Below are 54,022 nucleotides of genomic sequence, written 5' to 3' on the forward strand. Positions count from 1 at the left end.
GTACAGGCGCTCCAGCACCGCGTGCTGCAGGAGGAGGGCAAGGACGGCGCCAACGCCTCGGTGCTTCTGCGCGGCGACCTGGCCTGGAACGGCGAGACCGTGGCCATCGAGGGCCGCGGCAACGGTCCCATCGATGCCTTCACGCACGCGCTGAGCGCCGCGACGGGCCATGCGGTGCGCGTCATCGACTACCACCAGCATGCGATCGGCGCCGGTGCCGACGCCAAGGCCGTGGCCTACCTGGAGCTGCGCGTGGACGAGTCGCGCACGCTGTTCGGCGTGGGCATCGACGAGGACACCATCGCCGCGTCGCTGAAGGCGATCGTCTCGGGCGTGGAGCGCGCCAGGGGCAACGGCGCGCACAGCGCACAATCGGAGACCGCGACCGTCTGAGCCTCGATCCGACCGAAGCGCCAGGTGGCCAGAAACGAAGGAGAACCACGATGACCGACCAACTCATAATTTTCGACACCACTTTGCGCGACGGCGAGCAGTCGCCCGGCGCCTCGATGACGCGCGACGAGAAGTTGCGCATCGCCAAGCAGCTCGAGCGGCTGCGGGTCGACGTCATCGAGGCCGGCTTCCCGGCCAGCTCGAACGGCGACTTCGAGGCGGTCAAGGCGATCGCCAACGCGATCAAGGAATCGACGGTGTGCGGCCTGTCGCGCGCCAACGACCGCGACATCGCGCGCGCCGCCGAGGCGCTGAAGGGCGCGGCGCGCGGCCGCATCCACACCTTCATCGCGACCTCGCCGCTGCACATGGAGAAGAAGCTGCGCATGTCGCCCGACGAGGTGTACGAGCAGGCCAGGCTCGCGGTGCGCTTCGCGCGCAACCAGGTGGGCGACGTGGAATTCAGTCCCGAGGACGGCTACCGCAGCGATCCCGACTTCCTGTGCCGCGTGATCGAGACCGTGATCGCGGAGGGCGCGACCACGATCAACGTGCCCGACACCGTGGGCTATGCGATCCCCGAGCTCTACGGCAATTTCATCAAGACCCTGCGCGAGCGCATTCCCAACAGCGACAAGGCGATCTGGTCGGTGCACTGCCACAACGACCTCGGCATGGCGGTGGCGAACTCGCTGGCCGGCGTGAAGATCGGCGGCGCGCGCCAGATCGAGTGCACCATCAACGGCCTCGGCGAGCGCGCGGGCAACTGCTCGCTCGAAGAGGTAGTGATGGCCGTGAAGACCCGCAAGGACTACTTCGGCCTCACGCTCAACATCGACACCCAGCACATCGTGGCCGCGAGCCGCATGGTCAGCCAGACCACCGGCTTCGTGGTGCAGCCCAACAAGGCGGTGGTGGGCGCCAATGCCTTCGCGCATGCCTCGGGCATCCACCAGGACGGCGTGCTCAAGGCGCGCGACACCTACGAGATCATGCGGGCCGAGGACGTGGGCTGGGCCGCCAACAAGATCGTGCTGGGCAAGCTCAGCGGCCGCAACGCCTTTAAGCAGCGGCTGCAGGAGCTGGGCGTGACCATGGAGAGCGAGGGCGAGATCAACGCCGCCTTCCTGCGCTTCAAGGAGCTGGCCGACCGCAAGTCCGAAATTTTCGACGAGGACATCCTCGCGCTTGTCAGCGCGGAGGAGGGTGCGAACGTTGGCGAACAGTTTGCTTTCGTTTCTCTCGCGCAGCACAGCGAAACCGGTGAACGCCCCCAGGCGAAGATCGTCTTCACCGTCCATGGCAAGGAAGTCACGGGCGAGTCGGACGGCAATGGCCCGGTCGATGCTTCCCTGAAGGCCATCGAGTCGCACGTCAAGAGCGGCGCCGAGATGGTGCTTTACTCGGTCAATGCCATCAGTGGCTCGACGGAAAGCCAGGGAGAAGTTACAGTCCGGTTACAAAACGCAGGGCGGGTGGTCAACGGCGTCGGGGCGGATCCCGACATCGTGGTGGCGTCAGCAAAGGCTTATTTGAGTGCGCTCAACAAGTTACAGAGCCAAGCTGAGAGAGTGGCGGCACAAGGTTAGGTTTTCGGGCGATCCTTGGTATTCGAATGAAGAAAAGGATGCAAGTAGCTGATATTGCGTGCCTTTTTTGATTTCGATACACTGCGGTCCTTATTCCTGCCGCTGGAGATTTTGTACATGCCCGAAGCCCGTCTCCACCGCGTTTCAAGCCTTCGCACCCTCGCCGTCGCGTTCTGCGCGACGGCTTTTTTGTTGTCCGGCGCCCAGGCCGCCAAGAAAGAGAAGGCGGCCCCTGCCAAGACGGCGGCCGTCTCGAAGAAAGCCCGCGGCGCTGCGCCGGTCGAGGTGAAGCGCAATGCCGCGTCGTCCAAGGTCGCCAAGCGTGGTGGCCGTGCCGAGCGCGACGACAAGGCCGACAAGGTGGTCCGTGGTGGTCGCAACGTGGTGGCCACCCTGCAAAAGAAGAACGGCAAGACCGTGGTGGCCGTGCAGCGCCGCTCGGTGGTCCGTGTCGAGGCGCCGCCGCGCCAGTCCTTCGGCCAGATGGCCGGCCTGCACACCACCGACGACGCGCTCGAACTCAAGTCGAGCGTCGCGCTGGTGGTCGACCAGGACACGCACGAGGTGCTGTTCAGCAAGAACGACCACGCCGTGCTGCCGATTGCCTCGCTCACCAAGCTCATGACGGGCCTGCTGATCAGCGAGGCCAAGCTGCCGAACGAAGAGCTCATCACCATCACCCAGGACGACGTCGACACCGAGAAGCGCAGCAGTTCGCGCCTGACGGTCGGCACCACGCTCACGCGCGGCGAACTGTTGCACCTGGCGCTGATGTCGAGCGAGAACCGCGCCGCCCACGCGCTGGGCCGCACCTATCCCGGTGGCCTGAGCACCTTCGTGAGCATCATGAATGCCAAGGCGCGCATGCTCGGGATGAAGGACACGCGCTACGTCGAGCCCACCGGGCTGTCGAGCCGCAACCAGTCGAGCGCGCAGGACCTGGCGCTGCTCGTGAACGCCGCCTACGCCGACGCCACCGTGCGTTCGCTGTCCACCTCGCCGGAATACCAGGTCGAGGTCGGCCGCCGCACCTTGCAGTTCAACACCACCAACCGCCTCGTGAAGAGCCCCGACTGGGACATCGGCGTGCAGAAGACCGGCTACATCTCCGAAGCCGGCCAGTGCCTGGTGATGCAGGCCCGGGTCGCGGGCCGCAAGCTGATCATGGTGTTCCTCGATTCGGCCGGCAAGTTCAGCCGCATCGCCGACGCCGAGCGCGTGCGCCGCTGGGTCGAAGCCACGCATGCCGTGCCGGGTTCGCCGGCCGCCTCGCGCGCCGTGGCGTACCAGATCGCGGGCTGAACGGGCCTGCCCAAAGACGAAAGCCGGCGGTTGCCGGCTTTTTTCATGGTGCGGGGGAAAGAGCTTCGCCCCCCGAGGGTCGCCGCAAGGGCCTGGAACGCGCCCAGGCGCGCTCAAGCCCCCACGGAGGGGGATGGGCCGCCCGGCGACCCCGAAGCGGCCGCCACGGCCCCGGCAGCGGGTGCCACGCCCTGCTTGAAGCCCAGCGCCTCCGAGATTTCGTTCGCCGTTGCCTGCAGCTTGGGCAGCCAGCCTTCGTCGAGCCGGTCGGCCGGTGCCGAGATCGACAGCCCCGCGACCAGCTTGCCCTGGTCGTCGTAGATGCCGGCGGCCATGCAGCGCACGCCCAGTTCCAGCTCCTCGTTGTCGCGCGCGATGCCGTACTGGCGCGCCTTCGACAGCTCGCGCTCGAGCGCCGGCAGCTGCGTGATGCTGTTGCGCGTGTGGCCGGCCAGCCCGGTGCGGGTGGCGTAGCTGCGCACCCGCTGCGGATCGTCCGCGGCCAGGAACAGCTTGCCGGTGGAAGTGAGGTGCAGCGCGGCGCGGCCGCCGATGGCGCGCACCACCTGCATGCCCGAGCGCTCGCTGTAGGAGCGCTCGATGTACACGATCTCGTCGCCCTGGCGCATGCTGAGGTTGACCGGCTGCTGCGTGAGCTTGTGCAGCTCGCGCATCGGGCCCAGCGCGGCGTCGCGCACGTTGAGCCGGCCCTTGACCAGGTTGCCGAGCTCCAGCAGGCGCATGCCGAGCCGGTAGCTGCCGGCCTCGGGACGGTCGACGAAGCGGCCGACCGCGAGGTCGTTGAGGATGCGGTGGGTGGTGGAGGGATGAAGCCCCGTCTTTTCGCTGATTTCCTTCAGGGAAATGGCTTCTTCGCGCGAGGCCAGCACGTCGATCAGCGCGAACATGCGTTCGATGACCTGGATGACGGGGGTGGCCGGAATGTCTGAATGGTTTTTTCTCATGGCGCTGTGCGGTGAAGACCGGGCGCCATTTTATCTTGTGAAATCGCTGGCGCGCTGCCAGCGGCCGTCGATCAGCAATTCGTGGGGCGCGAAGCGCGCCTTGTAGTTCATCTTCGGGCTGTGTTCGATCCAGTAGCCCAAGTAGACGTGGGGCAGGCCGAGCTTGCGCGCCTGCTCGATCTGCCAGAGCACGCTGTAGGTGCCGTAGGCCATGCCGTCCTCGGGCTCGTAGAAGGTGTAGACGGCCGAGATGCCGTCGTTGAGCACGTCGAGGATCGACACCATCTTGAGCGCGCCCGCGCTGCCGTCGGGCAGGGTCTCGCGGAACTCGACCAGCCGCGAGTTCACGCGGCTCTGCAGCAGGAACTGGGTGTACTGGTCGATGCTGTCGTGGTCCATGCCGCCGCCCGCGTGGCGGCCATTCTGGTAGCGCAGGTAGAGCTGGTAGTGCTCGGGCACGAAGCACAGCTTGAGCACGCGGGCCTGCAGGTCGGCGTGCTGCTTGGCGGCACGGCGCTGGCTGCGCGAGGCCGTGAAGGCATTGGCCAGCACCCGCAGCGGCACGCAGGCGCGGCAGCCGTCGCAGTACGGGCGGTAGGTGAACATGCCGCTGCGCCGGAAGCCGCTGAGCACCAGGTCCGAGTACGCGTCGTTGTGGATCAGGTGGCTGGGAGTGGCCACCTGCGAGCGGGCCTGGCGGTCCGGCAGGTAGCTGCAGGGGTAGGGCGCGGTCGCGTAGAACTGCAGCGTGTGGAGCGGGAGATCCTTGAGGTGCGTCACGTCGGGTGAGAGGGTCGCGCAGACAGGAGTTCGGACCAGTATACGGGCTCGAAACGCCAGGCGGGCCCCGTCGCTTCCCGAGCCCGGGCCACGTGTTCGACGAAGCGCGCGCGCGGCATTTCGTGCGCGCCCAGGCTCGCTAGGTGGGCCGTGTTCTGCTGGCAGTCGATCATCCGCACGCCGAAGCGCCGGCACAGGCACACCAGCGCCGCCAGCGCGGTCTTCGAGGCGTCGGGGCGGCGCGTGAACATCGACTCGCCGAACACCGCGCCGCCGATCGCCACGCAGTAGAGGCCGCCCGCGAGTTCGCCGTCGATCCAGGTCTCGACGCTGTGGGCATGGCCGGCCCGGTGCAATTCGGTATAGGCGGCGACCATGTCCGGCACGATCCAGGTGCCCGACTGGCCCGGGCGGGCCGAGCCCGAGCAGGCCCGGATGACGGCCCCGAAGTCGTGGTCGATGCGGATCTCGCAGCCCGGCGCCTGCGCGAAGCGCGCCAGCGTCTTGCGCAGCGAGCGGTGGAGCCGGAAATCGGCCACCTGCAGCACCATGCGCGGATCGGGGCTCCACCACAGGATCGGCTGGTCCTCGCTGAACCAGGGGAAGACGCAGCGGCCATAGGCGCGCAAGAGAGTATCGACGTCGAGCGAGCCGCCAGCGGCCAGCAGCCCGGGCACGGGATCGGCGATCCCCCACGCCGTCGAGGGGTCGGGCAGGGCATCGCCGGGTTCGAGCCAGGGCAGTTGTCGCATGGCCGTAGGTATACACGGCTTGCGGGGCGCATCTTCGTATCAGAGGCGAAAACCCAACGCCGGCTCCGCCGCGGGCCCCTCGGGCATGCCCCTTTCTGGTGCCCTCCCAATGCACTCGTCCAAAGGCGCACACGTTTGCTCCAGCTCACATATAGTGCGGAGCTTCCTTCGAAGAAGCACCCCATGACGGTCTCCGCGCGCCAGCGTTGTGCGCGGGCCCGGTACAAGAGGACCACGTTGACCACAGACCCCAATCCCATGCGTTTCGGCAGCGGCCAGGCCGTGCGCCGGCTCGAAGACCAGAGTCTTCTTTCAGGCGCCGGCCGCTACACGGACGATGTGTCCCTGCCGAGCCAGTCCCACCTGGTCTTCCTGCGTTCTCCCTACCCGTATGCGCGCATCGCCTCGGTCGACGCCTCGGCGGCGCTCGCGCTGCCGGGGGTGCTCGCCGTGATCACCGGCGCCGACCTGGCCGCGGCCGGCGTCAAGCCGATGCCCGGCGCCGCCGGCTTCAAGCGTGCCGACGGCGGCGACAGCGCCAGCCCCGCGCGCCATGCCATCGCGCACGAACGCGTGCGCTTCGTCGGCGAGGCCGTCGCCGTGGTGGTGGCCGAGACCGTGCAGCAGGCGCGCGACGCGGCCGAAGCCGTGATGGTCGAGTACGAGGAGCTGCCGATGGTGGTCGACCTCGCGGCCGCCACCGCCGAAGGCGCGCCGCAGCTGTGCGAGGAGGCCGGCGGCAACATCGCGGCCGAGATGCGCCACGGCAGCAGCGAGGCCGCCACGGCCGCCTTCGCCAAGGCCGCCCACGTGGTGGCGCTCGACGTGGTCAACCAGCGCGTGGTGGCGCTGACCATCGAGCCGCGCTCGGTGCTCGCCGCGCCTGACGCCGACACCGGCCGCCTCACGATCCGCATGAGCACCCAGATGCCCTCGGGCGTGCGCGACTCGATCTGCGCCGCCATCGGCCTGGCCAAGGACAAGGTCCGCGTGGTGGTCGGCGACGTCGGCGGCGGCTTCGGCATGAAGACCGGCGCCTATCCCGAGGACATCGCGGTGGCCTTCGCGGCGCTGCAGGTGAAGCGCCCCGTGAAATGGGTGGCCGACCGCAGCGAGGAATTCCTCTCGAGCGCCCATGGCCGCGACATCGAGGCCAAGGCCGAGCTCGCGCTCGACGCCAAGGGCCGCATCCTCGCGCTGCGCATCAAGACGCTGGCCAACGTCGGCGCCTATGCCACCGGCACCGGCGTCGCGATCCAGCTGCTGATCGGCCCCTGGGTGCAGACCAGCGTCTACGACATCCAGACCATCGACTTCCACTTCAAGGCGGTGCTCACCAACACCGCGCCCACCGGCGCCTACCGCGGCGCTGGCCGGCCCGAGGCGATCTTCACCATCGAGCGGCTGATGGACGAGGCCGCGCGCCAGACCGGCATCGACCGCATCGAGCTGCGCCGGCGCAACTTCATCCGCCCCGAGCAGATGCCGTACAAGAACCCGATGGCGCAGACCTACGACACCGGCAAGTTCGAGTCGGTGATGGACCAGGCGCTGGGCCTGGCCGACTGGAACGGATTCGAGGGCCGCGCCGCCGAATCGGCGCGCAACGGGCGCCACCGCGGCCTGGGCATCGCCACTTTTCTCGAATGGACCGGCGGCAACGTGTTCGAGGAGCGCGTCACCGTCTCGGTACAGGCCGACGGCGTGATCGAGGTGTTCTCGGCCGTCAATGCCATGGGGCAGGGCATCGCCACCTCGCTGGCGCAGCTCGCGGTCGACGCCTTCGGCGTGCCGATCGAGAAGGTGCGCGTGGTGCTCGGCGACACCGACCGCGGCGACGGCTTCGGCAGCGCCGGCTCGCGCTCGCTGTTCACCGGCGGCTCGGCCGTGCGCATCGGCGCCGAGCGCACCATCGACAAGGCGCGCGAACTCGCGGCCCAGGAATTCGAGGTGGCGATCGACGACGTGACCTACAGCCGCGGCGCCTTCGCCGTGATCGGCACCGACCTCGAGCTCGACCTGTTCACGCTGGCCGGCAAGCAGCCCGAGCGCGAGATCTTCGTCGACTCCACCAGCACCGTGGCCGGCCCGACCTGGCCCAACGGCTGCCACATCTGCGAGATCGAGATCGATCCGCCCACCGGCGAGATCAGCGTGGTGGCCTACAGCTCGGTCAACGACGTGGGCCGCGTGGTCAACCCGATGATCGTGCGCGGCCAGCTCGAGGGCGGCGCCGTGCAGGGCATCGGCCAGGCACTCTACGAGCAGGTGGTGTACGACCACGAGACCGGCCAGCCCGTCACCGGCAGCCTGATGGACTACGCCGCGCCGCGCGCCGATATCGTGAGCACCATGTTCCACATGGAGATGGACGAATCGACGCCCTGCAAGAACAACCCGCTGGGCGTGAAGGGCGTGGGCGAGCTGGGCACCATCGGTGCCACGCCGGCCATCGTCAATGCCGTGGCCGACGCCTTCGCGCGCAATGGCCTGGCCGCGCGCGCGCCGCGCCTGCACATGCCGCTGAGCCCTTCGCGCGTGTGGCAGGCGATGCAGACGGTCGACTGAGGACCCGCCGCACGGCCGGTACTGCGGGAGAACCACCATGCTCGTGGTCACCGAACTGCAGACCGAGCCGATCCGGGTCTCGAGCTACCGCTGCGACGCGGGCCCCGATGCCCCGCCTTTCGCCGAGATGCACGAGGGCCATTCGGTCTCGTACGTGCGCAAGGGCAGCTTCGGCTACCGCGCGCGCGGCCATGCCTACGAGCTCGTGGCCGGCTCGGTGCTCGTCGGCGCGCCGGGCGACGAGTACGTCTGCACCCACGACCACCATGTCTGCGGCGACGAGTGCCTGGCCTTCCACCTCTCGCCGGGCTTCGTCGAGCTGATCGGTGGCGGGCGCGGTACCTGGCAGGCCGGCGGCCTGCCGCCGCTGTCCGGGCTGATGGTGCTCGGCGAACTCGCGCAGGCCGCGGTCGAGGGCCGCAGCGACCTCGGCCTCGACGAGGTCGGCATGCAGTTCGCCCATCGCTTCGTCGACCTCGTGGAAGGGCGCGATGCGCCGCGGCCCGGAGCGGCCCCCGCGCGCGACCGGCGCCGCGCCGTCGATGCCGCGATGTGGATCGCCGAGGGTTCGCACGAAGACATCGGCCTCGAGCAGGCCGCGGCCGAGGCCGGGCTCAGCGCCTTCCATTTCCTGCGCCTGTTCTCCCAGGTGCTGGGCGTGACGCCGCACCAGTACCTCGTGCGCTCGCGCCTGCGCCACGCGGCGCGCCTGCTCGCCGACGGCGACCGTCCCGTGACCGAGATCGCGCTCGACGTGGGCTTTGCCGACCTCAGCAATTTCGTGCGCACCTTCCGGCGCGCCGCCGGTGTCTCGCCGGGCGACTTCCGCCGTGCCGCGCGCGGCGACCGCAAGATTCTCCAAGACCGCCTCGCGGCCTTGCTCGACGATGAGCGCCTGATCCATTCATCGACCAGGAAGCCATCGCCATGCATCACGCCATCGAACTGACAGTCCCGGCCTGCGCAGGCCGCCATCCCTGAGCGCGAAGGAGCCCGCCATGGCCACCATCCACCGGGAATTCGAACTCGCCGCGAGCGCGGCACAGGTCTGGGACGCGCTGCGCGACTTCCGCGCCGTGCACCAGCGGCTCGCGCCGGGCTTCCTCACGGCCTGCCGCATCGACGAGGAGGGCGCGCGCATCCTCGACTTCTCCAACGGCAGCGTGGCGCGCGAGCTGCCGGTGTCGATCGACGAATCGCTGCGCCGCATCGCCTACACCGTCACGGGCAGCCGCATGCGGCATCACCATGCGTCGGCGCAGGTGTTCGACGCGGGCGAAGGGCGCTCGCGCTTCGTCTGGATCACCGACGTGCTGCCCGACGAACTCGCGCCCTACATCGCCGGCATGATGGACGAGGGCGCGGCCGCGATGAAGAAGAAGTTCGAGGCCGAGGCTCAGAAGTCCTCGAGCGGCAGCCCGACGTAGTTCTCGGCCAGCGAGGTCGAGGCCGCGTGCGAATGCACGAGGTAGTCGAGCTCGGCCTCCTGGATCTTCTGGCCGAAGGCGCCGGTCTCGGGGAAGCGGTGCATCAGCGAGGTGAACCACCACGAGAAGCGCTCGGCCTTCCAGACCCGGCGCAGGCACAGGTCGGAATAGCGGTCGAGCGCCGAGGCCGAGCGCTCGCGGTAGAAGATCTCGAAGGCGCGCGACAGGTAGCCCACGTCGGCGGTCGCGAGGTTCAGCCCCTTGGCGCCGGTCGGCGGCACGATGTGCGCCGCGTCGCCGGCCAGGAACAGCGAGCCGAAGCGCATCGGTTCGGCCACGAAGCTGCGCAGCGGCGCGATGCTCTTCTCGAGCGAGGGCCCGGTCACCAGCCGCTCGCGCGCTTCCGGGTCGAGGCGCGCGCGCAGCTCGTTCCAGAAGGCCTCGTCGCTCCAGTTCTCCACCCGTTCCTCGGTCGGCACCTGCACGTAGTAGCGGCTGCGCGTGGCGCTGCGCATGCTGCACAGCGCGAAGCCGCGTTCGGTGTTGGCGTAGATCAGCTCGTGCGACACCGGCGGCACGTCTGCCAGCACGCCGAGCCAGCCGAAGGGGTAGACCTTCTCGTAGGTCTGGATCGCATCGGCCGGCACGCTCGCGCGGCTCACGCCGTGGTAGCCGTCGCAGCCGGCGATGAAGTCGCACTCGATCTCGTGCGTCTGGCCGTCCTTCTCGTAGCGCACGCGCGGCGAGCGCGAGTCGAAATCGTGCAGGCTCACGTTGGCCGCGCTGTAGACCGTGGCCAGGCACTCGGCCGCGCGCGCTTCCATCAGGTCGCGCGTCACCTCGGTCTGGCCGTACACCGTGACCTGCTTGCCGCCCGTGAGGCCGTGCATGTCGATGCGGTGGCGCGCGCCCTTGAACAGCAGCTCGATGCCCCCGTGCGGCAGGCCCTCGGCCTTGGCGCGGGCGTCGACGCCGGCACGTTCCAGCAGGTCCATCGTGACCTGCTCGAGCACGCCCGCGCGGATGCGCCCGAGCACATAGTCGCCGCTCTGGCGTTCGACGATGACGTTGTCGATGCCGGCCTTGAACAGAAGCTGGCCGAGCAGAAGGCCGGCCGGGCCGGCGCCGATGATCGCTACCTGGGTGCGCATGTCGATGTCTCCGAGAAGTTCCGCGAAGCGTAGGGCGCGCGCGCCGCCCTGGCACGCCGGCCGATGCGGCTGTGTGCGATCATGCGAATGGCTGCGCGATGATCGCGCAACTTCCCGCTTCGCCTCACTCATGACCATCGCCAGAGCCGACTTCATCGAGGGCATCGCCAAGGGAATGGCGGTGCTCGAAAGCTTCGACACCGAGCGCCAGCGCCTCAACGCCACCCTGGCGGCCGAGCGCGCCGGCCTCACGCGCGCCGCGGCGCGCCGGCACCTGCTGACCCTGGCACACCTGGGCTACCTCGAGACCGACGGCAGCTACTTCTGGATGGCGCCCAAGGTGCTGCGCTTCTCGGGCAGCTACCTGGCCTCGTCGCGCCTGCCGCGCGCGCTGCAGCCCACCCTGAACCGGCTCGCGGCGCAGACCGGCGAATCCTTCTCGGCCGTGGTGCTCGACGGCGAGGAGGTGGTGATCGTGGCGCGCAGCGGCAGCTACGGCACGCCCACGCGCGTGCTGGCCTATGGCCTGCACCTGGGCGCGCGGCTGCCGGCCCATGCCACCTCCACCGGCCGCGTGCTGCTGGCCGCGCTGCCGCCGGCCGAGTTCACGCGCTGGCTCACGGGCCGCCACCTGGCGCGCCTCACGCCGCAGACCACCACCCAGGCGCGCGCGCTGCGCCAGCTGGTGACACGCGCGCGCAAGGAAGACCACTGCTTCGCGAGCGAGGAGCACGAGCTCGGCGTGCAGGCGCTGGCCGTACCGCTGCGCGACATGCAGGGCCACACGGTGGCCGCGCTCAACGTGGTGCTGTCGGGCGCGCGCTACCAGGAGGAGGCCCTGCGGCGCGACATGCTGCCGCTGCTGTTCGAGGCCGCGCGCGAGGTGCGCGCGCTGCTTTGAACTTCGCCCGGTCCCTCCGCCTCGAACCGCCAAACCAGAACATCAGGAACCCGCCATGCGACTGCTGCTCCTCGAAGACGACGTGATGATCGGCGAAGCCGTGCTCGACCTGCTGCGTGCCGAGCAGTACGCGGTCGACTGGGTCAAGGACGGCGACAGCGCCGAGTCGGCGCTGCGCACCCAGGATTACGACCTGGTGCTGCTCGACCTCGGCGTGCCGCGCCGCGACGGCCTGGAGGTGCTGCGCAACCTGCGCGCGCGCAAGCAGCGCATGCCGGTGCTGATCGCCACCGCGCGCGACTCGATCCAGCAGCGCATCGAGGGCCTGGACGCCGGCGCCGACGACTACGTGCTCAAGCCCTACGACCTCGACGAGCTGCTGGCGCGCATCCGCGCGCTGCTGCGCCGCGCGGCCGGGCGCGCCGAGCCGGTCTACGAGCACATGGGCGTGAGCATCAATCCCGCCACCCGCGAGGTCAGCGTGGCCGGCCAGCCGGTGGTGCTGTCGGCCCGCGAATGGGCCGTGCTCGAGCCGCTGCTGGCGCGGCCCGGCATGGTGCTCTCGCGCGCGCAGCTCGAGGAGAAGCTCTACAGCTGGAAGGACGAGATCAGCAGCAACGCGGTCGAGGTCTACGTGCACGGCCTGCGCAAGAAGCTCGGTGCGGAGCTGATCCGCAACGTGCGCGGCGTCGGCTACATGGTGCCGAAGGCGTGAGCGGCGTGAGGGGCGTGATGGGACTGGCCGCGCGCATGACCGGCTCGCTGCGCGCGCGCCTGCTGTGGTTCCTGCTCGCGGCCATCGTGCTGGCGGCCGGCGCGCAGGCGCTGGTGGCCTACCGCACCGTGCTCAAGGAGGCCGACGAGATCTTCGACTACCACATGCAGCAGATGGCGCTCTCGCTGCGCGCCGGCCTGCCGCCCAGCGCGGCGGTGGGCGGCCTCGGTGGTGCCGAGCAGAACTTCGATTTCGTGGTGCAGGTCTGGACCGCCGACGGCGTGCGCATCTTCGAATCGGCCGACCAGGCCGCGCTGCCGCAGCTCGCGGTGCTGGGCTTCGCCGACGTGCGCGCGCGCGGCACCACCTACCGCGTGTTCTCGATGCAGACCCGCGGGCTGGTGATCCAGGTGGCGCAGGACATGGCGGCGCGCCAGCACATGGCCGGCACCCTGGCGCTGCGCACCGTCGCGCCGGTGGCGCTGATGGCGCCGCTGCTGATGCTGGTCGTGTGGTGGGTGGTGAGCCGCTCGCTCGCGCCGGTGGCGCGCGTGCGCACCCAGGTGGCTTCGCGCCAGGCCGACGATCTCTCGCCCGTGAGCGAGGAGAAACTGCCCGACGAGGTGCGCCCGCTGGTGCAGGAACTCAACCTGCTGTTCGACCGCGTGCGGCAGGCCTTCGAGGCGCAGAAGCACTTCGTGGCCGACGCTGCGCACGAGCTGCGTTCGCCGCTGGCCGCGCTCAAGCTGCAGGTGCAGGGCCTGCAGCGCGCCACCGACGACGGCGCGCGCGAGCTCGCCATCGGCCGATTGGTGGCGGGCATCGACCGCGCGACGCGACTGGTCGAGCAGATGCTCGCGCTCGCGCGCCACGAGGCCAGCATGGCCGCCGGCGCGCCGCCCGAGCCGGTGGCGCTCGCGGAGGTGGCGCGACTGGCCGTGTCGGACGCCGTGGCCGCGGCCCAGGCGCGGCGCATCGACATCGGCATCGCGCGCGCCGACGAGGGCGCCGCGGTGAAGGGCCAGCCCGAGGCGCTGCGCATGCTGCTGCGCAACCTGCTCGAGAACGCCGTGAAGTACACGCCCGAGGACGGCCGCGTCGACATCGCGATCGCGCGCCAGGGCGAGGCGGTCGAGCTCAGCGTCGACGACAGCGGCCCGGGCCTGCCGCCCACCGAGCGCGAGCGCGTGCTCGACCGCTTCTATCGCTCGGGCGAGCCGCAGGCGCCGGGCAGCGGGCTCGGCCTCTCGATCGTCAAGTCGATCGCCGAGCTGCATGGTGCGAGCGTGGCACTCGATGCCTCGCCGAGCCTGGGCGGGCTGCGGGTGGTGGTGCGCTTTCCGCAGCACGCCTGACACCGCGGCCGCGCCCGGCTCGATCGTTCAGCGGCGTTTAAGCGGCGCTTAAGCGAGCGCAACGACATTCCTTCCATCGCATCAGCGTCACGACGCAATGAAAGGAACCGATCCATGAACACCCGACTGACTTCGCCCCGTGCCTTGGTCCTGGCCCTGGCCACCGCGGGCGTGATCGGCGCCGTCGGCGCCGGCGCCTACACCAGCGCGCGCGCCGTGGGCACGCCCACCAACGCCACCGCGACCGCGCCGGCCGCCATGGTCACGCTGCCCGACTTCTCGACCATCACCGCGCGCGACGGCGCGGCCGTGGTCAACATCAGCGTCACCGGCACCATGAAGGCCTCGGACGACGAGGAGGCCGCGCAGATCCAGGGCATCGATCCCGACGATCCGATGTTCCAGTTCTTCCGCCGCTTCCAGGGCCAGATCAACCCGCGCGGCCAGCAGCAGCGCGACGTGCCGGTGCGGGCCCAGGGCTCGGGCTTCATCGTCGACGCCAACGGCATCATCCTGACCAACGCCCACGTGGTGAAGGACGCGAAGGAAGTCACCGTCAAGCTCACCGACCGCCGCGAATACCGCGCCAAGGTGCTGGGCGCCGATGCCAAGACCGACATCGCGGTGCTCAAGATCGACGCCAAGAACCTGCCCGTGCTCGCGCTGGGCAACACCAAGGACCTGAAGGTCGGCGAATGGGTGCTGGCCATCGGCTCGCCGTTCGGCTTCGAGAACACCGTGACGGCCGGCGTGGTCAGCGCCAAGGGCCGCACGCTGCCCGACGACAGCTACGTGCCTTTCATCCAGACCGACGTGGCGGTGAACCCCGGCAACTCGGGCGGCCCGCTGCTCAACACGCGCGGTGAGGTGGTCGGCATCAACTCGCAGATCTACAGCCGCAGCGGCGGCTACCAGGGCGTGTCGTTCTCGATCCCGATCGACGTGGCGGTGCAGGTCAAGGACCAGATCGTCGCGACCGGCAAGGCGGTGCACGGCCGCCTCGGCGTGGCGGTGCAGGAAGTGAACCAGGCCTTCGCCGATTCCTTCAAGCTCGACAAGCCCGAGGGCGCGCTGGTCTCGAACATCGAGAAGGGCGGCCCCGGCGACAAGGCGGGCCTGAAGGCCGGCGACGTGATCCGCAAGGTCGGCGACCAGCCCATCGTGTCCTCGGGCGACCTGCCCGCGGTGATCGGCCAGCAGGCCCCCGGCACCAAGGTCACGCTCGAGGTGTGGCGCCAGGGCGAGCGCCAGGAGCTGACGGCGAAGCTCGGCGATGCCAGCGACAAGCCGGCCCAGGTCGCGAAGGCCGACAAGGCCACCGGCCAGGGCAAGCTGGGCCTGGCGCTGCGTCCGCTGCAGCCCGACGAGAAGCGCGAGGCCGCGGTCGAGACCGGCCTGCTGATCGAGGACGCGGCCGGCCCGTCGGCGATGGCCGGCGTGCAGGCCGGCGACGTGCTGCTGGCGATCAACGGCACGCCCGCCAAGACCGTGGAGCAGGTGCGCGAGGTGGTCGCGAAGGCCGACAAGTCGGTGGCGCTGCTGATCCAGCGCGGCGACGACAAGATCTTCGTGCCGGTGCGCATCGGCTGACCGCCCCGGGCCGGACCCCGACGCGCGACGACCGATGAAGCCGCCGCACCGACGGTCTTCGGCCCCGCAGGCCGAACGCCTCGACCCTGCCGACAGCGCCGCCAACGGGCTGTCGGCCCACATCCTGCCGACCTCCGCCACCATGATCGGCGTGTGCATGACCGTGATGTCCATCGGGCACCTCGGTCCGCGCGACGATCTGCGGCTGGTGATCGATCGGCTGCTCGCGGTCGACGCGCTGGTCTTCCTGGCCAGCGCGTTGCTGTCGTTCATCTCGATGCGCATGCGGCGCTCGGGCGCGCGGCTCGAGGCCTGGGGCGAGGTGGTGTTCATCGCGGGCCTGGCGCTGCTGGCGCTCGGCGCGGTGGCGCTGACTTTCGCCTTGCGCTGAGCCGGCGTCGGCTCTCAGTGCTGGGGGCAGTCGATCGCGCCCGGCCACTCGAGCGTGATGCGCGTGCCGCCGGCGGTGTTCTCTTCCTGCTCGACCGCTGCGATCTCCAGCCGCGCGCCGATGCTCAGCGCGCGCGCCCGCATGTTCGCGATGCCATGTCCCGTCGTCTTCGGCGCGGCGCCCGCGGGTCGCAGCCCGACGCCGTTGTCCGTCAGCACGATGTGCACGCGCGGCGGCTGCGCCTCGGCCTGCCAGCGCGCATGCAGCACGATGCGCGTGGCGCGCGCATGCTTGAGCACGTTGGTGAAGGCCTCGAGCAGGATGCGCTGCAGCTGCAGCGCGGCCTGGGCCGAGAACGGCGCCACCGGCGGGATCACGCCCACGTCCCACACCAGCGCGATGCCGGCCGCGTCCAGCCGCGGCTGCAGCCGGTAGCGCAGGGTGGCGAGCACGGTGGCGAGGTCGTCGTGCGTGGGCTGCAGCGAGTCGACCGCCATGCGCATCTCGTCGAGCGCGAGCTTCACGTGCTCCTCGACCACCGCGCGGTCGGGCGCGGGCTGGGTCACGACGTTGAGCAGGCCCACGAGCTGCGAGCCGACGCCGTCGTGGATCTCGCGCATGATGCGCTGCCGCTCGAGCAGCACGGCCTGTTCCTGCTGCTGCAGCCGCAGCGCGTCGAAGGCCACGCGCAACTGCCCCTCGCGCTCGGCCACGCGCTCGGCCAGGGTGGCGTTGAGCGCGCCGTAGTCGGCCACGGTGCGGCTGTAGCGGTCGACCACCAGGCCCGCGAGGATCAGCACGAAGAAGAACATCGCGCGCGGCGTCTGCGAGGTGTCGGAGCCGCCGAAGAAGCCCATGCGCACCAGCAGCAGGTCGTGCATGCCCGCGAGGATCGCGAGCACGCCCGCCAGCAGCAGCACCATGGCGATCGTGCGGCGCTCGACCCAGGCGCTGCGCGCCACCACCGGCAGGCAGGCCACGCCCGTGAGGTTCAGCAGCACCAGGCCGGCGGTCCACAGCGCCGGCCAGGCCAGCACGAAGGAGGCGATGGCGCTCGCGACCGCGATGCCCATGGCCGCGTAGAGCGCGCGCACCAGCCCCGCCGGGCCGCGCTGCAGCACCAGCAGCACGAAGCGCGTGATGAGCCCGATGTGCAGCGCATAGCAGACCGCGACCACCACGCCCCAGAGCGGCCAGGGCACGTTCATGTCGGGCCGCACCCGGTCGACGTTGTGCGGCAGGCCCGAGAGCGCCGCGAGCGCGAAGCAGCCATAGAGCGCATGGCGCTGGCGCAGCCAGAGCGCCCCCGACAGGCAGCCCATCAGCGCGAGGATGGCCGCGTTGGCGATCACCGAGGTGTGGCGCCAGCGCTGGTAGGCACGGTAGCGCGGCAGCAGCTCGCGCTCGGTGCCGTACTGCAGCGTGGCCAGCGCCGCGCCGCGCTGGCGTTGCACGGTGGTGCGGATCACCAGTTCCTGCGCCGCGCCGGTGCGCTGCAGCGAGGCGGCCACCGGCACGAAGGGCGTGCCCTTGGTGTCGTAGGACGGATTGCCCAGCGTGCCGAAGCCCGCGAGCGGCGTGCCGTTGAACTCGATCGCGACCTGGTTGCCCACGCCCGCGAACAGCAGCGCGGCCGGTTCGCTCGCGGGCGCCGCCGCGGCGGGCAGGGCGATGCGGTAGGTGGCCTTGCCGCCGCGGCCCGGAAAGGCGTGGTCCCAGCGGAACGGCAGCTGCACCCGGCGCTCCTCGGCGGGCAGGCCGTCGGGCTCGAGGCGGGCCTCGGCGCTGGTGACGGTGTAGGGGGTGGCGGTGCTGCTGGCGGCGGCCGGGCCGGCAATCAGCAGCAGCGCGGCGACAAGGGCGAACAGGAAGCGCAGATCGGAAGAGGAGGCCGTGGCGGCGGAAGGATGCTCAGGGCAGCCAGCCCAGGTTGCGCGCCTCGAACACGGCTTCGGACTTGTTGTGGACATCCAGCTTGCCGTAGATATTGCGGATATGGGTTTGAACGGTCGAAGCCGAGACTCCCATCTGCGCGCCGACTTCGGCATAGGTGAAACCACGGGAAACGAGGTCCAGCACCTCCGATTCGCGCGGCGACAACCGCACCGGCGGCGTGCGCGGGAGCGCCGAGGATGCCATGGCCGAGCCGATCGTGCCCTGGGCCAGTCCCACCAGCGCGCCGGCACCGGCATGCAGGGGCGCGTCGGTGCGCGCCTGCCAGCGGCGCAGCAGCTGCCGCGCGATCACCGGCGACATCGGCGAGCCGCCCGCGCGCAGGTGGCGGATGTGGGCCGCGAGCTCGCTCTCGGTGCCGTCCTTGAGCAGGTAGCCGCTGGCACCGGCCTCGAAGGCGCGCAGCATGTTGGCCTCGTCGCCGAAGATCGACAGCACCATCACCGCGCAGGCCGGTTGCATGCTGCGGCAGCGGTCGATGACCTGCAGGCCCGGCAGGTCGGGCAGGCCCAGGTCGACCAGCAGCACGTCGACCGCGTTGTCCTCGAGCCAGGCCAGCAGCTCGGTCGCGTTCGAGGCGCTGTGGGCCAGGGTCAGCGAGGGATCGGCATCGACCACGCGGGCCAGGCGTTCGCGCATGCCGGTGTCGTCCTCGACCAGCGCGACCTGCGTGGTCGAGAGAAGGGGGGCGGCTGCGGTGTCGATGGCCATGGCGCGGGGGCTGCGGTCCTCGGTTGGGTGGAGTCCGCAGCGTAGGGGCCGACGCGCACCGTGCCCATCCTATATACGTGGGATATGTGGGGGAGCGGACCGCGGCGCTCAGCGGCCCGACATGCGAGCCAGCCGCGACGCCACCCGCTGCAGGTGCGCGCCGAGCTCGGGCGGCGACTCGACCTCGAAGTCGTGCCCGAGGCAGCCGAGCCAGACCGCCAGCGCATCGAGCGAGTTGGCCGCGGTCTGGATGCGCGTGCGATCGGGCGCCACGGCCTCGGGCACGCCGCCGACCCACGACAGTTGCCCGTCGAGCGCGGCCACGGGCGCATGCACCAGCACGCGCGCATGGTGCAGGTAGGGCGAGATCTGCAGCGCGTGCTGCATGTAGGCCGCGATGTCGCCGTGCGGCAGCCGCCGCGGCGTGAAGTGCGCGCCGGTGGGCTCGGGGTCGACGATGCGGTCGAGCCGGAAGGTGCGCCAGTCCTCGCGGTCCGTGTCCCAGGCCAGCAGGTACCAGCGCTGGCCGGTCTGCACCACGCGGTGCGGCTCCACGCGGCGGCTGCTGACCACCTCGTGGTGGTCGCGGTAGCCGAAGCGCAGCAGCGCGCGGTCGGCGCAGGCCTCGGCGAACAGCGACACCGCCTTGAGCCGGATGTCCGAGCGCTTCTGCAGCACCGGCACCACCGTGGCGCGCAGCTTGTCGAGCCGGCGGCGCAGCCGCGGCGGCATCAGTTGCTCGAGCTTGGCCAGCGCGCGCATCGAGGCGTTCTCGATGTCGTTGCCGCCGTCGCTGGAGGCCGGGCCCACGCCCAGGCCGACCGCCACCGCGATCGCTTCCTCGTCCTCGAGCAGCAGCGGCGGCAGGCTGTTGCCCGCGCCCAGCCGGTAGCCGCCGGCCACGCCCGAGGTGGAGTCGACCGTGTAGCCGAGGCTGCGCAGCCGGTCGACGTCGCGGCGCAGGGTGCGCTCGGTGATCTCGAGGCGGCGCGCGAGCTCGGCGCCGGTCCAGGCGCGCTGGGCCTGGAACAGCGACAACAGGCGGATGAGGCGGGCGGTGGCGGAGAGCATGGACGCGATGATGCCTGCGATCGAGGACAGGATCTGTCCGCAATGGTCCTTAGTCTTCGGGCCTTCCAACACCTCAGACCCTCAGGAGAAAAGCCCATGCTCAAGACCTACAACGGCAGCTGCCACTGCGGCAAGGTTCGCTTCCAGGCCGACATCGACCTCGCGGCCGGCACCGGCCGCTGCAATTGCTCGATCTGTGCCAAGGCGCGCAACTGGGGTGCGATCGTGCGGCCCGAGGCCTTCCGGATGGTCAGTGGCGAGGAGGAGCTGTCGAGCTACCAGTTCGGCTCGTACAGCACGCACCACCTGTTCTGCCGCCATTGCGGCGTGCGGCCCTTCGGCCGCGGCGACGTGGCCGAGGTCGGCGGCAAGTACGTCAGCATCAACGTCAGCTGCCTCGACGACGCCACGCCCGACGAGCTGGTGGCCGCGCCCGTGATGTACATGGACGGGCGCAACAACAACTGGTTCAACCCGCCGGCCGAGACGCGGCATCTCTGAAAGACGGGCGATAAAAAGCCCCGCGGCCTGGCGGCGGCGGGGCTGCTCGTCTCTCGCCGCGCTTACTTGCGGCGACGCGCCGGCTGCTCGGCCGGCACGTAGGTCTGCGACGGCGCCGCGCCGCCATCCACGCCGAGCCGGCCGCCGCCACCGAGGCCCTGGCCGCGCACCGTCTGCGCCTTGTAGTTGCGCAGCGAACGGACCATCTGGTTGAAGGCGTCCATGAAGGCCGCCGCGATCACCTTGCCCTGCGGCGTGCGCGTGTAGCCGCCGATGCCACCGGCCGCGCGGCCGCCGGCGAGGTCGGCGAAGCCCGCGAAGTCGGTCTTCGAGGCGCTGCCTTCCGCGGCCGCGACCTGCACGCCCGAACGGTTGTCGATCAGCGTCAGCAGCGCCGAGGCTTCCTTGGTCTGCAGGTTCGCGCCCAGGCTCGCGATGGCACGGCCGCGGCCGCCGCCGACCAGCCCGCCGATGGCGCCGCCGAGGCCGCCCGCGTCGTTGTTGCTGAACACGATCTCGGGCGACAGGCCGTAGTCCGACGCCACCATCTGGCCGCGACCGAAGTTGCTGCCGCCGCGCATCTCGCCCGACTGCTGCAGCGCGCGTTCGCGCGTCATCGCGTTCATGCCGGCCGCGCCGCGCTCGACCACCACGAAGCAGTTCGATTGCTGCACCAGCAGGCGCAGCAGGTTGGCGGTGGGCGGCAGCTTGTATTCGCCGGTCAGCACCGTGTACCAGCCGGCATTGACGTTCTCGATCAGCGAGACGGTGCCCAGCGGCGAGTCGCAGCGCTCGAGCGCGCTGCTTTCGCCCGAGGTGGCGGCGCCGGCCGCGCTGCCCGTGGCCACGGTCTTGGCCGATTGGCTGCCCATCTGCATGTCCATGGTCTGGCAACCCGAGAGGGCCAGCAGGCCGGCCAGTGCGCTTGCGAGAGAAAGTTTGGAAAAAGCCATGTCCCGATCTATCAAGTGAAACAACACGGCGCCTGCGCGGCAGGCGCCCCTATCGAACAGCCGAAGGTGGGACCGCGTGGCCAATACGAGCTCCCGATTCGATACCGCGTCGCAAGCGACCGCGCGACGATACGGACCGGTCATCCGGCACGCCAGTGTCGAAAGTCATGTGCGCATGCGCATCGTCCGCGGCGCGGATTCCGGCATGGCCTGGAGTGGAAAAACGGTTCCTCGACCTCGACTCGAACGGGGGCTCTTGGAAGGTGGCCCATCTTCGAAACGCGCCGCCTGAAGCGATGCGCGAACGGCAAGGCCCGAGGGCTTGCGCGATGCGCCGGCTGGCGGAGCGAGGCGCGATTATCCATCTTGAAATCTTCAGGAAAGATGAGCACGGCGAGGGCGTTTTCGCCGTGCGCCTTCGATGAAAACCTTCGTCGTATTTTTGACCTCCAGTTAACATTTCATCGTTGGCGGAGGGTTGTGGCGCGTGATGGATCTCACGCGACCTGCAGTCGGCTGGCGTTGTTTTGTTTTTTTCTTCACTTCCAGAATCAGGAGTTTTCAGATGGCAACCACCAAGAAGAACGTCGTTGGAGAAGCGGCAGCCGAACTCACCCGCCAGCAGGTGCAGCAGGCCCTGGCCATCGCGGGCGCTTCGGATTTCAGCGGCTCGACCGACCCGGCCTTCGTCGGCTCCGTGCTCGTGGCGCTGGCCATCAACACCAGCTCGGTCAGCGCGACCATCGACAACGCGAAGACCCGTCGCGACGCGACCGGCGGTGGCGGTCTCACGGCGCACTGATCGGACCGTCGGAAATGAAAAGGCCGGCAAGCGCAATGCTTGCCGGCCGGAGTGGATCGAGTGTCGCGGGATCGGTGCGAGCCCGACGATGCCTGTGTTTGCAAGGCCGCGGCTCAGCGCGCGGCTTGCCTCATCGCATCAATCGCAGCGGAACAGCACGCCGCTCTCGGCCGGTGCCTTGCCGAGCCAGCGCGGGGTCTGGTTCTTGTTGTCGCAGTACAGCTGCGCCTGCGTATAGGTGGTGGCGCGCAGGACGCCTTCGCGGAACTGCATCACTTCGTTCGGGGGCGTCGAGCAGCCGGCGATGGCCAGCGCGCAGGGGATCGACAGGAGGGCCAGGAGGGACGGTGCATGCCAGTTCATCGCACGATTCTCCGACATTCCCGCGTCTGCCAAGACATGCACCCTCGCGCCCGACGCTTCATCCCTGATTGGCCGCGGCCGCCGCACCCGGGTACAGGTACCGGAAGTAGGGCCCCGAGCTGCCGAACAGTCGTGCCGCGAGCTGCACCGGATCTTCGGCGCTGTGCTTCTCGTAGAGCACCGGTCCCCAGATGATGAAGCCGTCGATGCTGAGCGTGGCGGGCGCGGGCTCGATCGCCTTCCATGCGTGGGCGAATTTCGAGATCCACGAGAGGGCGTCGGTCAGCGCGTAGTTGGGCACGACCACCGGTTGTTCGATGCGGGGCATGGCAGTACTCCTGGGTTGAGAGGACTGTACAAATATACAGTAAACTCCATCCCATGGCAGGCGCGCGGCGCACCACTCTCCATTCTCCTTGACGGGTTGCCCGTCCCTTTGATGCTTGACTGCAAGAAGGCTTGAGCCCGGTCCGATGCCGGGCTTTTTTTTGTCCGCGCGATTCGTCGATCGCGTCGTCGTTGCGCTGCATGCAGGCGATGAAGAAAGAGCGGATGCGATGCGTGCGATCGGCCATCGATCGTGCCGCCGCATTCGATCATCGGCACGTGTTTGCAGGTCGATGCGCGAGCCCAAAGGAAAATGCCCCGCTACCTTGTGAGTAGCGGGGCATCCAGTAGCCTTGCGGCTTGTTTTGGCTCCTCGACCTGGGCTCGAACCAGGGACCTACGGATTAACAGTCCGGCGCTCTACCGACTGAGCTATCGAGGAACAAGCCTCAGATTATAGCGTCGTTTTTGAGGGTCTGGCAAACCGACGCAACTTTTCGCTAAAAAAGTTCAGAGCGCGATGCTCACGCCCAATCGCAGCGTGCGCGGCGCGCCCGGGAACAGGTAGACGTGACTGAACTGGTAGGGCGATTCCTTCCAGTAGCGGCGATCGAAGACGTTGTCGACGGCCAGCGACCAGCTGGTGTTCACGCCGTTGAGCTTGGTGTCGTAGCGCAGCATCGCATCGAGGCGCGTCCACGACGGCAGTCGGATCGAACCATCGGGCAGCACGTTGCGCCGGCCTTCGTACGACAGCTGTCCCGCGATCTCGAGGCCCGCCACCGCGGGCACGCGGTAGGCGATCTGCGCGCGCAGCACCTGCTTGGGCACGTTGGTCGGCGACTGTCCGTTGAGCGCGGGATCGGCCGTGCTGCCGCGGCGCTTCGCATCGATGACCGACACGCTGCCGCCGAGGCGCCACGGTCCCTGGTTCCATTGCGCGCCGGCCTCGAGCCCGCGATGCACTGCGCGGCCGTCGTTGCGCACCGTGCACGATTCGCCGCAGGCATCGAGGTTGGTCAGCGGCCGCGAGATGTCGAACCACGCGAGCTGCCAGTTGAAGGCCTCGTTGCCGCCCTTGAGGCCCAGCTCCCATTGCCGCGAGGCGAGCGCCGCGAGCGCCTGGCCCGCATTGCCGTAGAGGTCGGGCCGGTTCGGCACCACCTGCGATTCCACGCCCTTGCCCCAGCTCGCATAGGCCAGCAGCTCGGGCCGCAGCACATAGCTCACGGCCACCCACGGCGTGGTCACGTCCTGCTTGTAGCCGGTCGGGTTCGAGCCGTCGTTGCCGATGCTGCTGCGGTCGAGCCGCGTGTGGCGCACGCCGACCCAGGTGGTGAAGCGCTCGTTCCAGCGGATCGCGTCCTGCAAGGTGAGCTCGGTCGAGCGCTCGTCGCGGTTGGTCTGCGGCGTGGTGGCGTCGGGCGCCGGCGGCACGAACGAAGTCGCCCAGATGTTGCCGGTGCCCGCGTAGTTGTAGGCCTGGTTCTGGAAGCGGTTGCGCACGCGGCTTTGCAGCAGGCCGATGCCGAGCTCGTGCCGCACGCTGCCGGTCATCACGTTGCCCTTGAGGTTGAGGCTGCCCGCGGTCTGCGTGCGGCGCTCGTTCTCGCTGCGGAAGTCGTAGACGTCGAAGGTGCCGTCGCTGCAGTAGCGGTCGTAGTTGCCCTCGGCGCCGCAGCCGAAGGCGTAGGCCAGGCGGTCGTCGGTGCGCAGCCGTTGCCGGCCGATCTGCGCGCTCCAGCGCCAGTCGGCGTTGAGCGCCTGGCTGAAGCGCAGCGTGCCGGTCAGCGCATCGAATTCCGAGGGTTGCGACCAGGGCTGGTTGTTGAGGTTGATGCGCGGATCGACCGGCGCCGGCAACCGGGCACCCAGCAGGCTGTAGCCGTTCTGGCTCGGCTGTGTCTTGCGGCTCTTCTCGATCTCGAACTCGAGCACCGAGTCGCGCGTGATGCGCCAGTCGGCCGCGAGCGAGAACAGGTTGCGGTTGCCGTCGAGGTCGTGCACCAGCGGCTTGAGGTTCTCGGCCGCGACGTTGATCCGGTAGCCGAACTCACGCTGCGCACCGAAGCGCCCGCCGAGGTCGACCGCGCCGAGCAGGCTGCCGCGGCTCGTGGTCTCGATGCGCACGGTGCGCAGATCGTGTTCGGTCGGCCGCTTGACCACGTAGTTGACGAGCCCGCCCGGCGCACTGGTGCCGGCCTGGATGCCGCTGGTGCCGCGCAGGATCTCGACGCGCTCCTTGTTGTCGAGCGGGATCGAGGTCTCGGCGCTGATCGGCAGGCCCTCGCGCCGGTAGTTGAAGCGGTTGTCGAGCACGAAGCCGCGCACCGTGAGGTAGTCCCAGTAGCCGGCCGAGTTGTAGGCATCGGTCACCGAGGCATCGAACTGCGTGAGGTCCGCGAGTCGACGTGCGCCGCTCGCGCGCAGCTGGTTGCTGTCGATCACGGTGGCCGACAGCGGCAGCTCGCGCAGCGGCACGTCGCCGAAGCCGCTGATCTCGGCCGGCGGCGCGAGGGCGGCCGGGTTCACGGTCACGGCGGGCAGCGCGGTGGTGTCCTGTGCCTGGGCGAAGGCACCGTGAGCAGCGAGCAGGGCGGCCATCGCGCAGGCGATGGGGGTGCGGGAAAGAAGAGGAGAGGGATGCGTCATTCGGTCGGGTTTCAGGGCTTCGCAGCCGATGCGGTGCGGTGGGCGTCGATGGCCGCCATCCATTGCGCGGCCGTGCCTTCGGGGTCCTCGGCGGCGACCAGCGCGCGCACCACGGCGACGGAACCCACGCCGGTGGCGAGCACCTCGGGCAAGCGCAACGCGTCGATGCCGCCGATGCCCACCTGTGGATAGCCACGCAGCAGGCGCGCGTAGGCCGCGAGACGCGCTACGCCCTGCGGCGCGGTCGCCATCTTCTTGAGCGTGGTCGGGTAGACCGCGCCCATCGCGATATAGCTCGGGCCGACCGCGTCGGCGCACACCATCTCGGCATAGCCGTGCGTGCTGACGCCCAGGCGCAGGCCGGCGGCGCGGATCCGTTGCAGTTCCTCGGGCGCGAGCGCATCGAGGTCTTCCTGGCCCAGGTGCACGCCGTAGGCGCGTGCCTCGATCGCCACGCGCCAGTGGTCATTGATGAACAGCAGTGCGCCGGTGCCTTGCACGGCCGCCACGGCCGCGTGAACCTCGCGCGCCACGGCCTGCGCGTCGTCCGACTTGAAGCGCAACTGCACCGTCGGCACGCCCGCGCGCGCCATGCGGCCGACCCAGGCCGCATCGGGCAGCACGGCATAGAGGCCGAGCTGCTCGGGGCAGGGCGCGAAGGCGTTGTCGCGCGCCGCGGGCGGAAATTCACGCAAGCCGAAATCGACGGGCGCATCGGGCCAGCGCTGCGCATCGAAGCCGCCGAGGCGTTCGCTCTGCGCGCGCCAGGCGCGTGCGATGCATTCGGCGTCGATGTCGATGAAGCCGAGCGCGCCGCAGGCCTGCCGCGCGCCGCGGTAGATGGCGTCGTCGGCGCTGTAGGCGATGGCGGCCGCGGAGGCCGAGGTGGCGGCGCCGAAGCGCAGGCCATGCGCCGCGACGATCTCCTGCGCGACGCGCGCGCGGTCCAGGTGAAGGCTGTCGTTCATGGTGTCGCTCATCCCGCGTGATGCCAGAACGGCGTGCCCAGCACCGGCGTGCTCGCCTGCGCCGCATCCTGCGCGGCCATGGCGCCGGCACGGCGCGCGGCCCGGCCGGCCTGCACCGCATCGGCGAAGGCACCGGCCATCGCGACCGGGTCCTGCGCCAGTGCGACGGCGGTGTTCAGCAGCACGCCGTCGAAGCCCCACTCCATCACCTGGCAGGCATGCGAGGGCAGGCCCAGGCCCGCGTCGACCAGCATCGGCACCTCGAGCCGGTCGCGCAGCACCTGCAGCGCATAGGGGTTGACCGGCCCGCGTCCGGTGCCGATCGGCGCGGCCCACGGCATCACGGCCTGGCAGCCGACGTCGACCAGCCGCTGGCACAGCACCAGGTCCTCGGTGCAGTAGGGCAGCACCTTGAAGCCGTCGCGGATCAGCTGCGAGGCGGCATCGACCAGGTTCAGCGTGTCGGGCTGCAGCGTGTAGTCGTCGCCGATCAGCTCGAGCTTGATCCACGGCGTGTCGAACAGCTCGCGCGCCATCTGCGCGGTGGCGACCACTTCCTGCACGCTGTGGCAGCCCGCGGTGTTGGGCAGCACCGGCACCTCGAGCCGGCGCAGCAGTTCCCAGAAGCCGTTGCCGAGCTCGCTGTTGCCCGAGCCCTGGTTCGCGGTCTGGCGCCGCAGCGAGGCCGTGAGCATCGCGGGCTTCGCGCGCTTCACGGCGGCCTCGAGCAGGTCGGGCGAGGGGTAGCGCGCGGTGCCCAGCAGCAGGCGGCTGTGGAAGGTTTCGCCGTAGAGCACCAGCGGGTCGTTCGGGGTCGTGGTCATCGGTCTTGTCTCCATCAATTCGTTCAGCCGCCCGTCACGGGGCGGATCACTTCGACGCGGTCGTCGGGCTGCAGCGCGCGCGCGGCATAGGCCGAGCGCGGCACGAACTCGCGGTTCACGGCCACCGCGAAGGGCGGCGTGGCATTCAGCGCGGCGAGTGCGTCGGTCAGCGTGGCGTGCTCGGGCAGCGCGAAGGGCTTGTCGTTGATCAGGATGTTCATCGTCGTCATGGGGTCTCCAGGCCGAAGCCTTGCGCCAGCGGCGAGCGGCCCTGCGCGAGCCACTCCATCGCGGCATCGAGCAGCGCGGGCGCGATCATGAAACCGTGGCGGTACAGGCCGTTGATCTGCAGCACGCGCGGCCGCGGCTGGCGCAGCGCGGGCAGGTTGTCGGGCAGGGTGGGGCGGCACTGCGTCGCGATCTCCACGATGCGCGCCTCGGCGAAGCCGCTGTGCACCGCATAGGCGGCACTCAGCAGCTCGAGCGTGGAGCGCACGCTCGCGGGCGACATGTCGTCCGATTCGATCTCGGTCGCGCCGATCACGAACAGGCCCTCGGGCTTGGGCGCGATGTAGAGCGGATAGCGCGGATGCACGAGCCGCGTGGGCCGCGCCAGCGTCACGTCGGGCGCATGCACGCGGATCACCTCGCCGCGCACGCCGCGCAGCGCGTTCCACTGCGGCCGGGCACCGAGGCCGCGGCAGTCGATCAGCCAGTCGGGCTGGCCCGGCGAACCGGGTGCGAAGTCCTCGGGCGCGCGCGGCGACTGCCAGTGCAGCGTGACCTTGTCGTCGGCCTGCAGCGTCGCGAGCAGCGCGGCCAGCAGCGCGCGGTTGTCGAGCTGGCCTTCGCCGGGCAGGAACAGGCCGCTGGCGAAACGCCGGCCCAGCGCGGGCTCGAGCGCCTCGATGCCCGCGCCATCGAGCGTGCGCATCGGCGCCAGCTCGGGCACCTGCGTGCCGGTGTGGGCCAGCACGCGCGTGAGCCGCGCGGCCTCGTTCGCATCCTGCCGGTGCCACAGCACCAGCGTGCCTTCGCGCTGGAAGAACACCGGCCGCGCCAGCGGCGCGAGCAGCTCGGGCCAGCGCGACAGCGCGTGGTGGCCCATGCGCACCAGCGGCACCGGCGCCACCGCCGACTCGGCCAGCGGCGCGAGCATGGCCGCGGCCACGCGCGCGGCCGCGCCTTCGGCCTCGGCGCTGCCGGCCTCGTGGAGGTCGACGCGGCAGCCGGCCCGCGCGAGCGTCACGGCCATCAGCCGGCCCATGAGGCCCGCGCCGAGGATCGCCACCGATCGGAAGGGCAGGTTCATCGCCATGCTCCTTGCGCCTTCGAATCGCGTCGATAATTTTCGGCATGACCCAAGGACCCACCCAGCGCTATGCGCGCGTGCTCTCGATCGCCGGCTCCGACAGCGGCGGCGGTGCCGGCATCCAGGCCGATCTGAAGACCTTCGCGGCCCTCGGCTGCTACGGCATGACGGCCATCACGGCGCTCACCGCGCAGAACACGCTCGGCGTCACGGGCATCCACGGCGTGCCGCCGGCCTTCCTCAAGGCGCAGATCCAGGCCGTGGTCGAGGACATCGGCGTCGACGCGGTCAAGCTCGGCATGCTGCATGCGCCCGAGGTGGTCGAGGTCGTGGCCTGGGCCATCGACCACTACCGCCTGCCGAACGTGGTGCTCGATCCGGTGATGGTCGCCACCAGCGGCGACCGCCTGATCGCGGCCGAGACGGTGCAGGTGCTGGTGCGCGAACTGTTCCCGCGCGCCGCGGTGATCACGCCCAACCTCGACGAGGCGGCCCTGCTGATCGGCCATGCGATCGACGGCATCGGTGCGCTCGACGGCGCGGCCGACGAGCTGCTGGCGCTCGGTGCGCGCGCCGTGCTGCTCAAGGGCGGCCACCTGCCGGGCAGCGAGGTGGTCGACGTGCTGCTGCAGTCCAACGGCGAGCGCACGCGCCTGGCCTCGCGCCGCATCGAGAGCCGCAACCTGCACGGCACCGGCTGCACGCTGTCGTCGGCCATCGCCGCGCATCTGGCACTGGGCGCTGCGCTGCCCGAGGCGGTGGAGCGCGCGCGCGCCTACATCCTCGGCGCGATGGCGGCCGCTGTCGACGTGCAGGTCGGTGCCGGTCATGGCCCGCTCAACCACGGCTTTGCGCCAGTGCCGACGCAGCGCCTGCCGCTGCAGGCTTCGGCCGGCTGAGCCAGGCCAGCACGAAGGTCAGCGCCAGCGTCGGCAGCGCCGAGCCGAACTGCGGCGCCCATTTCGCGAGCGCGTGGTAGGCCGCGATGCCCGCGATCCAGATCAGCGCCGCCGCCAGGTCGACCTTGGGGCGCGCGCCGGCCGGCGCCACCGCGCGGCCGCCGCCCAGCCGCCCGAGGATCACGCCGTAGAGCGGCACGAACACCGAGCTCAGCAACAGCAGGAAGGGCTCGAGCGTGTGCATCGGCAGCACCAGCGCGAGCGCGATGCACAGCACGGCCAGCAGCAGGCCCCAGCGCTTCACGCTCCAGCGCGGCAGCAGGCTGTGGGTGGAGACCGAGCCCGAGTAGACGTCGCCATAGGCGTTGTCGAGCTCGTCGATCAGGATCAGGCCCAGCGCCACCAGCCCGCCCTGCGCCAGCAGCAGCGCCGTGACCAGGCTGGTGCCGGGCTCGGCCACGCTGACCACCATCACGCCCAGCGCATAGCACCAGATGTTGGCCAGCGCATAGCCGATCCAGGTGCCGCTGAAGGCGCTGCCCAGCCCGCCCGCGCTGCGCTTGCCGTGCCGCGCATAGTCGGCCACCAGCGGCAGCCACGACACCGGCATCGCGATCACGAGGTCGAGGGCGCCGAACATGCCCATGCTGCCGTCGCCCGGGCGCGACCAGAAGGCATCGAAGCCCTTGGCCTGCAACTGGGTTGCGAACTGCCAACTGAGCCACAGCAGCGACAGCACCACCAGCGGCAGCCCGAAGCGGCTCACGAAGCGCCGCACCAGCTTCACCATCGAGCCCGCGAGCAGCGCCAGCAGCACCGCGCCCCACAGCAGCGTGGTCGCCACGCCGCCCCAGGCGCTGCCGAGCCACGGCCCGGCCACCGACTGGCCGATGGCCTGCGTGCCCTCGCGCATGATCACCAGCTCGAAGGTGGTCCAGCCCACCAGCTGCACGATGTTGAGCAGCACCGGCAGCCGCGCGAAGGCGCTGCCGTAGGTGGCATGCATCAGGCCTGCGCTGGCCAGGCCGCTCTCGCAGCCCAGGCGCGCGGTCCAGGCCAGCAGCGCGGCGCCGAGGCAGGACCCCAGCGCGATCGCGATCGCCGCGTCGCGCGTGCCCACGGCCGGCACCAGGTAGGCGCCGATCTGCATCACCAGCAGGCCCACGCCCAGGCTGAACCAGAGCGAGGCATGGTCGTGCCAGCCGAAGACGCGCTGCGACACCGGCAGCGGTGTCAGCGCCTCGTTGGCGAGAGGGTTCGATGTGTCGTCGTGTGCCATCCGTTTTGCTCCGGGCAAAAGGTTTGGCAGGTGGGCGAGGCTCCAGCGGCACGGCTGGCACGCGAGAGAACGTGACAGGCCGCCGGACCAGCTTCCCTGCGCGAGGATTACCTCAATCCACACAAATAAATGCGTGGGGTGACAGGTTCAAAGGGTGTGTTCTCAGCCAGGTCGGGTGGTCCGACCTAGCACCCCTAGCGAATGGGCGGATTGTAGGCCAGACGTGAAAAAGCCCGCGACGGCGGGCTGAGAGGGGTTGGGCTGGGGGATGGTCAGGGCTTCGGCGGCGACGTCGCCAGCGGCACGCTGAGCACCCGCAAGTGGCCCTTGAGCCGCAGCATGTTGCGATAGCAGTTCACTGCCACGGCTTCGGCCTCGCGGGCCACGTCGTCGCCCGAGCTGACGATGGTCCCATCGTCGAGGACGATGGCCAGGCGCGCCGGCTTGCCATTGACGGTGGCGCGTAGACCTTCATGCGAGACAGCGCTGATCACCACGCCCTTGAGCGTGCCCGTCTTCTGTTCGCCGATCATGCGAGCTCTCCCTGAATCTGGTCGACGGCCGTCGATTCGAAGTGAGCCAGCCTCGGCGTGAACTGGCCCGCTTCGGCCGCGCTGAGCTGCAGCAGCTGCCACTCATGCAGTTCCACGGCCGTGTCGAGCTGCTCCATCTCCTGCAGGTGGATCTCGACCGGCAGCCAGGCGCCGGTTGCCAGCGCACGCCGGCGGATCTCCTGCAGGGCGATCAGGGCGCTCTGCAAATGTTCGGCCAGGCCGCGGGGCAGCACGCGCTGCTCGAGCCGCACCGCCGTCTCGATCGCGTCGCCGACGGTTACCCACTCCAGTTCGGTGGCAACGCCGATGCGCAGCGCCTTGGCGGCGGCGCGCAAGGGCTTGAGGGACGTCTCGACCTCAGTCGGGGTTAGAAGGGCTGCTGTGCGGCTCATCGAGATGCCTCCGGCATTGGGTAATCCTCGATCTCAGGCGTGCCGAACGAGCACGGTTGACGGTACGCTGGCCAGCAGCGCTCTGGATGCATGTCGAGCCACATGCAGCTGCCGCATATATCGATCCAATGCCGCTCCCACCGACCGCCGTACCAGCGGCGATACCACTGAAAGCGAGCAAAAGAGTGCTTGAACCAAAATGAACGGAAGAGCTTGGTCAACATGGCGATCACTCCACCGTTGCAGGATCTGCGCGATTGAGCCAACCCCCGCGTGTGTCTCCGAGGCGGCTGTCGAGCTGCTCTTCGGTTTCCGGCCAGAGATGGAAGTCATGCACCAGGCGCTCGTACAGCCGATTCCAGAAGAGCCGGATCTCCGCGTCCGGGTGCTTGTAGCCCAGGATCTCCGTCGCATGGAGGAAGTGCAGTTGGTAGTGATGGGGTAGGGCGTCGACCTGGCGCAGGTAGTCGTTGACGTGGACCTGCATCCGCTCGCTCCAGTGGTCTAGGTCGTCGTCACCATCGAGAGACGGCCCGGTGAACGAGCCGCCGTTCGGTTCGATCGGATTCGGCAGCACGCGGCGATCCATCGCTGAGAGAAGCACGCAGCGCCGATACCACCGGAGAAGCATCTTGGCTCCTCCGCCGTACTTAGCAAGGCCATCGGGTCCCCGGATCGCTGCCAGCAGGACGCTTTGCTGCATCATGGAAATGCCATGCACCCACGATTGCGTGACGGGGCCCGGGGCGGCGGCCTGGACTTGGTCGATCGGTGCGAACGTTCCGGGAAGTGAGGGCGCGAGGGCGGCGTCAATGTTTTGCAGCAGTGCGGTGCGGTACTGGCCGAATGTCTGGAAGGTCAAAGCGTGCGCGTCGTCGGCAATCAGATCGCGTATTTCTCGAAGAGAGCTCATGCCTGCACCTCCAGCACTTCTGCCTCGAGTTCGACCAGCTTGGGCGCCTTTTTCGGCCTCGCCAGGTTGACCACCCATTTCGTCGTGCCTTCGACGAGGTTCTTGAGAGTGCCTTCCTTGTCGTGGTACTCGGCCGCATAGCCGCTGAGAGCTCCCCGCACCCTCACCCGCTGGCCGGCCTCGAATTGAGGCTTGGCCAGCGGGCGCGGTGTACCTGAGTCCGGGAACGGCCACAGGGACTTCGCCACGAGCGTGAGGGCGCCGGCCGGAAGGACCGCGTCGCTCTCGTCATCGAAGGTGATGCGAAGCCTCCCCTTGGCCTCGAGGCGCGTCACCGTGCCCTGCTTGCCGTGCTGCGAGTACTTCGCATCGGAAACAGCAACGCGGTCGGAGACGGAGATCTCGCCGTCAGCACCAGCCCCCGCGGTGGCGACCGCAGTCGTTTCGGGCGAAGCGTCGGCCACGCCAACCACCGCCCCCTCTGGCCCAGCATCGAGCTCTTGCATCGCAGTAGCGATGCTCGCTTGAACCTCTTCCTTCGACGGCTTCTTCGCCGGCGCCGCAGGCCGCGCCTTCGATTTTTTACCCTTCGCACTTCCCTCCGGCTGCGCAGCCAGGTCGTCGGCGGCGAAAGCATTCGCGGCGCGCTCGGCCCGGATCTGTTCCTGAATTTCTGCTTTGACTCCCTGCAGGTCGATCGACAGGAGGCGAGCAAACTCTTCGATCGCAGGCGCTGAGTCGTCGTAGACGTGCTCCCCCTCCACATAGTCGACGGGCGGATCGAGATCTCCCTCCAGTAGGACTCGCAAGAGGGCGAAGCCGACCTCGGTGTCGTCGATGGAGCGGACCGACGAGGCGAGCAGTGCCTCGTCGTAGGGGGGGATCCCGAGCACGTCCGCCAGGCTCTCGCTGTTGCATCGGGCGTCTGTCGTCGAGATTTCGAGCAGCACGCGCCGCAGCAGCTGGGCACTCAGCGTGGTGATCTCGCCGGCGAGGATGCGAGGCCGGATCTGGTTGGCAGCGGCCGCGCGCCAGCGTTCTTGATACTCCTCGGCAAGCTTCCGCTTCTCTCTCGCGGCATCGAATTCGGCCTGTCGCTCAAGATCTTTCTTGAGCTCCTTGGCGACCGAGGGGTCGGCCTTGGCGGCCTTTTCGGCGATCTTGTGTCGGCCCTTCGTTTCGAGGTCGTCGGGAATGATCTCGCGCGCCTCCTGGGTATGCGGGTCAATGAACAGCTTCAACTTGCCTTTCAGGTCTCGCTCCGAAAGGACCTCTCGCAGGTCGCCGGTGAGATCGCTGTACCCATGCAGCCAGTTGGCCCACTGGTGGGGTTTGAGCTCGAGTGCCTCTTTGCCCTCAATCACTTCGACCCCACGCGCCCGCGCCTGATCAGCCAGCCTGGCTGAATGAGCCGCGCGCTTTTCCTGGAAGCAAGGGGGGTCTGTGCAGACGTCTGGACCGTCGACGTCGGAGAAGAGATCCGGCGAGGCCCCTGTGCGCTTCGGACATGCCGGACAGGTGCCTGCCGCCGGCACCAGGGTGACGTCGTCGATGGGGAAAATCGCCGTCGCCAGCTTGAGCATGACGTTCTGCTGCACCCATGCCTGGAAGGCGCGGTAGCTCAGGCGCGGCGAGCCTTGGTGGTCCTTTTGGGTGGCCTCCTTCAGCGCGTCCATCTGCAGCTTCTCATTCGGGATGCGCGCGATCAGCAGGGCGCGGCTCGCATCGATTTCTCCCGTGCGCAGCGCTTCTCGTGGGACCACGGTCAAATCCAGCAGCTTCATCCGTCCATAGACGTAGCTGCGGCTCTTGTGGATCTTGGCGCCGATCTCTTCCTTGGCCACGCCCGTGGTTTCCACGAGCTCGGCGTAGCCCTCGGCTTCCTCGAGCTCGGTGAGGCCTTCGCGTTGAAGGTTTTCGACGAGGCACGCCTCGGCGGCTTGCTGGTCGTCCAGGGCCCTGATCAGCACCGGAATCGACTTGAGACCCGCGAGGCGACTGGCCCTGAAACGACGGGCGCCGGCGACGATCTCGAACTCGGGCAGCCGCTGGCCGGGCGGGCGGTTCTCGAACGTATCCTGCAGGCGGTCCGCCGGTAGCGGTCGCACCAGGATGGGCTGCAGCACTCCGCGTCGTGCGATGTCGTTGGCCAACTCCTGCAGCGCGTCTGCGTCGAAGATGGTCCGCGGCTGATAGCGTCGCTCGACGATGAGCTCGAGCTCCAGGTCTGCAAAGGTGCGCGCGTCGGGAGCCTGCGCCTGCACTTCGGTGGCGTCGACGAGGGCGGCGCCATCGGCCGCGGCGAATTCAGTCATGGGCATGTCTTTCTCCTGAAAGCTCGGGTGAAATTGCCATCGACGGCATGGCCGCGCTTGAGCAGCGCACGCGCGATGGCGGCTTGTTCTTTGTGGCTGGCCCCGGCCTGGCGCACGAGGCCGAAATAGCTGTTGCCGGTGGCGTAGACGTCGCTCGCCGGCGCCGCCTCGATGCGCTGCAGGGCGGCGCGCAGGGTGCGCGCCCTCGTGGTGCGGCGCCAGGGCTTGATGACGTGGCCCACGAAGTCGATCCCGCGGGCCACGGGCTGGAGGATCGTCTTGCGGGGGTTGAGCTGCAGGTGCAGTTCGGCCAGCTTGCCCTCGATCTGCTCGCGCGCCCCGTTGAGCCACTGCGGGCTGCGATGCAACAACACGAAGTCGTCAACGTAGCGCACGTAGTGTGGCGCACGCAGGCGGTGCTTCACGAACTGGTCGAGGTCGTCCAGCAGCACGTTCGCGAAGAATTGGCTGCTGAGATTTCCGATCGGCAGCCCATGATGGTCGGGCGCGTTGAAGAGGCTCTTGTGCGGGGGAACCAGGGCCAATTCGTGCGGGCGCGATCGCACCTCTACGTCTTGCCGCGGATCGTGCATCAGTAGCACGGCGGCGAGCGACATCCACCAGGGCTCTACAACACGGCGTGCCAGCTGGGCGTGCAGCACCGTCTTGTCGATGCTGACGAAGAAGTTGGCGAGGTCGCATTTTAGGTAGTGCGCGGGTTCGCTCCAGTTGCTGGTGACGCTGCGCACCTGGTGCTCGAGGCGCCGAGCTGCGTACAGCGTCCCGCGGCCTGGAATGCAGGCGCAACTGTCGGCCGTGAAGGCCGCGTGGAACTGCGGCGCAATCCGGTTGTAGAGCAGGTGATGGACGATGCGGTCACGAAACTGCGCTGCCCAGACCTCGCGCGGCCGCGGCCTGGTGATGACGAAGCAGATTGATCGGCCGGGCTGGTAGCTGCCGCTGGCCAGCTCGGCGTGCAGATCGAACAGATTGCTCTCGGCCGCAGCTTCGAATGCCTGGGCGCTCGAGCTGTTGCGCTTCGTGCGTCGGCAATCGAGCCAGGCCTGCACGAGCAGGGAGAACAGGTTGGGATCTGCGGACGGCAACAGCACAACCTTCGTAGCTCTTGTGGTTGTTGTTCTGGTTGCCGTTGTTGAAGTTGCAATTCCAGGCGTACGAGGCCCTGTCGCACTATGAAGGCCGTCATGCCGAAGGCTTTCGCCGATCAGCGATGCGGCTGCACCGGACGCAGCGCGCGCAGGCGTGCTCGTATCCGTGGCGTGCATGTCGGTGGACTTGTGGTCCAGCGGCGCGACCAGATTCACTATGCGCACGGGCATGAGGGCCTTGACCGTCATGCTGCAGGCGCCCTGTTCTTCACGTTCTTGAGCCAGCCGCCGGCCTGCCGGCCGATGCTGCCCAGGAGCTCGATCGATTCGGCCCAGAGCTTGGGCGAGAGGTGCTTGCGGTCGAAGACGACGCGCAGCATCACGGTGACGGCGCGCTGCTTCGTGAGCACCTGTTCGAGATACGCTGCGCGCGTCTCGCTCTGGCTCGCATTGGCAAGCGCCATGAGCTCGAGCAGGTCCATGCAGTGCTGGATGATCTTCTCGCCCACGATGCGCTTCAGGCTGCGTGGCATTTGCTCTTGCACGCTGACAGCGAGGTTGAGCAACTGCACGCCCGTGCGATGAATGGGCAGCTTGTCGTGGACGGCCATCGGTTCAGTTCAAAAGGATTGAAGGACCGAAGGACTCAAAGTCTGCGGACGGCAACAGCACAACCTTCGTAGCTCTTGCGGGTGGTGGTCTGGAGGCCGTGGGTGAAGCCGCAACACCAGGCGTACGAGGCATCGTCCTCGTGCTCCTGGCAGGACCAGTGCCATGCGCCCTCGAGGTGAGGTTTGCAGTTGGCGAACAGCAGGGCCTGTTCCTGGCGATCGGGCAGCGTGCCGCCGATGCTTGCGGCCCACTTCATCGCGTCGTCCCAGGGCATGCGGTCGTCCGGGCGCTTGAGGATGAGCACCAGGTGGTGCTTCACGTTGCCGGCTTCGTCGAGCACGGCGCCGGCGTAGATCTCGCCGGCGCGCAGTTCGATCTTCGTTTCGGGCAGAACCTGCACGACGGTCGCTGTGGACTGGGCCTGCAGTTGCTCGATCATTGCGGCCAGTTCGGACTGGCGGGCCCTGACGGCCTCGAGGGTGACATTGCTCATGGGCATGCTCCTGAAGGATTGAAGGACTAAGCCGTGAGCGGAATCAGGCGGACGGCAACAGCACAACCTTCGTAGCTCTTGCGGCTGGTGAGCTGGTGGCCGTCGTCGAAGTTGCAATACCAGGCGTACGAGGCGTCATAGGACTCGCAGGTCCAGTGCCAGCGGGGCGTGAGCTGCGGCTTCAGGTTCACGTAGAGCAGGGCGGCCACGGCCCGCGACGGCAGTTCGCCGCCCTGGCTGGCGGCCAATTCCATGGCGTCCTTCCAGTTGATGTCTTCGGCCTTGATCGGCAGGAGGACGACGGCGACGTGCTTGCCATCGGCGAGGGTGGTGATGCCGGCGAAGGTGCCGCCCTCGAGCGACTGGCCGAGGGGCGGCAGTGCGCCGAGGGTGAGGCTCGTGGTTGCCGGGCTGTCGGCGATTTCGATGGGCACGGTGGCTCCTTCAGTTGGTGGAAGTGGAGGAAAGGGACTGGAGCGCTGCCGCGGCCTGCATGAGCAGGCGTGCCGCGCTTTCGAGCGCGCGGCCGATGTCGGCCGCGGACAGGGCAGGGGTGTTGCCCGTGTTGGTGTTGATCTCGGGGTGTGCCGAACGAATGCCGGGCACCTGGTCGACCGCGATCGGGGGAGCCGAGTGCGGGTAGGTGGGCAGGGGCACAGACGCCACGCCCAGCGAAGCGTCCGGCTGGTAGCCGGGCAGGGCGAGCGCCGTCCGCTTGCCGATGCGCAGCCGGATCAGCGCGCCGTGGAAAAGCGGCGGCTTGAAGATGGACGTGATCGAGGTCGGCGGGATGCTGTAGCGCTCGCAGATCTCGCTGTAGAAGAGATGCCCGCCGTGTTCTCGCAGGTGCGTGATCACCAGGTCAGGGAAACTGCCGCCTCGTGGGCGGTAGCCCTTGATCGCCGGTGGCGGGATGCGGTTGACATACGTGACCGTGGGCAGCGGCTGCAGAGGCTCCGGCGCCGGTGGTGGGGACCTGGGCGGTTCGCCCAGCGGCGCGGGTTCAGGCTCAGCGACGCGAGACGTGCCGCGGGAGATCGGCACCGGCGGCGCTGGCGGAAGCGGGGCGAGCAGTTCTTCGCGCTGCTGCTCGCGGGTCACCAGGCGGTCGCCCATGCGACTCGGGATCGCGTAGGCGTCGTAGGCGCCCTGCCGCGGGGACGTGCGGCGCAAGTCGTCGCCGGTGTAGATCTCGCGGGACACCGCGGTCCGGGGCGTGGCGATGCTGCCGCTCATGACCGACGCTCCGAGAAGATGCGACCGATCAGCGGAAGATCCTGCAACAGCAGCGTGCCCTCGCGCATCCGTCGGTACACCCACATGCTGGCGACGATGCCGAAGGGGCCGCCGGCCAGATAGGCAGCGACCTCCACGCCGTTGGCATCCGGTGCGAGCTTGAACAGCACCAGGTTGCAGCTGCCGATGGCAGCGCTGTTGAGGAAGGCTGCGACGTAGTGGCCGTTGTTGACCAACTGACTCTGCAGGCCCAGCGCGAAGACCAGGCCGAAGGTGCTGGCCAGCAAGTAGAGCGCGCTCACGATGCCCGCCTCGCGAGGTGGATCCGATCGATGTCGACACCGGCACCGGGGACGTGAGTGCTGATGGTCGAGACCACATCCCGTGCGCGAGCACGGATGCAGGGCGTGGCCGCGTGGCCGAGGCCTTCGGGGTCGTTGAGCTCGAGCGCGAGCGAAATCGCCGGCACCTGGTTGCGGTCGTAGATGACCTCCGCACCGCGGCGGAACGACGTCCCGAGGAACTCCATGGCCAAGGCTTCGGCGCGGGAGAGGCGCCGGCCGACGGCGGGAGGGATCGCATCCGTGCGGACGCTGACCTGGTCGTCGCCGAGGTCGATCAAGGTGATGGTGACGGATGGCAAGGTGGAGCTCCGGTCAAGCGAGGAGGGCCACGGCCTGGACATCCGGGAGGATCGTCCGCATGCCGTGGAAGGTCGTGGTGATGCGGACGCGCGCGCCCTTTTTGAGGGACGCGGCTTTGTGCTCGGCCTGCTTGCGGCTGGCCTCGCTGTAGATCTGCTCGACGTGGATGGTTCGGCCGCTGCCGACCAGTGCGTGGACGGGGCGTACCTCGAGCCAGAGCACGGGCGCTGGGCGCTTGTGCTCCCCCACGAGCGCGGTCCGCACCTGCGCGTCCTGCAGCAGGACGCCGTCGAGGTCGAAGCAGAGCGGCTCACCTTCCGTGTCGAACAGGTCGACTGCGGCGCACGGTGCAGACGTCTGTACTGCGCCCGCGGTCATGGCTCGCGCCTCCTCGCTCCGCTACGATGCGTCGTACCAAAATCTCGAGGAGATTCGATGGACGGTACTGACGAGTTCGATACGCGCCTGCAGGCGATGCAACGTGCAAATGCTCCCAAGGCCGAGGAGGATGCGGCGATCGTGGCGTACGAGCGGCTTCGGACCGCCCGCGCGATCGCTCGAAGCTTGCTGGACGACCCCACCTCGGCGGATGTGGTTGCGGTCTTCGCGGGCATCAACGCTATTGCCTCATCGCAGAGCGACGGCGGGAGCTTTTGAACCTCCACGAGTACCAAGCGCGGTTGACGTGCGTAGGGCGGGCGAAGCTCCGCCGTCATGAGTAGTCGCCCCGCTTCGAGGGTGGTGATCTCGGCGGCCAAAAGAGCGTCGCTGCGGAAAACACTGAGGGCTGCCTGGCTCATGGCGTGGGCCTTGGCAGCTGGCCCACTGCATATGCCACGAGGGCAATGCATACGGCCGAGATGAACGATGCCAAGCACAGTGTGACCGCGACGTCTGCGATCCACTCGACAGGCGTCTTCCTGGGTTGGTGCTCGTTGTGCAGCTGCTCGAGCTGCAGCGGGTCGAGGTGGCGCCTCATGGCTTGGCGCTCTTGCAAGCCGTGTAGATCATCTCGCTGGCGGTGCCCGCGGTGACCTTGTCGGCAACGTCCATGACGGTCGCGACGCCGTACAGTGCGACGATGGCGCCGGCGACGAGGATGCCTTCGAGCCAGCTCATTGCATGGCTCCGGTGCGAACCACCAGCAGTTCGCCCTGGGCGGTGAGCCCGACGCAGCGAGCATCAGCGGTTCCGTCGTCGAGGTGCTCCGAGAGTCGGTTGTGCGCGTCGTGCCACATATCGGAACGGGCGTCGGCCCACTCGGCCTCGCGCGTCAGCTGTTCCACCTGTGCCTCGAGCTCCTCGATGCGTTGAGCCTGTTCGGCGGCGTGCTGGCGCAGATGGTCGAGCTCGAGTCGTTCGAGCCGGCGCTGGATCCGGGCGGTGGCCTGCGAGTGCGTCACGCGATTCATTCCCGCACCTCGACCAGGTTGCCGTCCGCGAGGGTCCCGGCCATGGCGTGGTCGAGTCGATCAATGAAATGGGGTGCCGCCGCCGCCGCTGCGGGCAGAGCGATCACCCCGCTGGCTTGGGCATGGCGCAAGCCGCGAAGAAGGTGCGGCACCTCGCATTGATCAGGATCGTCCTCGAAGCCCTCGAGGAAGCCGACCATGCTCGCGAGCAGCGAGCCGAGCGGCTGGGGTGCCGCTTTCGCGGCGGGAAAGGAAAGAACCATGTTCGTCTCCAGGTACCGCTACGGAATGCAGCAGATGGAGACAGTATTCCCACATGTGGGATAAATGGCAACCCATATTTGGGAAAGACCATCCGCAAACCTCGGGATTCCCATTTATGGGAATTTTGGGTGGTAACCCTCACAACGTGCCGTGGTAGATGCCTCTTTACTACGGCGCGTAGTGGCGAATTTGTCCCTTTACCACCGTGCGTGGTACCACGCGGTGTTGTTGAGGGTTATTGCCTATAACGAAGTACTACGGGTTTCCTCAGTCAACCGTCAGAATCGTTTCACGATGAAACATGAGGAGAGGCGACAGATGATCGGAGCCCGGCTGAAGACTGCCCGGCTGCTGATTCGAATGAGCCAAGCCGAGGTTGCGGCTGGCTTGGGTGTGGCACAGCAGACAATTGCGAGCTGGGAGGCAGGACGATCAATGCCGCCTCCGGAGGTAATCATCGACTTATGCGAGATGTACGGCACGATGCCGAATTTCCTGCTCCTCGCAGATCCTGCTGTTCGGGTTTTGCGGTTCGAAGAATGCCCGCCCGAGGGGCGAACTAGGTGCCGTGCGCTGGGCTTTGGGGTCATGCAACAAAGGGCGACCCATTGCCTGCAAACGCACGATGGAATGCCTTTGTCGCGCTCCAGTTAAAGCTGGTGGCGATTTACCGAATGGGCATATTCTGCTGATTCAAAACTGAGCCCGGTGGTTTGGGATCTTTGGTAACGCTGTAAGGACACCGGGTGATCTTTCCATCGATCCATGGCGGCGCCGACTCCTCAAAACCCTGGTACCACTTGTGCCGGTTAAACAGCACCTTTGATCCGCTGGTACTCGGCTTAATCAATGCATTGATGTAATCCAGTCTGACCCCATCAGCAGTTCCGGAAAATCTTACTTCGCCCTCTTTTGCTTCGGGGAAATACTGGGCGGCAATTGTGCTGTCGGTTGGGTAACACTCGTTCAACGCACGAACAATATTGCGGTACGTCGTTTCGGAGGAGTAGGGAGATTCCACCTCGAAAGGGACGCTGTTAGTTGAGTCCAGTATTGAGACGCACCCGCCCAACATGGCAGCTGCGGAGATCAAAAGAGTCGTACGAATCATCGTCCCCCCTATGAACCGAGTTTTGCGAACTCCTGAGCCGCCTCCCTCGCGCGCTGCCATTTTTGTCGCTCTTCCTCTGCAACAGCCGTGAGCATCGGAGGGTTAGCTGCGTCTAGGTCAGGCACGAGGAGTTGCCACGCCTCGATTCCAAACGCCTTCGCGACCCCATCCAAATGGTCGACGCCGGTATTAACTTCAGCTTTCGTCATGCGCTCCACAACGCCTTTGCTTACGGGCGTCCCTGCGCCATCGGCCTCTTCGACGATCTGAATGATCGTCCAAGGCCGCTGGCCAGCCGCTTTGCGGGCCGCCATGAGCGCCTTGACGTTATCGGCGAGGACTTTCCGTGTGCCTGCTTCCATGCGAGAAGTGTGAGCAAATCCACTTCCCATACTCGGGATTTGGGATTTCCCAAATCTGGGTCTAAGATCAGGGATCATGGAGTCGATCATCATCTTCCTCAAGCGTCGGCTACGCGAAGTTGGTCCATCCCGATGGGAGGCGATCGCCTCAGCGACGGGTGTTGCGCGCACGCTGCCTCGCAAGATTGCTTACGGAGATCGAGAGAACCCAGGAGTTGAGACCATCCAGCCGCTCCTGGACTTCTTCTACGCTGTTGATCGAGGCGAGATCAGCCTGCCGGAACAGGTTGAAGCGAGGGCCGCCTGATATGCGCAGCACCATCACCCGCCGCGCCGGCCGCAAGCGGCAGCTCGGCCTCACTATCCGAAACGCGACGAGCGTGAATGTGTCGGTCGCATCTCGCTCCCGTGCGCCGGACGGGAGTGTTGTGATCCGGCTCGAAGCCGAGTCGAGATCCAGTCCGCCCAGATATGTGGTCGGTGGAGAGGGGGTGGCGTTGACCGTACCGCTGCCCGTCACGCAGTCCGTGCCGACATCACGCGCTGGCGTACGGACTGATGTATTCGATCGAAGTGGACCGTGCTGCGCAACGTCAGTTCGTCCAGCAATGCTTGGGAGGCTGGCTCGCTGGCTGTCGAGGCTGATTGCGAGAGCCTGCGGAGTTCGATCATGACGCGGTCGAGCCCTTCCAGGTTGCCAGCAAACATGTTGGTCAGGACGAATTCGAGCAGATATCGCTGCGTTGACAGTTGCGCGCTGAACTCCAAATCGTTGTCGCGATACCCGCGGTCTGGTGTCGTTCCTGGCCCTGCTGCGTTTTCCATGTTCGCCCCTTTCGTTGGCTCTGGTGGTGTGGAAATCCCATTGTCCAGCGGGAGAGGGCGGGCACCACTCTGCGGTTTTCCCCGCCGCCGACACGATCGGCGAGCACGTTCTTTCCTCTCTTCTCCTCCTTGGGCTGTGCGCGGGCAGGTGCACATGCTTTGGCTTGTCGAGGCGGCGGGGTCTTTGTGTTGTCGTCATGCGGGAGGCAGTTTGTCGCGCCGCAGCATTGCTGTCAGTAACGATGAAAGAGAGCCATCGCAATGGCCATGGATGTAAAAACCGCCGCGTTCAACGTCGGGCACGACTTCGAGGGAGGCGTGGTCGCACTGGCCCCGTCGATCGGCAAGAACGCCAACACCCTCAACGCGGAGCTCGCAGGCATCGGCAGCGCCAAGCTCGGCCTGGCAGACGCGGTCAAGATGACCATGCGAGCCAAGGATTACCGGATCCTCGATGCGTTCGCAACCGTGTGCGGCCGCATGTGCATCCCGCTGCCCGAGATGCTCGATGTCGAGGGGGACGACTGCATGCGCGCACTCGCCGACTCCTCGCGCGAGTACAGCGAGCTGGTCGCTGCAACATGCGCCTCGCTGGCCGATGACGGCCAGTTTTCAGCCAACGAGCTGCTCCAGCTGCAGACCGAAGCCGGCCACGCGATCGCGGCCATCAATGCGCTGCTTGCCGCCGCCACCAGGCGCCATCAGTCAGGCAAGCCGGCGGCGTAGAGGATGCCCGACGCGCAGCAGCTGCCACCGATCATCCCGCCGGTGTGGGAAGGCATACCCGCCTCCCTGGCGACCCTGCAGCATTGGGTCCTCTGGAAGTTCGAGTTCAAGAGAGAGACCGATACCAAGCCGAGCAAGATCCCGTACTACGTCGCTGGCGGCCGGCGTACGGGCGGGCAGGGAGACGACCGAGACCGGCAGCGGCTGGCGACGCTGGATGTGGTTCGCAGGGCCTTCGAGCGTCCTGGTGGTGGGTGGCACGGGGTCGGCTTCGCGTTCCTGCCAGGCGACGGGCTGATCGGCATCGATCTGGACGGGCAGCTCGAGGCGGATGGGCAGTGGTCGGATCGCTGCAAGAACATCGTCGCCGCGTGCGACAGCTTCACCGAGATCTCGCCCAGCGGCAAGGGCGTGCACAGCATCGTGCGTGGCGAGACGTCGACGAACAAGAGCAATGACATCGGCGTCGAGGTCTTTGCCAACAGCCAGTTTTTCACCGTCACAGGAAACCGATTCCCTAACACGCCGGCTGAGGTGAACCCGATCAGCGATGTGGCGCTCAGACGTCTGCACCGAACGATCGACGATGCCAAGGCCGCGGCCAAGGAAGCGAAGCGGCCGGCACCCAAGGCCCCGTCCGCGCCCGCACCCGCTGCAACGCCAGCGCAGCACGAGGACGGCGGTACCAACGATTTCCGCAGGGTCAACGACGCCGCGATGGCCAACTTCGCCGCGTGGGTGCCCGCGCTCTTTGGCGGCCGCGAGATCCCCCGGGGCGCTGGCTACCGAGTCACCTCGCAGGCCTTGGGCCGCGATCTGCAGGAGGATCTTTCGATCGATCCCTTGGGGATCTGCGACTTCGGCGTGGCGGACATGGGTGACCCGAAGGGCGGCTCTCGCACGCCGCTGGACCTGGTCCTCGAATGGCTGCCGGCGCAGAAGCCCGCAGATGCGCTGCATTGGCTCGCTCCGCTGGTCGGCGTGGCAATCAGCAAGCCGCGCGAAAAAATTCGCGTGACGCCGGCTCCCGCTGGGGGAGGCGAGGGCGGAGGGCGTGGCGGCGGACCGCCGGCGGATGTGCCGCCCGAGGGCGACGATGACGAGGCATTCGACCGGGTCGCTGACGCCCTCGTGAAGGGGCGTCGAGGCAAGCCAGAGGACTGCCGCGAGAACGTGTTCTACGCCATGCGCGATGATCCGAGGCTCAAGGGCCTGGTGCGTCGCAACGACTTCTCTCTGCTGCTCGAGCGCGGGCCGCACGCGCCATGGGGCCGTCCAGCTGGCGATTGGGATGAGGAAGACGACCTCATGCTCGGCGAGTACCTGCTGCAGGTTTACGGCCTCGGCATCAAGGGCAAGGGCACCTTGCGCGATGGCGTGCTGATGACCGCACGCCTGAATCGCTACAACCCGATCATCGACTGGATCAAGGCCGAGAAGTGGGACGGGACCCCCCGCATAGACCACTGGCTGACCGATGTCTTCGAGGTCCAGGATCGGCCCTACGTTCGGCTGATCGCGCGGTGCTTCATGATGGGCTTGGTCAAGCGAGCCATCGATCCGGGCTGCAAGTTCGACTACATGCTCATCATCAAGGGCGAGCAGGGCCTGAACAAGTCGACGGCCTTCCGCGCCCTGTCGTTCCCGTACTTCACCGACAACGCGATCCGGGTGGGCGACAAGGACTCGCAGATGGCGATGCAGCTCGCCTGGATCGTCGAGTCGGCCGAGCTCGAGTCATTGAACAAGTCCGAGTCGACGTTGATCAAGCAATTCCTCTCGGCCCAGGAGGACTGGTACAGGCCTCCCTACGGGTCGCAGATGATCAAGGCGCCGCGGCACTCAGTAAACGTCGGCACGACGAACGCGGATGCGTTCCTGCGGGACGCCACTGGCGATCGGCGCTTCTGGCCGCTCGAGGTGAAGGCCGTCAACGTCGACGTGCTCAAAGCGGCCCGCCTGCAGCTGCTTGCCGAGGCGCTGCATCGGGTCCAGGCCGGCGAGCAGTATTGGCCGACACGCGACGAGGAGAAGACGCTGGTTTTCCCCGAACAGGAGCCATTCAAACGGGCTGACCCGTGGGAGGACATCCTGAGCGCCTACGTCAACGACACGGCCCGCCATAGTGCCGCTGAGCTGCCGCGCGCCGAACGGGAGTTCTTCACCACCAACGAGCTCTACGACAAGGCGCTGCTGATCAAGGCCGACCGGATCGACGGCAATGGCCAGATGGACACGCGCGTGTCCAACTGCATGAAGCTGCTTGGCTTCATCAAGGAACGCCCCACGACGGGCCGTCGCCTGCGTGGCTGGCGTCGCGTGAAGCCGGACATGCCAGCGCAGCCCGACGCATCGTCGCCGCCGCCGGCCGATGACTTTCGAGAGGAGGGCGATGACCTTCCGTTCTGATCACCCTCGCGCGCCTGGCTGGATGCCTCGCGGTAGGTCTCGCCCCGTGTATGCGTCTGCGTGCCCGGTCCTGACGCCTCCGCCGTCCAGCCTTGTCCGCCCTTTGTCCGTGGGAGGGTGGACGGCGCAAGCCGTTGTCGCGATTGAAAAAATCCCCATCCGTCCACCCGTCCACCCCTCGGGGCCTTCCCTCGCTCATGTGTGCAGGCGCGCAGACAGGCGGGCGCGTGTCTGCGCGCGCACGCAGGGGCGCAGCTCACTCACACACCTTGGACAGGTTGGACAGATGGACGGATCTAGCAACCACGCGGGTTTGCGCCGTCCGCCCCTTGTCCATCCCCTTCACTTTCGGAGGTCAGCACCATGAGCCAGCCAGCAGCGAAGCAGCCCGATATGCGCACCGCGATGCCGATGACGGCGGCATGGATCGAACGCAAGCGCCTCGACATGGGAAAGGCCCACGTCAATGACTGCCTGCGGCGCGCGATCGCGGGCGAACCGGGCCGCTTCTATGCCCTCGAGGGCGGGCATGTCCTGGGCACGCCCTTCCCGCCGGCCTCGCCAGTCGACCAGTGGCAGCAATACGCTGTCGTCAACGGCGTTGCCTTCGCGGCCTTCATCGCCGAGCCGGCGGCCGTGCAGACGCCTGCACAGGAGCGTGCACCATGCTGACCATCGACGTGCGGCACAACTTCCCGGACGTGAAGCGGGAGCTGGGCGAGCAGCAGGCCCAGATGCCCTATGCCCTGGCGCTGGCCCTTACGCGCACCGCCAAGGACGTGAAGACCGATCAGCAGGCGGAGATGGCGGCCGTGTTCGATCGGCCGACGCGCTTCACGCTCAACAGCCTGTACGTGAAGCCTGCGACCAAACAGGACCTCATCGCGCGCGTGTGGGTCAAGGACAGCGAACGGCCCACGCACTACCTCCTGCCGCAGATCTCGGGTGGCAACCGGCCGTTGAAGCGCTTCGAGGAGATGCTGGTGCGCCGCGGTTGGATGCTGCCCTCTGAGCGCGCCGTGCCGGGCAAGGGCGCCAAGCTGGACAGCTACGGCAACATGAGCCGTGGACAGATCGTGAAGATCCTGAGCCAACTGCAGGCGTTCTACCTCGCAGGGTCCGATGCCAATGCCACGGGCAGCAAGCGCAGCACGAGCAAGCGCAGGCGTGAGGCGTACTTCGTCAGCACCGGCGTGGGCACGCATCCATTCGGCAAGCGCTCATGGAAGCGAGGGCTCAAGCAGCAGACCTTGCCGAGGGGCGTGTGGGTGCGGCGCCCCGACGGCGTGATGGGCTCGAAGGTGTCGCCCGTCCTGATCTTCGTGAAGGGCGCGAAGTATCGGCCGCGATATCGCTTCGATGAGGTGGCCCAGGCCACCGTCACGCGGGTGTACGCAGGCCATGCCCGCGATGCCGTGGCTCAGGCCCTGCGCACGGCCCGGCCGGCGAAGGGAGCGTGATGACCAACCGCGCCATGCACCAGGGTGGGGCACCCCACCCCCCCCACGACGGGTCCTCCCAAAAAAGGCCGGATGCGGGTAATTCGGACCCCGTCTCCGCGCTAGTTCTGGCTTCGGCCACGAGGTAAGTAAGCATGAGAGTCAAGGGGCAGGAACAGATCGCGGCCATGTTCGGCGTCGCGCCGAAGACCATCACCGAGTGGCAGGTGCTCGGCTTCCCGGTCGCCGTGCAGGGTGGGCCCGGCGTGCCGAGCGAATACGACGCGCCGCAGTGCATCGCCTGGCTGGTGGACCGCGAGGTGCGCAAGGTACAGGCCGAGTCGCCGAAGGATCGGCTCTCGCGGTTGCAGGGCGACAAGATCGAGCAGGAGATGCTGCGCGACAGCCGCGCGCTGATCCCCGCGGAGGAGGTCGAGCCGCTGTGGTCCAGCGCCGTCTTCAACGCGAGGGAGTTCCTCGTGGGCGAGCCGCTGCGCCTCGCGTCGCTGATCATCGGCATGGAGAAGTCGGCCGTCGAGGAACTGCTGGCCAGCACCTTCGACGACTTCCTGCGTCGGCTGGCGAACTGGAGAGCCCAGGACAGCGATGACCAGGACGAGGACGAAGACGGGACGGAGGCCGATCTCGAATGACGAACGAGTCGGGCCCGAGCGGATCTCATGTGTTGCGCGCACGCCGGGCGCTGCGCGCAACGCATGCGCGTGTGTGGAAGAAGCTCAATCCTCCCCCTGCCGTGACCTGCGCGGAGTGGAGCGAGAAGTACCGCGTGCTCAGCAACGAAGAATCCGCCCTCAAGGGGCGCTTCAGCTGGCGCGTTTCTCCAGCGCTTCGCGAGATCGCGGAGAAGGCCACGGCCGCGGCCGTGCGCAAGCTCGTAGTGCAGAAGAGCGCGCAGGTCGGCTACACCGCGGGCATCGTGTGCAACGTCATCGGGTATCACGTGCACCACAGGCCGAGCGTCATGGTCGTCGCGTTTCCACGGGCCATGGCTGCGAAGGACTTCGCGAGCGAGAAGCTCGATCCGATGATCCGCAGCACGCCGGTCCTGGCGCGTCGCATCACCCTCAACAGCAGGGCCCAGGGCAACAGCGCGTTGCGCAAGCGCTTCGCGGGAGGGCTGATCAAGCTGGTCGGCACGAACAGCCCGAGCGACGTGAAGTCCACGAGCGCGCGCGTGGTCATCGTGGAAGAGCCCGACGACGCCGCCGCCAACGTGAAGGGGCAGGGCAACTCGGTCAAGCTGCTCGGCGAACGGGTGAAGACGGATCCACGGCACCTGATTCTGATCGGCGGCACGCCCACGGCCAAGGACGCGAGCGCTGTCGAAGCGGAGATGCGCACCACCGACAAGCGCTACTTTCACGTGCCCTGCCATTCGTGTGGCGAACTCCATGCGCCGGACTGGGAATACGTCACCATTCCCGAGGACAAGGAAGCGCCGGTGCACGAGGTGTACGGCCAGTTCCTCCCCGACCAGGCCTACTACACCTGCCCGCACTGCGGCCAGATCTGGACGGACGATGAGCGCATCGCGAACCTTCGGCGCGCCGAGCGCGACGGCGGCGGATGGGCGCCGACGGCAGACAGTCCGATTCCGGGCTACTACCTCAACGAGCTGCTCAGCACCTTCGACGGCTCGCGCGTGCCTGTGCTGGCTCGCAAGTACCTCGAGGCCAAGGCCGAGCTCGACAAGGGCGATCCGACGGACATGATCGCGTTCTGGAACAGCACGCTGGGCCGGACCTGGGAGTACCGCGGCGAGCTGCCCGAAGAGGACACGCTGCGCGAGCGCGCCGAGAAGTACGCGGAGTGGAGCTGCCCGGTTGGCGGCCTGGTCGCTCTGATGTCCGTCGACGTCCAGCACGACCGACTGGCCGTGACGGTCTGGGTGTTCGGCCGCGGCGAGGAGATGTGGCTCGCCTTCTGGGGCGAGTTCTACGGCAAGACCGTCGTGGCCCACGCCGGTGCGTGGATCGAGCTCGAGCAGACCATGGGCCGCCAGGTCAAGCACGAGACGGGGGCGGGCCTTGGCATTGCCGCAGTGGCCATCGACTCGTCGGACGGCCAGACGTCGGATGCGGTCTACGCTTTCGTCCGCAAGCACGACCGCCGCGATCGCCCCGTGTACGCGGTCAAGGGTGCGCCCGATGCGGTCGGCACTGTCGAGATCTGGAGCCCGCCGAAGGCGGTCGACCCGAACAATAAATCGACGAAAGCCTCTCGCGCTGGCGTGAAGTCCAACCAGGTCGGAACCGCGAAGGCGAAGGATCTGATCCTGGGCTGGTCGGAGCAGGCCGGGCGTGTGCGGCTGGAGGGCAACGGGCCCGCGCGCATGCACTGGTATGAGGGCGTGCGGGACGACTTCTACGAGCAGCTGCTCGGCGAGATCAAGATCCCGGGGCGTCGCAACAAGTTGCGGCGGGAGTGGAAGCCCAGGACGGATCGCCGCAACGAAGCACTCGATTGCACGGTCTATGCCCTGTGGCTCTCGAGGGCGCTGCGGCTGCACCTTCGCAAGAAGCAGCAATGGGACCTCGCCGAGGTGCGCGTGCGCCAGGCACCTTTGCTTGCGGATGATGACGTTGACGGCGTGCAGACGTCTGCACCGCCGCCTGGGCCCGCTCCGGCGCCAGCGATCGAGCCTCCTGTGGTGCCGGTCAGTGCACCGGTACCGCCGCCGGTGCCTGCCCCGAGCGCCGCGGCGCCCGCACCGCCGCGGCCGCCACCACCCATCGAGCGCAGCCCCCCGCGTGCGCCGGCGCGTGTTCCTCCCCCCAATCCCTTCGCCTCCGATGACTGGAGCAGCCGCCTATGACCGAACCGACTTTTCAGAAGGACCACCAGTCCGAAGCACAGGCCGACGATGCCGCGGTGCAGCTCGAGCACGACTTCATCGCTATCGTTCGCGAGGAGATCGGCATGCACGAGGCGCTCGCTGCGATCGTGGCGCAGGCGCTGGTGCGCGGGCTGCGTCGCCGCAACGGTGGACAAAGCATCTGGATTCCGGCGCCCGACAAGTCGCAGCGCGATGCGGCAATCCGGCGCGAGTTCATGGGCGCGCGGAACCTGAAGGAGATCATGGCGAAGTACGGCATCAGCCGCTCGCGGGTCTACCAGATCGTTGGCATGCGTGAGCCCATCGAGGTTCGCATCGGCGTGTCGTCGCCGAAAAATCCAGTTCCCGGCCTTCAAACTGGACGCGTGGCGGAATAGTGTGGCGGGCATGACCATCGCAACCGACATGTTGGCCAAGTACCTGGCCGCCGAGACCGAGCTCCTCGAGGGCAAGAGCGTTGCCTTCGCTGGCCGGCAGTTGACCATGGAGAACCTCTCCGAGATCCGCGAGGGGCGCCAGGAATGGGAGCGCCGCGTTGCAGCAGAGAACGCTCCGAGCGCGCCCCGGTTCGCGGGCCTGGGCTACAGCGTCGCTCGGTTCGATCAGGAGTAGCACAATGCGCGACACCTCGATGAGCATCTTCGACTTCTGGGTGTATCTCACCGACCCGGTCGAGCGACTGAGGCGGGCCCAGGGCAAGACCGCCTTGGCCCACTACGAAGCCGCGAAGCCGAGTCCGGTGCGAAAGCGGCGAAGCGACAACCGCGCACCCAACGCGCTGGTGCAGCAGGGCGCGGCGGCCATCCGCGCGCAGTCTCGCTACCTCGAGCGCAATCACGACATCTTCCGGGGCGCGTTGCGTGTCCTGGTCAACAACACCATCGGCCCGACAGGCATCGGGGTGGAGCCGCAGCCGCGTCGCAAGGACGGCACGATCCACACCGCCTACGCGGAGGAACTGAGCGCGGCCTACAAGCGGCATTGCCGCCGACCCGAGGTGACGCGCCGTCTGAGCGAATCGCTGTCGCAGCGCATGGTCGGGTACACATGGTTTCGGGACGGCGAGTGCTTCTCACAACAGGTGTTCGGCGATGTCCCGTATCTCACGCACGGAAGCCCGGTACCGTTCTCGGTGGAACTGTTCGAGCCCGACTTCGTGCCGCTGGACTACAACGATCCTGGCCGCCGCATCACGCAGGGCATCCAGACCAACGCCTGGGGGCAGCCGGTGGCGTACAACGTGTACAGGAACGATCCGCGTGAAGGGGGGAGCTGGCTCACGCAGGCCGATCTGAAGAGCGTGCCGGCCGAGCGCGTCTGCCACGTTGCCACCTTCGATAGGCTTCACCAGTTGCGCGGCGTCTCGGAGGCGGCCAGTGTCCTGACGCGCGCCGAGGATCTCAAGGACTATGAGGAGTCCGAGCGCGTTGCTGCGAAGATCGCGGCCTCGCTCACGGCCTACGTCAAGCGGACCTCGCCCGAAGGCTACGACGGGGAGGGCGGTGCACGCGATAGCGACGGCAACCCCTTGCCGCGCGACATCCGGATGCAGCCCGGCATGATCATCGACAGCCTGCTGGTGGGCGAAGAGATCAGCCTGTTGGACAGCAAGCGGCCAAACCCGAACCTGGTGGCATGGCGCTCGGGGCAGCTCAAGGCCTTCGCCGCGGGGATCGGTGGCAGCTACTCGAGCATCAGCAGAAACTACGACGGCACCTACAGTTCGCAGCGCCAGGAACTGGTCGAGCAGTTCGTGCACTACGCCGTGCTCTCCGATGAATTCGTGGGCATGTATGTCCAGCCCAACTACGAACGCTTCGTGGAGATCGCGCACTTGAGTGGCGTGGTTCGCAAGCCCATCGACCTCAAGCCCGGCACAGAAGCAGAAGCGCTCTATCTCGGCCAGTCGATGCCGTGGATCGACCCATTGAAGGAAGCACTGGCCTGGGAGAAGCGCACGCAGGCCGGCTTCGCGAGCGAGGCCCAGGCGATTCGCGCCGGCGGCAACAGCCCGCGCGATCTGCTCGAGCAGGTGTCGGAGTTTCGGGCCGAGTCCGATCGCCGCGGGCTGGTCTTCACGAGCAATGCGCGCAACGTGGGCGGCGGCGCGCCGGGCATGCAGGAGCCGCAGAACAACCAGGACGATCTGCCGCGGCAAAACGCGTGATGAAGAAAGTCCACTTTTGCCCCTTAAAAGTGGACTGACAAATTTCGACACTGAGGGCCTTCTCCTCGAGGCCCTCAGTCCATGTCCAAGCCCAAGAATCCCTGGTTTGCATTTCACCGTCGCACCGCGCTCGCAGCTGCTGCCCTCGGTGTGGCCGCAGCCGCCGAGGTCTTCATCTACGGCGACATCGGCGAGAGCTGGTGGGAAGAGACGGTCAGCGCCTCGCAGTTCGTGACCGAGCTCGGCGAGCTCGACGTGGACGAGATCACCGTGCGCATCAACAGCCTGGGCGGCAGCGTCCCGGATGGCCTGGCGATCTACAACGCGATGCGTCGCCACCGCGCCAACATCACCGTCGAGATCGACGGCATGGCGTTGTCGATCGCCAGCCTGATCGCCATGGGCGGCGACACCGTGCGCATGGCGAGCAACGCCGTGATGATGATCCATGCACCCTGGACCTACGCTGGCGGCAACAGCGTCGAGCTGCGCGAGAAAGCCGACGAACTCGACATCTGGGCCTCGGCCATGTCCACCAGCTACGCATCGCGCAGCGGCGACAAGGCCGCGATCGCCGGCTTCCTCACTGATGGCAAAGACCACTTCTTCACGGCCGCGCAGGCGCTCGAGCTCAAGCTGATCGACGCCATCGCCGACGAGAACGTCGGCGCCGCCGTGACGGCCGCCGGCACCTTCCCCCTGAACCGATACCGCTCGCTGCCTGCAACCCTGCAGGCAGCGGGCGCCCCCGCGGCTGCTGCCGCTTCTTCCGCTGATGAGGATCCCATGAAACTCCGTACTTTCCTGCTGCTGAACGCCATCGGTGCGTCCGGCGCTGCGGCGGCCGGTGGCGGAAGCGCCGCCGCGCCCGCGCCGGCACCGGTTGCTGCGCCTGTCGCCGCTCCCGCAGCTGCACCCGACGCCGCTGCCATCCTGGCCGCCGACAAGCAGCGCCGCGAGGGCATCCGTGCCATGTTCGCCAACCACCTGAGCGTCGACGGTGTCGGCGCGCTGCAGGCCTCGTGCGAAGACGATCACGCTGTCACCCCCGAAGCCGCGGGCACCCGGCTGCTCGCGCACATCGGCCGTGGCATGTCGCCGGTCGCCGGCGGCCGCGTGCTGACCATCGAGGACGAGCGCGACAAGTTCCGCTCGGCCGTGACGCAGGCTCTGCTGGCCCGCGCGAGCGTTGCGATCGACAAGACCGGTCCCGTGCGTGCGGACGGCTCCAACCCGTACCGCGGCCGGCGGCTGCTGGCGATCGCCGAGACCTGCCTCATCCAGGCGGGCCGGCGCGTCGACGGCATGGACCCGCGCGAGATCGTCGCCGCAGCGTTCACGCAGTCGACCAGCGATTTTCCGATCCTGCTCGAGAACGTCATGCACAAGACACTGCTGTCGGCCTATGCGCTGCAGCCGGACACCTGGACGCGCTTCTGCGCCCGCGGCTCGGTCAGCGACTTCCGTCCGCACAAGCGCTATCGCACCGGCAGCTTGGGCAACCTCGATGCCAAGAACGAGCTGGGCGAATACAAGAACAAGACCATCCCGGACGGCGAGCGCGCGTCCATCGCGGCCGGCACCAAGGGCAACATCATCAACATCAGCCGCGAGACGATCATCAACGATGACCTGAGCGCGTTCACCGGTCTGTCGCTGGACATCGGGCGCGCGGCCAAGCGCACGGT

General features: G+C 68.0%; 61 protein-coding genes and 1 tRNA gene (2 of these 62 running past the window's edge). 27 read left to right on the top strand and 35 right to left on the bottom strand.

Annotated features, from left to right (window positions below):
• The 3 genes from leuA to R0232_RS14820 all read left to right on the top strand — a co-directional run.
• Positions 1 to 393, top strand: partial view of a 2-isopropylmalate synthase gene (gene leuA, locus R0232_RS14810; protein ID WP_431512566.1) — the 3' portion only. The gene continues 1,314 nt to the left of window position 1, outside the view; only the last 393 of its 1,707 coding nucleotides appear in the window; its start codon lies beyond the left edge, outside the window; the stop codon is at positions 391 to 393.
• Between the two features lie 50 nt (positions 394 to 443).
• Positions 444 to 1,982, top strand: coding sequence for a 2-isopropylmalate synthase (locus R0232_RS14815; protein ID WP_208511884.1), 1,539 nt, complete (start codon positions 444 to 446; stop codon positions 1,980 to 1,982).
• A 117-nt stretch (positions 1,983 to 2,099) separates the two neighbouring features.
• A complete protein-coding gene (locus R0232_RS14820) occupies positions 2,100 to 3,284 on the top strand; it encodes a serine hydrolase (RefSeq protein ID WP_093341415.1) in 1,185 nt (394 codons plus the stop codon).
• A 113-nt stretch (positions 3,285 to 3,397) separates the two neighbouring features.
• On the opposite strand, the gene R0232_RS14825 is transcribed toward R0232_RS14820, so the two are convergent.
• Genes R0232_RS14825 through aat form a run of 3 tightly spaced genes read right to left on the bottom strand, consistent with a single transcriptional unit; the run spans position 3,398 to position 5,781 of the window.
• Positions 3,398 to 4,249: an IclR family transcriptional regulator gene (locus R0232_RS14825; RefSeq protein ID WP_093341417.1), complete on the bottom strand. Its 852-nt coding sequence runs from the start codon at positions 4,247 to 4,249 to the stop codon at positions 3,398 to 3,400.
• A 30-nt stretch (positions 4,250 to 4,279) separates the two neighbouring features.
• A complete protein-coding gene (locus R0232_RS14830) occupies positions 4,280 to 5,029 on the bottom strand; it encodes an arginyltransferase (protein ID WP_431512567.1) in 750 nt (249 codons plus the stop codon).
• A complete protein-coding gene (aat, locus tag R0232_RS14835) occupies positions 5,026 to 5,781 on the bottom strand; it encodes a leucyl/phenylalanyl-tRNA--protein transferase (RefSeq protein WP_208511886.1) in 756 nt (251 codons plus the stop codon). The genes R0232_RS14830 and aat overlap by 4 nt, the downstream gene beginning before the upstream one ends.
• 237 nt (positions 5,782 to 6,018) lie before the next feature.
• On the opposite strand from aat, the gene R0232_RS14840 reads away from it, so the two are divergent.
• Genes R0232_RS14840 through R0232_RS14850 form a run of 3 tightly spaced genes read left to right on the top strand, consistent with a single transcriptional unit; the run spans position 6,019 to position 9,776 of the window.
• The gene (locus R0232_RS14840) at positions 6,019 to 8,349 is read left to right on the top strand and encodes a xanthine dehydrogenase family protein molybdopterin-binding subunit (protein WP_431512568.1); all 2,331 of its coding nucleotides are present in this window, start codon (positions 6,019 to 6,021) and stop codon (positions 8,347 to 8,349) included.
• Between the two features lie 37 nt (positions 8,350 to 8,386).
• Positions 8,387 to 9,298 carry a helix-turn-helix transcriptional regulator gene (locus R0232_RS14845; protein WP_431512569.1) on the top strand — a complete coding sequence of 304 codons (912 nt, stop codon included), beginning with the start codon at positions 8,387 to 8,389 and terminating at the stop codon, positions 9,296 to 9,298.
• Positions 9,299 to 9,347: 49 nt separating this feature from the next.
• A complete protein-coding gene (locus R0232_RS14850; protein ID WP_431512570.1) occupies positions 9,348 to 9,776 on the top strand; it encodes an SRPBCC family protein in 429 nt (142 codons plus the stop codon).
• Here the strand turns inward: R0232_RS14850 and pobA are convergent.
• Complete coding sequence (pobA, locus tag R0232_RS14855) at positions 9,746 to 10,927, bottom strand: 4-hydroxybenzoate 3-monooxygenase (RefSeq protein WP_431512571.1); 1,182 nt, start codon at positions 10,925 to 10,927, stop codon at positions 9,746 to 9,748. The genes R0232_RS14850 and pobA overlap by 31 nt on opposite strands.
• A gap of 130 nt (positions 10,928 to 11,057) precedes the next feature.
• Here pobA and R0232_RS14860 point away from each other — a divergent pair, with 130 nt between their 5' ends.
• From R0232_RS14860 to R0232_RS14880, 5 genes are all read left to right on the top strand, one after another.
• Positions 11,058 to 11,828: an IclR family transcriptional regulator domain-containing protein gene (locus R0232_RS14860; RefSeq protein WP_431512572.1), complete on the top strand. Its 771-nt coding sequence runs from the start codon at positions 11,058 to 11,060 to the stop codon at positions 11,826 to 11,828.
• Between the two features lie 55 nt (positions 11,829 to 11,883).
• Positions 11,884 to 12,543, top strand: coding sequence for a response regulator (locus tag R0232_RS14865; RefSeq protein WP_057592472.1), 660 nt, complete (start codon positions 11,884 to 11,886; stop codon positions 12,541 to 12,543).
• A gap of 17 nt (positions 12,544 to 12,560) precedes the next feature.
• Positions 12,561 to 13,898: an ATP-binding protein gene (locus tag R0232_RS14870; RefSeq protein WP_431512892.1), complete on the top strand. Its 1,338-nt coding sequence runs from the start codon at positions 12,561 to 12,563 to the stop codon at positions 13,896 to 13,898.
• A gap of 114 nt (positions 13,899 to 14,012) precedes the next feature.
• A complete protein-coding gene (locus R0232_RS14875) occupies positions 14,013 to 15,488 on the top strand; it encodes a DegQ family serine endoprotease (RefSeq protein WP_093341427.1) in 1,476 nt (491 codons plus the stop codon).
• Between the two features lie 34 nt (positions 15,489 to 15,522).
• Positions 15,523 to 15,879: a hypothetical protein gene (locus tag R0232_RS14880; protein WP_093341428.1), complete on the top strand. Its 357-nt coding sequence runs from the start codon at positions 15,523 to 15,525 to the stop codon at positions 15,877 to 15,879.
• A gap of 14 nt (positions 15,880 to 15,893) precedes the next feature.
• Here R0232_RS14880 and R0232_RS14885 read toward each other — a convergent pair whose 3' ends face one another.
• From R0232_RS14885 to R0232_RS14895, 3 genes are all read right to left on the bottom strand, one after another.
• Positions 15,894 to 17,849: an ATP-binding protein gene (locus tag R0232_RS14885; protein ID WP_431512573.1), complete on the bottom strand. Its 1,956-nt coding sequence runs from the start codon at positions 17,847 to 17,849 to the stop codon at positions 15,894 to 15,896.
• Positions 17,791 to 18,543, bottom strand: a complete 753-nt coding sequence (locus R0232_RS14890; RefSeq protein ID WP_208509427.1) for a response regulator — start codon at positions 18,541 to 18,543, stop codon at positions 17,791 to 17,793. Before R0232_RS14890 ends, R0232_RS14885 begins: the two co-directional genes overlap by 59 nt.
• A gap of 108 nt (positions 18,544 to 18,651) precedes the next feature.
• Positions 18,652 to 19,614: a helix-turn-helix transcriptional regulator gene (locus R0232_RS14895; protein WP_431512574.1), complete on the bottom strand. Its 963-nt coding sequence runs from the start codon at positions 19,612 to 19,614 to the stop codon at positions 18,652 to 18,654.
• Positions 19,615 to 19,710: 96 nt separating this feature from the next.
• Between R0232_RS14895 and R0232_RS14900 the strand changes: the two genes are divergently transcribed.
• A complete protein-coding gene (locus tag R0232_RS14900; RefSeq protein WP_057592466.1) occupies positions 19,711 to 20,115 on the top strand; it encodes a GFA family protein in 405 nt (134 codons plus the stop codon).
• Between the two features lie 62 nt (positions 20,116 to 20,177).
• On the opposite strand, the gene R0232_RS14905 is transcribed toward R0232_RS14900, so the two are convergent.
• Complete coding sequence (locus R0232_RS14905) at positions 20,178 to 21,068, bottom strand: CsgG/HfaB family protein (RefSeq protein ID WP_093341435.1); 891 nt, start codon at positions 21,066 to 21,068, stop codon at positions 20,178 to 20,180.
• A 565-nt stretch (positions 21,069 to 21,633) separates the two neighbouring features.
• Between R0232_RS14905 and R0232_RS14910 the strand changes: the two genes are divergently transcribed.
• A complete protein-coding gene (locus tag R0232_RS14910; RefSeq protein WP_093341437.1) occupies positions 21,634 to 21,870 on the top strand; it encodes a hypothetical protein in 237 nt (78 codons plus the stop codon).
• Positions 21,871 to 22,008: 138 nt separating this feature from the next.
• Here the strand turns inward: R0232_RS14910 and R0232_RS14915 are convergent, their stop codons facing one another.
• The 8 genes from R0232_RS14915 to R0232_RS14950 all read right to left on the bottom strand — a co-directional run bounded on the left by R0232_RS14915 (position 22,009) and on the right by R0232_RS14950 (position 28,316).
• Entirely contained in the window at positions 22,009 to 22,233 is a 225-nt protein-coding gene (locus tag R0232_RS14915) for a hypothetical protein (protein WP_093341438.1), read from the bottom strand.
• Between the two features lie 58 nt (positions 22,234 to 22,291).
• A complete protein-coding gene (locus R0232_RS14920; RefSeq protein ID WP_093341440.1) occupies positions 22,292 to 22,561 on the bottom strand; it encodes a hypothetical protein in 270 nt (89 codons plus the stop codon).
• 365 nt (positions 22,562 to 22,926) lie between these two features.
• Positions 22,927 to 23,002: transfer RNA gene (locus R0232_RS14925), tRNA-Asn, on the bottom strand.
• A gap of 68 nt (positions 23,003 to 23,070) precedes the next feature.
• The gene (locus R0232_RS14930) at positions 23,071 to 25,164 is read right to left on the bottom strand and encodes a TonB-dependent siderophore receptor (RefSeq protein ID WP_431512575.1); all 2,094 of its coding nucleotides are present in this window, start codon (positions 25,162 to 25,164) and stop codon (positions 23,071 to 23,073) included.
• A gap of 59 nt (positions 25,165 to 25,223) precedes the next feature.
• Positions 25,224 to 26,180 (bottom strand): thiamine phosphate synthase, encoded by a 957-nt coding sequence (locus tag R0232_RS14935; RefSeq protein ID WP_431512576.1) that lies wholly within the window; start codon positions 26,178 to 26,180, stop codon positions 25,224 to 25,226.
• An 8-nt stretch (positions 26,181 to 26,188) separates the two neighbouring features.
• Positions 26,189 to 27,004 (bottom strand): thiazole synthase, encoded by an 816-nt coding sequence (locus tag R0232_RS14940; RefSeq protein WP_093341443.1) that lies wholly within the window; start codon positions 27,002 to 27,004, stop codon positions 26,189 to 26,191.
• A gap of 23 nt (positions 27,005 to 27,027) precedes the next feature.
• Positions 27,028 to 27,225, bottom strand: coding sequence for a sulfur carrier protein ThiS (thiS, locus tag R0232_RS14945; RefSeq protein WP_093342404.1), 198 nt, complete (start codon positions 27,223 to 27,225; stop codon positions 27,028 to 27,030).
• Positions 27,226 to 27,230: 5 nt separating this feature from the next.
• Positions 27,231 to 28,316 (bottom strand): FAD-dependent oxidoreductase, encoded by a 1,086-nt coding sequence (locus R0232_RS14950; protein ID WP_431512577.1) that lies wholly within the window; start codon positions 28,314 to 28,316, stop codon positions 27,231 to 27,233.
• 44 nt (positions 28,317 to 28,360) lie between these two features.
• Between R0232_RS14950 and thiD the strand changes: the two genes are divergently transcribed.
• Positions 28,361 to 29,215 (top strand): bifunctional hydroxymethylpyrimidine kinase/phosphomethylpyrimidine kinase, encoded by an 855-nt coding sequence (thiD, locus tag R0232_RS14955; protein WP_431512578.1) that lies wholly within the window; start codon positions 28,361 to 28,363, stop codon positions 29,213 to 29,215.
• On the opposite strand, the gene R0232_RS14960 is transcribed toward thiD, so the two are convergent.
• The 14 genes from R0232_RS14960 to R0232_RS15025 form a co-directional block, all read right to left on the bottom strand.
• Positions 29,154 to 30,494 carry a purine-cytosine permease family protein gene (locus R0232_RS14960; protein ID WP_431512579.1) on the bottom strand — a complete coding sequence of 447 codons (1,341 nt, stop codon included), beginning with the start codon at positions 30,492 to 30,494 and terminating at the stop codon, positions 29,154 to 29,156. The two genes, thiD and R0232_RS14960, sit on opposite strands and share 62 nt — an antisense overlap.
• A 272-nt stretch (positions 30,495 to 30,766) precedes the next feature.
• Positions 30,767 to 31,027, bottom strand: a complete 261-nt coding sequence (locus R0232_RS14965; RefSeq protein ID WP_431512580.1) for a hypothetical protein — start codon at positions 31,025 to 31,027, stop codon at positions 30,767 to 30,769.
• Positions 31,024 to 31,440 (bottom strand): hypothetical protein, encoded by a 417-nt coding sequence (locus R0232_RS14970; protein WP_431512581.1) that lies wholly within the window; start codon positions 31,438 to 31,440, stop codon positions 31,024 to 31,026. Before R0232_RS14970 ends, R0232_RS14965 begins: the two co-directional genes overlap by 4 nt.
• Positions 31,437 to 31,664 carry a hypothetical protein gene (locus R0232_RS14975; RefSeq protein WP_431512582.1) on the bottom strand — a complete coding sequence of 76 codons (228 nt, stop codon included), beginning with the start codon at positions 31,662 to 31,664 and terminating at the stop codon, positions 31,437 to 31,439. Before R0232_RS14975 ends, R0232_RS14970 begins: the two co-directional genes overlap by 4 nt.
• Positions 31,665 to 31,669: 5 nt before the next feature.
• On the bottom strand, positions 31,670 to 32,353 hold the full coding sequence (locus R0232_RS14980) for a hypothetical protein (RefSeq protein WP_431512583.1): 684 nt from the start codon (positions 32,351 to 32,353) through the stop codon (positions 31,670 to 31,672).
• A complete protein-coding gene (locus R0232_RS14985) occupies positions 32,350 to 34,668 on the bottom strand; it encodes a ParB/RepB/Spo0J family partition protein (protein ID WP_431512584.1) in 2,319 nt (772 codons plus the stop codon). Before R0232_RS14985 ends, R0232_RS14980 begins: the two co-directional genes overlap by 4 nt.
• Positions 34,665 to 36,026, bottom strand: a complete 1,362-nt coding sequence (locus R0232_RS14990) for an RNA-directed DNA polymerase (protein WP_431512585.1) — start codon at positions 36,024 to 36,026, stop codon at positions 34,665 to 34,667. Before R0232_RS14990 ends, R0232_RS14985 begins: the two co-directional genes overlap by 4 nt.
• Positions 36,023 to 36,388 (bottom strand): four helix bundle protein, encoded by a 366-nt coding sequence (locus R0232_RS14995; RefSeq protein ID WP_431512586.1) that lies wholly within the window; start codon positions 36,386 to 36,388, stop codon positions 36,023 to 36,025. The genes R0232_RS14990 and R0232_RS14995 overlap by 4 nt, the downstream gene beginning before the upstream one ends.
• Positions 36,389 to 36,423: 35 nt before the next feature.
• The gene (locus R0232_RS15000) at positions 36,424 to 36,882 is read right to left on the bottom strand and encodes a DUF1566 domain-containing protein (protein ID WP_431512587.1); all 459 of its coding nucleotides are present in this window, start codon (positions 36,880 to 36,882) and stop codon (positions 36,424 to 36,426) included.
• A 26-nt stretch (positions 36,883 to 36,908) separates the two neighbouring features.
• A complete protein-coding gene (locus tag R0232_RS15005) occupies positions 36,909 to 37,316 on the bottom strand; it encodes a hypothetical protein (RefSeq protein ID WP_431512588.1) in 408 nt (135 codons plus the stop codon).
• Between the two features lie 10 nt (positions 37,317 to 37,326).
• Entirely contained in the window at positions 37,327 to 38,118 is a 792-nt protein-coding gene (locus R0232_RS15010) for a hypothetical protein (protein ID WP_431512589.1), read from the bottom strand.
• Positions 38,115 to 38,420, bottom strand: a complete 306-nt coding sequence (locus R0232_RS15015; RefSeq protein WP_431512590.1) for a hypothetical protein — start codon at positions 38,418 to 38,420, stop codon at positions 38,115 to 38,117. The genes R0232_RS15010 and R0232_RS15015 overlap by 4 nt, the downstream gene beginning before the upstream one ends.
• Positions 38,417 to 38,761: a hypothetical protein gene (locus R0232_RS15020; protein ID WP_431512591.1), complete on the bottom strand. Its 345-nt coding sequence runs from the start codon at positions 38,759 to 38,761 to the stop codon at positions 38,417 to 38,419. The genes R0232_RS15015 and R0232_RS15020 overlap by 4 nt, the downstream gene beginning before the upstream one ends.
• Positions 38,762 to 38,774: 13 nt before the next feature.
• Positions 38,775 to 39,140, bottom strand: coding sequence for a hypothetical protein (locus tag R0232_RS15025; RefSeq protein WP_431512592.1), 366 nt, complete (start codon positions 39,138 to 39,140; stop codon positions 38,775 to 38,777).
• A 57-nt stretch (positions 39,141 to 39,197) separates the two neighbouring features.
• Here R0232_RS15025 and R0232_RS15030 point away from each other — a divergent pair, with 57 nt between their 5' ends.
• Positions 39,198 to 39,419 carry a hypothetical protein gene (locus R0232_RS15030; protein ID WP_431512593.1) on the top strand — a complete coding sequence of 74 codons (222 nt, stop codon included), beginning with the start codon at positions 39,198 to 39,200 and terminating at the stop codon, positions 39,417 to 39,419.
• Between the two features lie 318 nt (positions 39,420 to 39,737).
• Here the strand turns inward: R0232_RS15030 and R0232_RS15035 are convergent, their stop codons facing one another.
• Genes R0232_RS15035 through R0232_RS15045 form a run of 3 tightly spaced genes read right to left on the bottom strand, consistent with a single transcriptional unit; the run spans position 39,738 to position 40,437 of the window.
• A complete protein-coding gene (locus R0232_RS15035) occupies positions 39,738 to 39,881 on the bottom strand; it encodes a hypothetical protein (protein ID WP_431512594.1) in 144 nt (47 codons plus the stop codon).
• A complete protein-coding gene (locus R0232_RS15040; protein ID WP_431512595.1) occupies positions 39,878 to 40,174 on the bottom strand; it encodes a hypothetical protein in 297 nt (98 codons plus the stop codon). Before R0232_RS15040 ends, R0232_RS15035 begins: the two co-directional genes overlap by 4 nt.
• The gene (locus R0232_RS15045; RefSeq protein WP_431512596.1) at positions 40,171 to 40,437 is read right to left on the bottom strand and encodes a hypothetical protein; all 267 of its coding nucleotides are present in this window, start codon (positions 40,435 to 40,437) and stop codon (positions 40,171 to 40,173) included. Before R0232_RS15045 ends, R0232_RS15040 begins: the two co-directional genes overlap by 4 nt.
• A 361-nt stretch (positions 40,438 to 40,798) precedes the next feature.
• On the opposite strand from R0232_RS15045, the gene R0232_RS15050 reads away from it, so the two are divergent.
• Entirely contained in the window at positions 40,799 to 41,092 is a 294-nt protein-coding gene (locus R0232_RS15050; protein ID WP_431512893.1) for a helix-turn-helix domain-containing protein, read from the top strand.
• Between the two features lie 465 nt (positions 41,093 to 41,557).
• On the opposite strand, the gene R0232_RS15055 is transcribed toward R0232_RS15050, so the two are convergent.
• On the bottom strand, positions 41,558 to 41,911 hold the full coding sequence (locus tag R0232_RS15055) for a hypothetical protein (protein ID WP_431512597.1): 354 nt from the start codon (positions 41,909 to 41,911) through the stop codon (positions 41,558 to 41,560).
• Between the two features lie 76 nt (positions 41,912 to 41,987).
• On the opposite strand from R0232_RS15055, the gene R0232_RS15060 reads away from it, so the two are divergent.
• Positions 41,988 to 42,218, top strand: a complete 231-nt coding sequence (locus tag R0232_RS15060; RefSeq protein ID WP_431512598.1) for a hypothetical protein — start codon at positions 41,988 to 41,990, stop codon at positions 42,216 to 42,218.
• 209 nt (positions 42,219 to 42,427) lie between these two features.
• On the opposite strand, the gene R0232_RS15065 is transcribed toward R0232_RS15060, so the two are convergent.
• Positions 42,428 to 42,736 carry a hypothetical protein gene (locus R0232_RS15065; protein WP_431512599.1) on the bottom strand — a complete coding sequence of 103 codons (309 nt, stop codon included), beginning with the start codon at positions 42,734 to 42,736 and terminating at the stop codon, positions 42,428 to 42,430.
• Positions 42,737 to 42,997: 261 nt separating this feature from the next.
• On the opposite strand from R0232_RS15065, the gene R0232_RS15070 reads away from it, so the two are divergent.
• The 10 genes from R0232_RS15070 to R0232_RS15115 form a co-directional block, all read left to right on the top strand.
• Entirely contained in the window at positions 42,998 to 43,462 is a 465-nt protein-coding gene (locus tag R0232_RS15070; protein WP_431512600.1) for a phage regulatory CII family protein, read from the top strand.
• Between the two features lie 3 nt (positions 43,463 to 43,465).
• Complete coding sequence (locus R0232_RS15075; protein ID WP_431512601.1) at positions 43,466 to 45,871, top strand: VapE domain-containing protein; 2,406 nt, start codon at positions 43,466 to 43,468, stop codon at positions 45,869 to 45,871.
• Between the two features lie 363 nt (positions 45,872 to 46,234).
• Positions 46,235 to 46,543, top strand: a complete 309-nt coding sequence (locus R0232_RS15080; protein WP_431512602.1) for a hypothetical protein — start codon at positions 46,235 to 46,237, stop codon at positions 46,541 to 46,543.
• Positions 46,537 to 47,331, top strand: a complete 795-nt coding sequence (locus R0232_RS15085; RefSeq protein WP_431512603.1) for a hypothetical protein — start codon at positions 46,537 to 46,539, stop codon at positions 47,329 to 47,331. Before R0232_RS15080 ends, R0232_RS15085 begins: the two co-directional genes overlap by 7 nt.
• 134 nt (positions 47,332 to 47,465) lie before the next feature.
• Positions 47,466 to 47,963: a terminase small subunit gene (locus R0232_RS15090; protein WP_431512604.1), complete on the top strand. Its 498-nt coding sequence runs from the start codon at positions 47,466 to 47,468 to the stop codon at positions 47,961 to 47,963.
• Complete coding sequence (locus R0232_RS15095; RefSeq protein ID WP_431512605.1) at positions 47,960 to 50,146, top strand: phage terminase large subunit family protein; 2,187 nt, start codon at positions 47,960 to 47,962, stop codon at positions 50,144 to 50,146. Before R0232_RS15090 ends, R0232_RS15095 begins: the two co-directional genes overlap by 4 nt.
• Positions 50,143 to 50,544, top strand: coding sequence for a Mor transcription activator family protein (locus R0232_RS15100; RefSeq protein WP_431512606.1), 402 nt, complete (start codon positions 50,143 to 50,145; stop codon positions 50,542 to 50,544). Before R0232_RS15095 ends, R0232_RS15100 begins: the two co-directional genes overlap by 4 nt.
• A gap of 10 nt (positions 50,545 to 50,554) precedes the next feature.
• Positions 50,555 to 50,779, top strand: a complete 225-nt coding sequence (locus R0232_RS15105; RefSeq protein ID WP_431512607.1) for a hypothetical protein — start codon at positions 50,555 to 50,557, stop codon at positions 50,777 to 50,779.
• Positions 50,780 to 50,783: 4 nt separating this feature from the next.
• Entirely contained in the window at positions 50,784 to 52,334 is a 1,551-nt protein-coding gene (locus R0232_RS15110; protein ID WP_431512608.1) for a phage portal protein, read from the top strand.
• Between the two features lie 81 nt (positions 52,335 to 52,415).
• Positions 52,416 to 54,022 carry the 5' portion of a ClpP-like prohead protease/major capsid protein fusion protein gene (locus tag R0232_RS15115; RefSeq protein WP_431512609.1) on the top strand. It continues 541 nt past the right edge of the window, so 1,607 of the gene's 2,148 nt are visible here — the first part of the coding sequence; its start codon is at positions 52,416 to 52,418; its stop codon lies beyond the right edge, outside the window.

This window comes from Variovorax sp. DAIF25 (assembly GCF_050711835.1).
Taxonomy (GTDB): Bacteria; Pseudomonadota; Gammaproteobacteria; order Burkholderiales; family Burkholderiaceae_C; genus Variovorax.

Coding starts and splice junctions, on each gene's coding strand:
- R0232_RS14815 (WP_208511884.1), top strand. CDS start 444: ATGACCGACCAACTCATAATTTTCGACACCACTTTGCGCGACGGCGAG.
- R0232_RS14820 (WP_093341415.1), top strand. CDS start 2,100: ATGCCCGAAGCCCGTCTCCACCGCGTTTCAAGCCTTCGCACCCTCGCC.
- R0232_RS14825 (WP_093341417.1), bottom strand. CDS start 4,249: ATGAGAAAAAACCATTCAGACATTCCGGCCACCCCCGTCATCCAGGTC.
- aat (WP_208511886.1), bottom strand. CDS start 5,781: ATGCGACAACTGCCCTGGCTCGAACCCGGCGATGCCCTGCCCGACCCC.
- R0232_RS14845 (WP_431512569.1), top strand. CDS start 8,387: ATGCTCGTGGTCACCGAACTGCAGACCGAGCCGATCCGGGTCTCGAGC.
- R0232_RS14850 (WP_431512570.1), top strand. CDS start 9,348: ATGGCCACCATCCACCGGGAATTCGAACTCGCCGCGAGCGCGGCACAG.
- pobA (WP_431512571.1), bottom strand. CDS start 10,927: ATGCGCACCCAGGTAGCGATCATCGGCGCCGGCCCGGCCGGCCTTCTG.
- R0232_RS14860 (WP_431512572.1), top strand. CDS start 11,058: ATGACCATCGCCAGAGCCGACTTCATCGAGGGCATCGCCAAGGGAATG.
- R0232_RS14865 (WP_057592472.1), top strand. CDS start 11,884: ATGCGACTGCTGCTCCTCGAAGACGACGTGATGATCGGCGAAGCCGTG.
- R0232_RS14870 (WP_431512892.1), top strand. CDS start 12,561: ATGGGACTGGCCGCGCGCATGACCGGCTCGCTGCGCGCGCGCCTGCTG.
- R0232_RS14875 (WP_093341427.1), top strand. CDS start 14,013: ATGAACACCCGACTGACTTCGCCCCGTGCCTTGGTCCTGGCCCTGGCC.
- R0232_RS14880 (WP_093341428.1), top strand. CDS start 15,523: ATGAAGCCGCCGCACCGACGGTCTTCGGCCCCGCAGGCCGAACGCCTC.
- R0232_RS14885 (WP_431512573.1), bottom strand. CDS start 17,849: ATGTCCACAACAAGTCCGAAGCCGTGTTCGAGGCGCGCAACCTGGGCT.
- R0232_RS14890 (WP_208509427.1), bottom strand. CDS start 18,543: ATGGCCATCGACACCGCAGCCGCCCCCCTTCTCTCGACCACGCAGGTC.
- R0232_RS14895 (WP_431512574.1), bottom strand. CDS start 19,614: ATGCTCTCCGCCACCGCCCGCCTCATCCGCCTGTTGTCGCTGTTCCAG.
- R0232_RS14900 (WP_057592466.1), top strand. CDS start 19,711: ATGCTCAAGACCTACAACGGCAGCTGCCACTGCGGCAAGGTTCGCTTC.
- R0232_RS14905 (WP_093341435.1), bottom strand. CDS start 21,068: ATGGCTTTTTCCAAACTTTCTCTCGCAAGCGCACTGGCCGGCCTGCTG.
- R0232_RS14910 (WP_093341437.1), top strand. CDS start 21,634: ATGGCAACCACCAAGAAGAACGTCGTTGGAGAAGCGGCAGCCGAACTC.
- R0232_RS14915 (WP_093341438.1), bottom strand. CDS start 22,233: ATGAACTGGCATGCACCGTCCCTCCTGGCCCTCCTGTCGATCCCCTGC.
- R0232_RS14920 (WP_093341440.1), bottom strand. CDS start 22,561: ATGCCCCGCATCGAACAACCGGTGGTCGTGCCCAACTACGCGCTGACC.
- R0232_RS14930 (WP_431512575.1), bottom strand. CDS start 25,164: ATGGCCGCCCTGCTCGCTGCTCACGGTGCCTTCGCCCAGGCACAGGAC.
- R0232_RS14935 (WP_431512576.1), bottom strand. CDS start 26,180: ATGAACGACAGCCTTCACCTGGACCGCGCGCGCGTCGCGCAGGAGATC.
- R0232_RS14940 (WP_093341443.1), bottom strand. CDS start 27,004: ATGACCACGACCCCGAACGACCCGCTGGTGCTCTACGGCGAAACCTTC.
- thiS (WP_093342404.1), bottom strand. CDS start 27,225: ATGAACATCCTGATCAACGACAAGCCCTTCGCGCTGCCCGAGCACGCC.
- R0232_RS14950 (WP_431512577.1), bottom strand. CDS start 28,316: ATGAACCTGCCCTTCCGATCGGTGGCGATCCTCGGCGCGGGCCTCATG.
- thiD (WP_431512578.1), top strand. CDS start 28,361: ATGACCCAAGGACCCACCCAGCGCTATGCGCGCGTGCTCTCGATCGCC.
- R0232_RS14960 (WP_431512579.1), bottom strand. CDS start 30,494: ATGGCACACGACGACACATCGAACCCTCTCGCCAACGAGGCGCTGACA.
- R0232_RS14965 (WP_431512580.1), bottom strand. CDS start 31,027: ATGATCGGCGAACAGAAGACGGGCACGCTCAAGGGCGTGGTGATCAGC.
- R0232_RS14970 (WP_431512581.1), bottom strand. CDS start 31,440: ATGAGCCGCACAGCAGCCCTTCTAACCCCGACTGAGGTCGAGACGTCC.
- R0232_RS14975 (WP_431512582.1), bottom strand. CDS start 31,664: ATGTTGACCAAGCTCTTCCGTTCATTTTGGTTCAAGCACTCTTTTGCT.
- R0232_RS14980 (WP_431512583.1), bottom strand. CDS start 32,353: ATGAGCTCTCTTCGAGAAATACGCGATCTGATTGCCGACGACGCGCAC.
- R0232_RS14985 (WP_431512584.1), bottom strand. CDS start 34,668: ATGACTGAATTCGCCGCGGCCGATGGCGCCGCCCTCGTCGACGCCACC.
- R0232_RS14990 (WP_431512585.1), bottom strand. CDS start 36,026: ATGACGGTCAAGGCCCTCATGCCCGTGCGCATAGTGAATCTGGTCGCG.
- R0232_RS14995 (WP_431512586.1), bottom strand. CDS start 36,388: ATGGCCGTCCACGACAAGCTGCCCATTCATCGCACGGGCGTGCAGTTG.
- R0232_RS15000 (WP_431512587.1), bottom strand. CDS start 36,882: ATGAGCAATGTCACCCTCGAGGCCGTCAGGGCCCGCCAGTCCGAACTG.
- R0232_RS15010 (WP_431512589.1), bottom strand. CDS start 38,118: ATGAGCGGCAGCATCGCCACGCCCCGGACCGCGGTGTCCCGCGAGATC.
- R0232_RS15025 (WP_431512592.1), bottom strand. CDS start 39,140: ATGACCGCGGGCGCAGTACAGACGTCTGCACCGTGCGCCGCAGTCGAC.
- R0232_RS15030 (WP_431512593.1), top strand. CDS start 39,198: ATGGACGGTACTGACGAGTTCGATACGCGCCTGCAGGCGATGCAACGT.
- R0232_RS15035 (WP_431512594.1), bottom strand. CDS start 39,881: ATGAGCTGGCTCGAAGGCATCCTCGTCGCCGGCGCCATCGTCGCACTG.
- R0232_RS15040 (WP_431512595.1), bottom strand. CDS start 40,174: ATGAATCGCGTGACGCACTCGCAGGCCACCGCCCGGATCCAGCGCCGG.
- R0232_RS15045 (WP_431512596.1), bottom strand. CDS start 40,437: ATGGTTCTTTCCTTTCCCGCCGCGAAAGCGGCACCCCAGCCGCTCGGC.
- R0232_RS15050 (WP_431512893.1), top strand. CDS start 40,799: ATGAGCCAAGCCGAGGTTGCGGCTGGCTTGGGTGTGGCACAGCAGACA.
- R0232_RS15055 (WP_431512597.1), bottom strand. CDS start 41,911: ATGGAAGCAGGCACACGGAAAGTCCTCGCCGATAACGTCAAGGCGCTC.
- R0232_RS15060 (WP_431512598.1), top strand. CDS start 41,988: ATGGAGTCGATCATCATCTTCCTCAAGCGTCGGCTACGCGAAGTTGGT.
- R0232_RS15065 (WP_431512599.1), bottom strand. CDS start 42,736: ATGGAAAACGCAGCAGGGCCAGGAACGACACCAGACCGCGGGTATCGC.
- R0232_RS15070 (WP_431512600.1), top strand. CDS start 42,998: ATGGCCATGGATGTAAAAACCGCCGCGTTCAACGTCGGGCACGACTTC.
- R0232_RS15075 (WP_431512601.1), top strand. CDS start 43,466: ATGCCCGACGCGCAGCAGCTGCCACCGATCATCCCGCCGGTGTGGGAA.
- R0232_RS15080 (WP_431512602.1), top strand. CDS start 46,235: ATGAGCCAGCCAGCAGCGAAGCAGCCCGATATGCGCACCGCGATGCCG.
- R0232_RS15085 (WP_431512603.1), top strand. CDS start 46,537: ATGCTGACCATCGACGTGCGGCACAACTTCCCGGACGTGAAGCGGGAG.
- R0232_RS15090 (WP_431512604.1), top strand. CDS start 47,466: ATGAGAGTCAAGGGGCAGGAACAGATCGCGGCCATGTTCGGCGTCGCG.
- R0232_RS15095 (WP_431512605.1), top strand. CDS start 47,960: ATGACGAACGAGTCGGGCCCGAGCGGATCTCATGTGTTGCGCGCACGC.
- R0232_RS15100 (WP_431512606.1), top strand. CDS start 50,143: ATGACCGAACCGACTTTTCAGAAGGACCACCAGTCCGAAGCACAGGCC.
- R0232_RS15105 (WP_431512607.1), top strand. CDS start 50,555: ATGACCATCGCAACCGACATGTTGGCCAAGTACCTGGCCGCCGAGACC.
- R0232_RS15110 (WP_431512608.1), top strand. CDS start 50,784: ATGCGCGACACCTCGATGAGCATCTTCGACTTCTGGGTGTATCTCACC.